Consider the following 55,965-nt stretch of genomic DNA (forward strand, 5'->3'; position numbering starts at 1 on the left):
TCCGTGGAGCGACCCGTCGATCAAGCCGGACCTTACCAAAGTCATTGAGGCGGCAGCCGAAGGCAAAGTTAAAGAACTGGAAGACGACGCAAAGAAGAAGGTTTTGGAAAAGGTTGGTAAGGAATTGGATACCACGGTGACGGATTCCGATCACATCGAAGACGCGCTGAAGAACAAGCTTGAGGATGAGGCCAAGAAAGGCCTGCTCAAGCTGTTTGGCGGGGATTGATCTAAGCGCGATAACAAAGGGCGCCGAAATGGGTGCCCTTCATAGTGTCATTTAGATTGTCTGATCGTATTCGCCCACGCCGGGTTCAGTTCGAATGACGGCGTCGATATCTGCGAAGATCGCGCGCATTTCATCCTCGCTTTCGCTGCTTTCGCAGACGACCACCAGATTGGGTGTATTGGATGACGCGCGGACGAGTCCCCAACTGCCATTGTCCAGAATGACCCGGGCTCCATTGACGGTCACGACCTCTTTGATAGCCCGCCCCGCAAAGCGTTCGCCCGCATCGGCTTTGGCGACCAGTCTTTCGACCAAGCGCTGCAGGATTTCGTATTTCTCAGTATCCGCTGCGTAAGGAGACATGGTGGGTGTTGACCACGTCTTGGGCAGCGCCTTGCGCAGGTCCGACATGCTTTGATCCGGGTTACGGTCCATCAGTTTGCAGATTTCCACCGCCACGCGCATTCCGCAGTCGTATCCGCGCCCGACCGGTTCGGCCAAGAAATAGTGTCCCGATTTCTCAAACCCAGCCAGCGCACCGATTTCCTTGACGCGGCGCTTCATATGGCTATGGCCGGTTTTCCAGTAGTCGGCTTTGACCCCAAGCGCTTGCAACTCGGGATCGCTGGCGAACAGCCCAGTGGATTTCACATCGGCTACAAAGGTCGAACCTGGATGCAGCTTGGCCAGATCACGGGCCATGATGACGCCGACCTTATCGGCAAATATCTCTTCGCCTTCGTCATCCACAACACCGCAACGATCGCCATCCCCATCAAACCCTAGCGCCAGGTCCGCGCCGCTGGATTTGACTGTGTCGGCCATGTCATGCAGCATTTCCATGGCTTCCGGGTTCGGATTGTAATTGGGGAAGGTGTAATCCAGCCGTGTATGGCTGGGCACAACCTCAACCCCGATCCTTTCGAAAATCTCGGGCGCGAAGGCGGCGGCGGTGCCGTTTCCGGTGGCGCAGACCACTTTCAGCGGACGTGACATTCTGAAATCACCGACCAGATCGTCGATATAGGCTTCTTTCACACCGTCGACGAATTCATATGACCCGCCCGGGCGCGCGACGCCTTCCCCATTCAAGACGATGTCGCGCAGTTCCGACATTTCGTCAGGGCCGTGGGTCAGTGGGCGGTCAAAGCCCATTTTGACGCCGGTCCAACCGTTCGGGTTATGGCTTGCCGTGACCATCGCAACCGCCGGTACGTCCAGATGGAATTGCGCGAAATACGCCATCGGGCTGAGCGCTGGGCCGATATCTTTCACCTGAATACCCGCCTGCATAAGTCCAACGATCAGAGCGTTTTTGATCGACAGGGAATAATCGCGATAGTCATTTCCCACTGCAATCACGGGTTCGATCCCGCGTCTGAGCATCTGTGTGCCCAGACCCAAACCCAGGGCCGTCATGCCTGGCAGATTGATCTCATCGGGGTATTTCCACCGTGCGTCATATTCGCGAAAGCCCGTGGGCTTGATCATCGGATCGCGTAGAAAGCTCCAGGTGTTTGGGGTCACCTCAGGCAAAGGCTTGGTCATCACAAATCTCAATCGTTAAATCTGAATTGGGTTTTCTTTGGCCAGCGCATCAAATCGCATCAATGTGTCAACCAGATGGCCCATTTGATCCAGAGGGATCATGTTCGGCCCATCTGAGGGGGCGGTGTCGGGATCCTGATGGGTTTCTATGAAAACGGCTCCGACGCCCAGAGATACAGCGGCGCGCGCCATCACTGGCGCAAACTCACGCTGTCCACCCGAGGAACCACCTTGGCCGCCGGGCTGTTGCACCGAGTGGGTCGCGTCCATGACGACCGGATATCCGGTTTGCGCCATCTGCGGCAGCGATCGCATGTCCGCGACCAGCGTATTGTAGCCAAACGAAGTTCCACGCTCGGTCAGCAGGATGTTCTGATTGCCAGTGCTTTCGATCTTTGTGACGATATTCGGCATTTCCCACGGGGCAAGAAACTGCCCTTTTTTTACGTTGACCGCTTTGCCGGTATTGCCCGCCGCCAGCAGCATGTCCGTCTGACGACACAGAAACGCAGGGATTTGCAGAATATCGACGGCCTCAGCCGCAATCGCGCATTGCACTTCGGTATGGACATCGGTCAGTACCGGTATGCCCATGGTCTTGCGGATATCTTCCAGCACCTGCAGCCCGGAATCAATGCCCATGCCGCGCTTGCCGGACAGCGAGGTCCGGTTGGCTTTGTCATACGAAGCCTTGAATACATACTGCGCCCCGGCGGCGTCACATGCTTCTTTCATAGTGCCTGCGATCATCTGGGCGTGATCGGCGGTTTCAAGCTGGCAAGGGCCGGCAATGATGGTCAGCGGAAGGTCGTTGCCAACCGTCAGGTCGGCTATTTTTACATGTTTCATGAGTCTTACGAGGATACCTGTTCACGAAGGACCGACGCGGTAAGCGAGATCATCAGGTAGATACCAGCAAATAACAGGAATGCCAAAATCGTATTTTCGAACTTGCGCGGATAGCTAGGCTCCTGGCTGGCGACCGGGTTCACCGAGACGGTCAGATACCGCACTTTTCGATTGGCCTCGGTCCGCGTAGCTTCCATTTGCTGCATTGCCGTTTGCAGCATCATGTCACGCGCCGCCAGATCGGCCTGAGCCATCTGGATTCGCACGCTCAAACGCGCCAGCGAATTTTCGCCCGCTGACACATCCAGCATCTCGGCATTCAACTCATCAAGGACCGCTTGCAGCCGCGCGATATCTGCCCGTGTACCATCCACCTTGGCCTGGTTGGGGCGCGTATTATCGAGAAGCGCGGCCAATTGTAGTTCTTTGTCCTGCAGCTCGAATTCGAACTGATCGATCCTTCCTCGCAGGCTGGCGATCACACTTTGCGGGTCCAGTATCGCACCTTGTAGCTGCAGTTCGATCAGGTCTTCCTGAGCCTGTCTGCGTGCCTCTTGCGCAGCCTCAAAACTCGCCAAGGCATCGCGCATCTGGTCTTCGCGTTTCAATTCAGTCAGACCATTGATGGTCTCTTCCGCGTAAGAGATAAGCCGCCTGGACAAATCGACCGCTATCTCGGGGCTCGGCGCTGCGACCTCCATTCGGATGACGCCGTCACTAGGATCATATCCGATTGTGATCATACGCTTATAAAGCTTGTAGGTTTCTTCAAGCGTCGCATCAGCCGGCAATCGTTGGATCGGGTCTATCCAATCCTGCCGAAAAAACTCAGTAAATCCGACATCACGCTCAAGCCGTTCCAATGCATCCTTGGATTCCAGAAATTCCTGAGTGGACACGGAATCCTGCGCCGTCGCAAACTGCGTGCCCGCCAGAAATCCACCGAACGAGGCACCGCCGCCATCCGCTTGCAAGATCGAAAACACCGAGTCGCTGGCATACATCGGCGTCGCCACGCGATAGAAATAGTAGCCCACGATAAACGTTGGAATGAATACGAACACCGTCAATCGTGCGAATAGCCCGGCAAGCTTGCGGCGGCGGCGGCGGGCGATGTCTTTCTGGATCTGCCCGATTTCATATTCACGACGTTCGGCCGGGCTGAGTTCGGGTCCTGGCAGGTTCTTCTGCGAGTCCCTGGTCGTTTGCGGCAGGTGAATCTTTATATTGTCTTGCGCGGCGTCATCACCAGTTGGCTTACCTTGGTCAGGAGCTGCCAGATCAAGCAGGTTTGTGCGCTGAAACGGATCAATTCCTTTCTTTCGTAACAGCCGGACCGCATCGTAGTCTGACGTCGCCGCCAGCCCGTTCTTGTGCGCCAAACGCCGCGCGACGCGCAATTGCCGCCCTGTCAGACCTTCGCGTTTGATCGCATCCAACTCGTTGCCCGGTTGCTGAGTGTCGTCAGCCGAGTCTGTGCCTTGGGTCGCCTTTCGGATGCGCGAAATGGCGTCCGAGCGTGCCTCAGCAGTGCCAGAACCGCGTGCCGTGCGGTCGGGATTGTATTTCCTAGCCTTGGGTTTGGTAGTCATAGAGCTGCTTTGCCTCTTCCAAGGTTTCAAACATGTAAAGCTGGCCGTCTACCAAAACCGCAGCCTGCCGCGCGAATTTTTCAAGAAGCGAAGGGTTGTGCGATACGATCACCAAAGTCGTTGTCCGCAGCTTCTCTTTCAGAATGTCGCCCGCCTTCTTGTTGAACTCGACATCGGTTGTCGAGGGCATCCCCTCATCGATCAGATACATATCGAAATCCAGGGCCAGCATCAGTGCAAATGTAAACCGGGCCCGCATTCCGGACGAATAGGTTCCGAGCGGCTGGTCGAAATACTCACCCAAGTTGCACAGCCATTTGCAGTAGGCTTCGACATAGTCGGGATCCATGCCGTAGATCTTCGCGATATAGCGTGCGTTCTCCAGCGCGGACAGGCGCTTGGCCACACCTCCTGCAAAGCCCATGGGGAAGGATACGCGGCAGTCGCGCCGAATCACGCCTTCGTCGGGCTTTTCCAGCCCTGCCATCATGTTGATCAACGTGGTCTTGCCGGTTCCGTTCGGGGCCAGCACGCCAAGAGATGTTCCAAGCTCGACCCGGAACGAGACCCGATCCAGAATCACCTTGCGGCGGGTTCCGGTCCAGAAAGACTTGCTGACATTTTCGAATTCCAGCATGTGCGGCCTGCAGATCGCTCGGGGTTTTGACGGTTTGAGGATCGGTGTGCTACCGATCCATATTGGCCACATTATGTCGAAATATGAAACAAATGATCAATGCGCATCCGCGTTCATGACATTGATGTGTTGCAAGGACGGTTTCATTGGCTCGAGGGTAGATGATGCCTATCTTCATCGATGAACATTGCAAAAGCCTGTTGATCCGATGAATTCGCTGATTGAGGACATCCAAGCCTGCCGTTTGTGTGCGGACAGGTTCGCGCAGACCGCGACTGCGCACCAGCCGCGCCCGGTGGTCTGGTTTCGCCCCGGTGCGCGCATTTTGATCGCAGGTCAGGCACCGGGCGCGCGCGTCCATGCTTCAGGGAAGCCTTTCACCGACCCTTCGGGTGACCGGCTGCGGGATTGGCTGGGACTGGATGAGAACGCATTTTATGACCGTTCGCGCGTATCCATCGTGCCGATGGCGTTTTGCTTCCCCGGATACAATGAGCGCAAGGCCGACCTGCCTCCGCCGCCGATATGCGGGCGCACCTGGCATGACAAAGTGATGGCTACGTTGGGAGAAGTACCGTTGACGATCCTCGTCGGGGGTCATGCCCATAAATACCATCTTGGCGTGAACACACCGGTCACCGAGACTGTTAGTCTTTGGCGAGACCATGCGCCGCGCGTCTTTGCCTTGCCTCACCCGTCCTGGCGCAATACGGCTTGGCTGAAGAAAAATCCCTGGTTCGAGGCCGAGCTGTTGCCGGTGCTACAGAAACGGGTGCACGAGGTTCTGAATGACTGAAGCCACAGCTTTGGATGCTGCACATGACGCCATGCAGGCGGCCCCGGAAGACGACAACGCTCGACTACGCTTTTTCGAAAGACTGGCCGATAGCGAGCTGTTCCTGATGCTGACCGAGGAAGCGAAGGATGAAAACATCTCGCCCGAGCTGTTCGATGTGGCGGATGGTCGTTTTGTTCTGGTGTTTGATCTTGAGGAACGACTGGCGGCATTTGCGGGTCGGCCGGTCCCCTATGTCGCTCTGTCGGGTCGTGTTCTTTCAGGGATGTTGTCGGGGCAGGGGGTCGGGCTGGGTCTGAACCTTGATGTTGCACCCTCGTCGATGTTGATCCCCGCTGAAGCGCTCGGTTGGTTGTCTGACACGCTGCAGCATGGTCCTAAGGAGGTGCAGCAGCGACTTGCCGAATTCTATCCGCCCTCCGGTCTGCCAGATGTTCTGTTGACCGCGCTTGATGCAAAGCTGGCGACGGCTGCAGGTCTGGCTGCGGCGGCGTTTCTGGTTGGGACAAAGACTGAAGATGGGGGGCAGGGCCATTTATTGGGTTTTGTTTCAGCGGTCGAAGGTGCGCAGCCAGCGCTTGCACGCGCCGTATCCGAGGCATTGACCTTTTCGGGGATCGAGGCCGGAGCGCTGGATGTTGGCTTTTTTGAAGTGCAGGATCCGGCTACTTCTGCCTTGGCAAAGGTTGGGCTGCGGTTCGATTTGCCCCAGCCTCAAGCGCCCAAAATGGAAAGGGCCGCGCCGGGCAGTGATCCCGAGCGGCCCCCAATATTGAAGTAGCGCAGGACGTTAGTCTGCCGCTTCCAGTTTATCCTGCGTGCGCGTCTCAAAATCGCTGGCGTCATGGCGTTCGTGCAACTGCGTATGCGGCTCTCCAAACGCACGATTGACCATCCGGCCGCGCTGAACGGCGGGGCGAGCATCGATGGTTTTGGCCCAACGCATCACGTTTTCATAGCTTTCGACATCCAGGAATTCTGCCGCATCATATAGACGGCCCAGAACAAGCTGCCCGTACCACGGCCAGATCGCCATGTCGGCGATGGTATAGTCCTGACCTGCAATATAAGGCTTATCGGCAAGTTCCAGTTCCAGCACATGCAACTGGCGTTTGGCCTCCATCGCGAAACGGTCGATCGGATATTGCCATTTCTCAGGCGCATAAGCGTAGAAGTGGCCAAAGCCACCGCCCAGATATGGCGCGCTGCCCATTTGCCAGAACAACCAGTTCATCACTTCTGTCCGCTCGGCACCGCTGGCGGGCAGAAACTCACCGAATTTCTCAGCGAGATGCAGCAAGATGGAGGCGCTCTCGAAAACGCGCACAGGTGTTTCACCTGAATGATCCCACAGCGCCGGTATCTTCGAGTTAGGATTGGCCCCGACAAAGCCCGAGCTGAACTGATCACCTTCACCGATGTTGATCAGCCACGCATTGTATTCGGCCCCGGAATGGCCCAATGCCAAAAGCTCCTCCAGCATGACCGTAACCTTGACGCCGTTTGGGGTGGCGAGCGAATACAGTTGAAGCGGGTGCTTCCCGACCGGAAGATCCTTTTCGTGGGTCGCACCAGCTATGGGCCGGTTTATATTGGCAAAGCGTCCTCCGCTTTCGCTGTCCCAAGTCCAGACCTTTGGGGGTGTGTAAGTGGATTGTTCGCTCATCTTTTGCCTTTCTGCATCATTTGGCCAAAACGCGCCGCCTTCACAGCTAATATTGCAAAACTCAAAGTCCAACCCCGGATGTGGCGAGATATTTGTAACATTGCGCCTCGTTCACCTCACAAAACCCCTCTGGTTTTCACAGCGGCGCGAGGGGGTCTTCGCGCCGGGCCAAAATTACCTATTGTTTGACCAGACCCGCAGTTCGGGTGACCAGAAACCGTAAGGACATGAGGACCAATCACATGAAACGCTTTGCGCTGACCCTTGCCGCGACGCTGGCTTTTGCCGTGCCCGCGTTCGCCGGAGAACAATATGTTGATGGCACCGGATTTGCCGTATCGGGATACGACGTTGTTGCTTACCGCAGCCTGGATCAGGTTCCTGTAGGCCAGTCGCAACCCGAAGCTGTTCGCGGTCGGGCCGACATCACCGCAGACTATAATGGTGTTACCTGGGCGTTTGCGACCGAAGAGAACCGTGACAAGTTTCTGGAAAACCCGGCCTTTTACGCACCGCAATATGATGGCCATTGTGCATACGGCGTGTCGAAAGGCGGCAAGGTTCCGGGCAACCCAAATCTGTGGCGTATTGTCGATGACAAGCTCTATCTGAACATCACTGATGTTGTTGTTGGTTTCTGGGAAGAGGATGTTCCGGCCAACATCGACCTGGCGGAAGGCAACTGGCCCGGAATCGAAGGGGATGCCGCTTCGACCAGCGTGATCCCGAAATTCACATCAGAAGGCCCGATTTCCAACTGATTCCGATTAATGAAAGAAAGCCCGGCCACTAAGGCCGGGCTTTTTTCGCTGGCGGGTTCTCTCACCCCGCCAACTCGAACATATCCCGCATGTGTTGATCCGCTTCGAACCGTATTGTTACACTCTTGGCACCGGGAAATTTCCTCTCGCGTATCGGGTCAGGAATGACAATCTCACCGGAGCCCGAGCCCTTGGACCGAAAGGTCAGAATCTCTGTTTCTGACTTGCGGTAGCCGGAAAGGACCGAGGTTGGCAATGCAACGCGGTTAGACCCTTCGCAGACTGACGATGCAACGAAGTAGGTAAGATCGCGCCCGAAGCATCCGATTGCATCAGGAACATGGTCCGAAGATTCGCGGGCGCTTTTGGCGGCGTCCGGTTCACCTAGTTCCGATAAATCCTTCAGCGCGCGTTCGGGTTTTAACAGATCGTGACAAGCTTTGATTTCATCTGCGGCCAGTTCGATTACGCGTTTCTTCAGACGAGGACGGCGCGGTGTAGAAGAATCTAAACCGTTTTTGCGTGTCATCCCTTCTTTACGCAAAAAATCATAGGCTGATTTAGCATCCGAAAAACCGGAATAATCACCGTCGGTATGATCAGGATGATCGTGGAACGCGATTTTGCGCCAGGCTTCACGAATCTCGTTTGCGTTTGCATTTGGGGGCAGACCAAGAACCTGCAACGCTTCGGCCCGAGCCTGTACCTTGCTCACTGGCTTCATACTCAAAACACTCATTAAAACTACAACGGGGTCAGATTGCCATTGATCACATTTTTGTCAAATTTTTTCAGGAATTAGACTGAGGTAGGGCAACAGTTGACGGGTGCATATCGAGATTGTCGCCTGCGCAGCGGTTGTCGCAAATGAGCATGGCAGACGACTGCCATGCCCGGCGATACAGGGCAAACGCAAAAACTGTGGGATCAGGCGACGTTCTGCAATTCGGTCTGGGGTGTAATGCCCAGGGCAAAGCAAACATCCCGAGTAAGCTCAGGTCGGTTGAGCGTATAGAAATGCAGTTTGTCCACGCCGCCTTCTATCAGGTCCGAGCAGAGTTCGGTGCATAGCGCCGTCGCAAGAAGATCTTCGCGATCGTCCCGGATTGCTTTGTCAAATGCGTTCTCGATCCAGTCGGGAATGTGGGCGCCACAGCGTTTTGCAAAGTTACGCGCACCCTTCCAGTTCTCGATGGGAAGAATGCCCGGTACGATAGGCTTGTCGATCCCCGCTTTTTCGCAGGCATCGCGAAACCGGAAGAAGGTTTCAGCCTCGAAGAAGAATTGGGTCAACGCCTCGTCCGCGCCCGCATCCAGCTTGGCCTTTAACCAATCCACATCAGCGCGGGCATTGCGTGCTTCTGGATGTTTGTCCGGATAGGCGCCGACACGGATGCTGAACATCTCGGTCTCGGCCAGTGCAGAAATCAGTTCTACCGAGTTGGTGAAACCATCAGGGTGGGGGGCGAACCGGTCTTGACCTTTAGGGGGGTCGCCACGCAGGGCAACGATATCCTGAACGCCTGCGCGCGCGAATGTGTCTGCGATCTCAAGCGTCTCCTGACGCGAGGCATCGACACAGGTCAGATGCGCAGCAACAGGCAGCCCCGAGGATTTGTGCAAGGTTGCAACTGCATCACGCGTCAACTCACGTGTTGTACCACCAGCACCATAGGTCACCGATACAAACCGTGGGTTCAGCGGCGCCAAGGTCTGAACCGTATCCCAAAGGCGAAACGAGGCCTCCAGAGTCTGCGGCGGGAAGAACTCGAATGAAATCTCAGGCTTGGTCATGGTGGCCTCGTAGCTGTCATTTATGCCCTTGTGCCATCAGATGCATTGTGAGACAAACTCATATTGTTCAACAACAACATGAGTTGCGTGAGTAATGCATATCGAATTTCGCCACTTACGGACGATCAAAGCCATCCACGAATGCGGTGGGCTTGCGCGTGCAGCTGATCAGCTAAACATCACGCAATCCGCACTAAGTCACCAGATCAAGGGGTTGGAAGATCAGGCCGGGGTCGAGCTGTTTTTACGTCGATCCAAGCCGATGAAGTTGTCGGCAGCTGGTTTGCGGCTGCTGCGTCTCGCTGAACAAATTCTGCCTCAGGTCGAGGCGATGCAGGATGAGTTTTCATCGCTGCGCGACGGTCGCACCGGTCGGATGCACATTGCGATCGAATGTCACGCTTGTTTCGAGTGGCTGTTTCCGGTGCTTGAAGCTTTCCGTAAATCCTGGTCAGACGTTGATGTGGATATCCGCCCGGGCCTTGCATTCGACGCGTTGCCCGCCTTGCAGAAGGAAGAGGTTGATCTGGTGGTGTCCTCTGACCCCGAAGATCTGCCGGGTGTCGAATTTGTCGAACTCTTTGACTACCAGGCCGTATTTGTCGCGGCGTCTTCGCATCCATTGGCTGAAAAGCCCTATATCGAAGCTGAAGATTTCCGAGGTCAGACACTGATTACCTACCCGGTCGAACGAACCCGTTTAGATGTTTTCAGTCAGTTGCTGATCCCGGCCCGGGTCGAGCCTGCCACCATCCGACAGGTTGAACTGACCGCTGTGATCTTGTTGTTGGTGGCTTCGAATAGGGGCATATCCGTTCTTCCGGACTGGGTGGTGCGCGAGGTAAAGTATAGCTCGGACTACGTCACGCGCCCGCTTACCAAAGATGGGATTACCCGCAGGTTATATGCTGCGGTCCGCAGCGAAGACCTTGAAAAACCCTTTGTGCAAGAGTTGGTGAAACTGGCGCGGACCGAGGCGCGTAAGCTTCAGACTCAATAACACCGGACGCAGATCAGCCATGCGCATCATTCCTCTTGGCAAGGGCGCGTTGCCCCAGTATACGCGCGGCTTGACCGGACAGGAGCCTATGGAAAATGGTTGGCAGTGCAAATCTCAACATCATGATCAAGGCCGCGCGCAAGGCGGGGCGTTCTCTGGTCAAGGATTTTCGTGAAGTCGAGAACCTGCAGGTGTCGATGAAAGGTGCGGGCGACTTTGTGTCGAAGGCCGATATCGCGGCCGAAGCCATCCTGAAAGAGGAATTGCTGGGTGCCCGTCCGACCTATGGTTGGCTGGCCGAAGAGGGCGGCGCGATTGGCGGTGAAGACCCGACTCGTCGCTGGATCGTCGACCCACTGGATGGGACCACCAACTTCCTGCACGGGCTGCCGCACTGGGCCGTTTCAATCGCGTTGGAACATAAGGGCAAGATCGTTTCGGGTGTGATCTATGACCCTGCCAAGGATGAGATGTTCTTTGCCGAAAAAGGCGAAGGTGCGTGGATGAACGACATGCGCATCCGTGTGTCGGGCCGCCATCGCATGATCGAGTCGATCTTCGCGACAGGTCTGCCATTCGGTGGCCGTTCGGACCTGCCTGCGACCTTGCAGGACCTCGCCCGTCTGATGCCTACCTGTGCAGGTGTTCGTCGCTGGGGTGCTGCCGCGCTGGACATGGCCTATGTGGCCGCCGGTCGTTACGAAGGCTTTTGGGAGCGTCGCCTAAACGCCTGGGATCTGGCCGCAGGCATCATCATCGTGAAAGAGGCGGGCGGCTTTGTTCAGGCGCTGAACCCCGAAGGCAGCGTGCTTGAGGATGGCGAAGTGATCTGCGCCAATGAACCGATCTTTGACAATTTCGCAAAGGTAATTCGGGGCTGATACTCAACCCCGGTCTTTTGATCATGGTACGCGCGTCCGGTCCGGGCGCGCGTTTTGGTTTAGAAGTCGACCTCGATCGCGATCCCTTGCTGGACCGCCAGATCAACTGCCGCGCTGGCAACCGCAAGATCTTGCAGCCCCACGCCAGTACCGTCGAACACGGTCACCTCAGCCTCGGACACACGCCCGGGATGGGTCCCGTTAATGACCTCTCCGATCTGCCGGATATCGCCTTCGGCTTTCATTTCGGCAGCCACGGCATGCTGGCTTTCACCCAAGGTCACGGCCTGCGCGACTTCGTCGGTAAAGACGCTTGCGCGCGCGATCAGGTCTGTGTCGACCTCTTGCTTACCGACGGTATCGGTGCCCATACATGCGATGTGTGTGCCGTCGGAGACGTGCTCGGACATCAGTGTTGGCGCGAAGGAGGAGGTGATGGTGATAATCACATCCGCCTGCACCATGACGGGCAGATCCACAGCCTCAAAAGGCAGCCCCGCTTCAGCCGCGACCTTTTCGAGATTTGGCAGCATTTCTGGATGCAAGTTCCAGCCTATGACTTTCTCAAAGTTTCGCTGTTCCAATGCCGCGCGCAATTGGAATGTCGCCTGATGCCCGGCGCCAACCATTCCGATCACCTTGGCATCTTTGCGTGCCAAATGGTTGATCGAAACCGAAGAGGCTGCAGCGGTGCGCAGCGCGGTCAGCAGGTTGCCCCCAACGATGGCCCGAACGCGACCCGTATCTGGATCAAACAAAAACACGGTGGATTGGTGATTGATCAGCCCGTGCGTTTGCAGATTGTTTGGCCAATACCCGCCTGCTTTCAGGCCAAGGTTCATGCCCGCGCGATCAAACCCGCCCTTGAACCCATAGAGCGCATCCGCATGACCTATGGCCTCGCGCACGACCGGGAAGTTGTAGGCATCCCCAGCCGCCATCGCGGCAAACACCTGCTCAACCGCAGTATAGCTTTCCTGTCGGCCTAACAGAGCGCCGATTTCCTTTTCAGGAACGATGATCATCGCGTTTGTCTTTCTTTTTGATGGCATTAGAAAGGGCGGTGCTAAACGTCCGCCCCTGCATTCATCTGTAATTCAAAAGGCCTTGCCACGGGCAGAGACCGGCCAAAGGGCTTCAACCTTGCCGCCGCGCACACCGACGTACCAGTCATGAACGTTGCAGGTCGGGTCACAGTGGCCGGGCACCAGCCGCAGCTTGTCGTTGACCTTCAGCACCCCATCCGGATCGCCAATCACCCCGTGTTCGTCCGAGCACTTCAGGTATTCCACATCGTCCCGCCCAAAGATGAAGGGCAGGCCGCTATCGACGGATTGCGCCTTCAGGCCCGCATCGCAGATTGCCTTGTCCGCTTTGGCGTGGCTCATCACGCTGGTCAGAATGAACAAGGCGTTTTCCCATTCACACTGATCGATCCGTTGACCGTCCTTGTCCAGAATTCGACCGTAATCAGCATCCATGAAGGCATAAGAGCCGCACTGCAGCTCGTTATAAACGCCCGAGTTGCTTTCGAAGTAATAAGACCCCGTACCGCCTCCCGAAACCAGCTCGCAGTCGATCCCTTCAGCCTTCAATCCGTCGACGGCATCCTTGACCATGGCGATTGCGGTATCCAGTTTTTCTTTGCGTGCCTCATACGTATCCAGATGCTGCATCGCGCCTTGATAGGCCTGAATGCCGGTAAATTTTAGGTTAGGGGCGGCCTCAACCGCCTTGGCGATTTCGATCACGGCGGGGGTCGTGGTGACACCACAGCGGCCCGCGCCGCAGTCGATCTCGACAAAAACCTCCAATTCAGTGCCATGCTTAGCGGCAGCAGCAGACAGGTCAGCGACGTTGTCCACATCGTCGACGCAAACGATTGTGCGTGCACCAAGCTTAGGCAGGCGCGCCAGTCGGTCGATCTTGGCCGGGTCCCGCACCTGGTTCGAGACCAGAATGTCTTTGATGCCGCCGCGCGCAAAAACCTCGGCCTCGGACACTTTTTGGCAGCAGACGCCGACCGCGCCGCCCAGTTGTTCTTGCAATTTCGCGACGTCCACGGATTTGTGCATCTTGCCATGCACCCGGTGCCGCATCCCATGCGCCTTGGCATAGTCGCCCATCTTCTTGATGTTGCGCTCCAGCGCGTCCAGATCAAGGATCAGGCAAGGCGTCTGGATTTCGGATTCATCCATGCCAATCGCGGCAGGGATGTCATAGCCAACTTCGAATTGATCACTGTTCATCGGTTTGTTCATCCTGTTTCTCCTTACCCTTTCAGCCAGGGCAGCTTGTCCAGATCCACGTTGCCGCCGGTGATGATGACGCCGACGCGCTTGCCCCGGAAGGTGTCGGGGTTCTTAAGAATGGTGGCCAGAGGAACGGCCGAAGACGGCTCCATCACCACGCGCAAGTATTTCCAGGTGAGTTTCATTGCGTCGATGATCTCTTGCTCGGACGCGGTGAAGATGTTGGTCACATTGTTCGACACAAAGTGCCATGTGTTTTCCTTGAGCGGGACCAACAGCCCGTCCGCCACCGTTTTGGGGGCATCGTCCGCAATGATATGACCCGCTTTGAAGGAACGGTACGCATCGTCCGCCTGCTCAGGCTCAGCCGCATAGATCGCGGTTCCTGGTGCCAGGTTCGAGACCGTCAGACAGGTGCCTGATACCATGCCGCCGCCACCGATTGGCGCGATAACTGCATCCAGGCCATCGGTCTGCTCAAGCAATTCAGCCGAACATGTGGCCTGACCAGTGATAACACGAGGGTCGTTGTACGGGTGCACGAACTCTCCGCCTGTTCGGGCCTGCACCTCGGCAAACGTTGCCTCGCGGGAAGAGGTGGATGGCTCACATTCAGTGATCGTACCACCAAAGCGTCGTACCGCGTCTTTCTTGGCCTGCGGCGCGGTTCGCGGCATCACCACATTGCATGGAATGCCCCGGCGACCAGCCGCATATGACAGCGACAGGGCGTGGTTCCCGCTTGAGTGGGTGCAAACACCCTTGGTCGCCATTTCATCGCTTAGGCCGAAGACCGCATTACTGGCACCGCGCACTTTGAATGCACCTGCTTCCTGAAAGTTCTCGCATTTGAAGAACAGCTGTGCGCCGGTCAATTCATTCAGATAGTCCGAGGTCATTACCGGTGTGCGCCGGATGTGCGGCCTGATCCTTTCGTGCGCAGCCTGCACGTCAGCATAGGTCAGTTCGGCGACGGGGATTTGATCCAACATGACTGCCCTCCCTAAGCTGCGGCTTTTGCGTGGCTGGTTGAGCTGGCGCGATAGAATTCCTGCGCCGCAGCGACCCCGCTGCCAAGCTTCACCGGGTAGTTCAGATCGGCCATGGCCATCTCGACCGTGGCCAGCCCCGACAGGACCATAACATCGGTCAGGCTGCCCAAGTGGCCAATACGGAACGCTTTGCCATTCAACTCACCCAGACCAATGCCGAAGGATACCCCATAGGTGTTGAAGGCATGGTCAGTCAGTTCGTTGCTGTCGAAACCTTCGGGCACAAAAATGGCGCTGACGGTATCCGAGTAGAGGTCAGGAGATTGTGCGACCAACTTCAGGCCCCAGGCCGCAGTCGCGTGGCGCACACCTTCGGCAAGGCGAGTGTGGCGGGCATACACATTGTCCAACCCTTCCTCGAACAACATCTTAAGGCTTTCGCGCATGCCGTAGATCAGCTGCAGCGGCGGAGTATAGGGAAAGCCGCCAGACGCATTTGCCGACATCATATCACGGAAATCAAAGAAGGTGCGTGGCAGTTGCGCGGTCTCTATCGACGCCAGTGCCTTGGGGCTAACGCATAGGATTGCCATGCCGGTGGCCAGCATGAACCCCTTTTGCGACCCCGAGACCGCAATATCCACGCCCCACCGGTCAAACTCGAACGGCATTGAGGCCAGAGAGCTCACGCAATCCACAAACATCATGGCCGGGTGATGTGCCGCATCCATCGCATTGCGCACAGCGCTGATATCGGAACGCACACCTGTCGCGGTTTCGTTATGCGTCACCAATACGGCCTTGATTTCATGCGTTTTATCCGCGGACAGGATGGCCTCGAACCTGTCGGCTGGCGCGCCTGCTCCCCATGGGCATTCAACAATCTGAACGTCCACCCCGTGTCTTTCGCACAGATCGATCCAGCGATGGCTGAAGACGCCGTAGCGGGCGACAAGAACCTTGTCACCGGGGCTGAGCGTATTTGTAATAGCTGCCTCCCAACCGCCCGTTCCGCTGGCTGGAAAAGTGACGATCTGGCCTTCGGTGGTTCCAAAGACCTGTTTTGTATCCTCCAGTACCGGGGCGAAGGTTTCAACGAAGTCCGGGGCGCGGTGGTCTTGCGTCTGAACCTGCATGGCAAGGCGCAAACGATCAGGAATATTGGTTGGGCCTGGGATAAAGACCGGGTTTTGATGCGACATAACTCAATCCTCTGCTTTGGACCCAAGTGTCGCTTGAACGGTTGTGTGTTGCAATTTTCTTGAAAAATATTTTCATTTTATCCGTTAAATTGATAAGGTGCTGAAACGGATAGGAATTCAGTTTATCAAAATGATCTCGGAGAATTCCGGACCAGAAAAATTGGTGCGGGTTTTCGGGGGAAAGTCCGAAAGCCAGGTGAGAAATGGAAACGCAAAAGCGGCCGCGCGGCAGACCCAAATCGCTGTTTAAAGAAAGTTCGGCCGGGACCATGCAATCATTGGATCGGGCGCTGGGCGTACTGACCACTGTTGCCCGGCTAGAGCGCGTCGCGCTAAGCGATCTTGCCCGCGAGGTTGATGTTCCGACAGCCACCACGCATCGCATTCTGGTGACACTGCAAAAACATGGGTTCGTATCCTTTGATGAGGAACGGCAGGAATGGCTGGTCGGAATCGAAGCCTATCGGACCGGTGCGTCTTTTCTGCGGCGCAACAGCGTTCTGGAAATCGGCAGGCCGATCCTGCGGCGTCTGATGCAAGACAGCGGTGAGACCGCAAATCTGGCCGTACCCGATGGAGCAGAGGTGGTCTTTGTCGGGCAGGTCGAAACTCAGAACCCCATCCGGGCCTTCTTTCCACCCGGTGCGCGGACGCCCATGTATGCGTCCGGTACAGGAAAGGCTATTCTCGCTGCGTTGAGCGAAGAGAGTTTAGGCAAAGTTCTGGGCCGGATTGATCCGGTTGCTTTCACTGAAAATACGCAGTTGCCCGCTTCGGGCCTGTATGCAGATCTGGCTGAAACTCGTACCCGAGGTTGGTCTTACGATCACGAAGAACGGTATGAAGGTATGTCTTGCATTGGTGCGGCCATCTTCAATGACAGGGCTGAGCCTTGCGCCGGTATCTCGGTATCCGGACCCACCGTAAGGTTCAGCCGAGAACGCGCGCCCGAGTTGGGCGATCTGGTCATGCGCGCGGCGCAAGAGATCACCCACCTGAGCGGCGGTAGGCTACCCAAGAGCTGACGCTTGATTATTTGCGCGGCACTCTGGGGATGCGCGATTGCGAGAGTTTGTACTTGTGTTCCGGATGCGGTGGATGGCCGTGGGTGCGGTTCCAGAACCCAGTCCCTCCGCGCCTGAGCCATAGGGGGATGCACAGGATCAGCCCAACAAAGAACCCTCCGGTATGCGCCCAATAGGCGACGCCTCCTTCATCGGGATTGCTGGAGAGGCTGCCAAGGAATTGCAGGCCCAGCCAGACACCCAGCATGATAAAGGCCGGGATGGTAAAGATCCGGATATAGACGATCAGAATCAACAAGATATCCACGCGCGCTTTTGGGAAAAGCAGAAGATAGCCGCCCATGACACCAGCGATCGCTCCAGACGCGCCAATTGTTGGCACCACCGAATCCGGTGCCGAAATGACGTGAATCAGCCCCGCTCCGATTCCCGCCAGCAGATAGAACACGAGAAACAGCACATGCCCCATTTCGTCTTCGAGGTTATCGCCGAATATCCACAGAAACAGCATGTTTCCCGCCAGATGCATCCAGCCCCCATGCAGGAACATTGACGTCACGAGTGTCTCGAACCCATAGCCGTCAGTTATCCGGGCAGGAATGACCGCGTAGTCAATATAAAGCTGATTGATCAGCCGTGCATTCTCCATGACACCCACATAGCTGAGGAAGATCAGTATGTTCGCAGCCATAAGGGCATAAACAACAAACGGAGTACGCCCCGAAGGGTTATGGTCTCGGATCGGAAACATGGCGCGACGCTGGGCTTTTCGCCGCCCAGCGTCAAGGTCCGGTTATGCCGCACCTCCCAGAAGGGCGGCGTTGCCTCCGGCGGCGGTGGTGTCGACACAGACATGGCGTTCCCCCAGCACCCGCGCACGGTCGGGCTGCCCGGGGATCAGCGGAATGATCGGGCCATCGCGCCGGGCCAAATGCTGCTCGATCTGGCGGGCAGTGTCGTCGTCGCCCCACCACAGAACACCCGAGAAACCGGTCAGGTTTTCAAGCCGGTGCAGATCCAGCATGCCCGTCATACGGATCGCTGTGCCGCCCAACGCTTTGACCGCATCCGCCTGAGCCTTGGCGGCCTCGTCCCCCGGACCCATGCACAAAAGCGGGGAGCGGGAATATTCGGTCAGGCGGTTCGATTCACCGGTGGGGCCAGGCAGCGATTGGGTGCTGGGCGTTGCAGGTTGCCCTTCGGGCGCACCTGGTTCAGCCGAACTGTCCCAGCGTCCCGAAGCATTCTGCCGATCAGGCGCGCAGAACCGTGCCATATAGTTCGGACCGCCCGCCTTGGGGCCGGTGCCGGACAGACCTTCGCCACCGAAGGGTTGCGAGCCGACGATTGCGCCGATCTGGTTGCGGTTGACGTAGATATTACCGGCATGGATCGCCTCGGTCACATGCTGCACCCGGTCGTCGATCCGCGTGTGCAGGCCGAAAGTCAGGCCGTACCCCGTGGCATTGATATCCGCAATGACCTCGTCGATATCTTGCGCCTTGAACCGGGCGACGTGCAGAACCGGACCGAACACCTCGCGCTCCAGCGCCGAGATGCCAGGTATCTCGATCAGGGTCGGTGCGATAAATGTACCCTCAGGAGGCGTTGTCATCTCCTTCAGTACCCGTCCTTCTGAACGGGCCTGGGCCACGTGGTCCGCGATGATTTGCCGGGCTTGCGCGTCGATGACCGGGCCGCAATCAGTTGAAATCAGCCAAGGATCGCCCACATGCAAAGCGTCCATCGCCCCTTGCAACATGGTCAGAACGTCCTCGGCAATGTCCTCTTGCAGATAGAGGCAGCGCAGGGCCGAGCACCGCTGGCCTGCCGATTGGAACGCGCTTTCGATAATCGACTGCACGGCTTGTTCCGGCAACGCGGTGCTGTCTACGATCATCGCGTTCAGGCCGCCGGTCTCGGCGATCAATGGCGTGCCCGGACGCATATGCTGTGCCATGGCGGATCGGATTTTCAACGCGGTCGCGGTCGAGCCGGTAAAGGCCACGCCCGAGACGCGTTCATCCGACGTCAACGCCGCGCCCACTTTCGGCCCACCCGGAAGCAGTTGCAGCGCATCGCGTGGAACACCTGCTTCGTGCATCAGCTGAACTGCGCGATGGGCGATCAGTGGCGTTTGCGGGGCAGGTGCCGCCAGCACGGCATTGCCAGTGGCCAACGCAGCCGATATCTGCCCGGTGAAGATCGCCAGAGGGAAGTTCCACGGGCTGATGCAGGTGAATATTCCGGCGGGTTTGGCGGCAGGAATATTGGCGGCGTAGTAGCGCAGGAAATCAACCGCTTCGCGCAGCTCGGCAACTGCATCGGGCACAGATTTTCCGGCTTCGCGGGCGAGCAGGGCAAACAGCTCTCCAAAATGCGCTTCGTAGAGATCGGCTGCTTTATTTAGAATGTCAGCGCGCTTCTCGGCTGAGGCCTGCCATGGGCAAGCGCTGGCCAACGCCAGTTCCACGTCTTCGGGGCTGGCCGCAGCAACCGAACCGGGGCGATCCTGCGGTTGCGCAGGATTGATCACGGGAGTGTCTGCCAAAGGCTGTGCATCATCCGACAATAAGGGGCGGGCGTACCAATGATGGGCGCGGAAGGCGTCGCGTGCGATGTCAATCTGGTCCAGCGTCGGCGTATGGTGCAGATCAAAGCCTTTCGAGTTTGGGCGTTCCGGTGCGAACAACTCAGGCCCGGTTGGCAGCGGTTTGCCAGGTGTTTGAACGGCCACGAACGGATCTGCGGCAACGGTTTCTGGGGCGACTTCCTCATCAACGATCTGATTGACGAACGAGGAATTTGCCCCGTTTTCCAGAAGGCGACGTACCAGATAGGCCAACAGATCCCGATGCGCGCCGACCGGAGCATAGATACGGCAGCGCGAGGTCCGCTTGTTGCGCACGATCTGATGCAGGGTCTCACCCATCCCGTGCAGGCGCTGGAATTCGAATGGCTGGCCGTCCGCCATATGTAGGATGGCGCTGACCGTATGGGCGTTATGCGTGGCAAATTGCGGATAGATACGGTCGGTCATTCCCAGCAGTTTGCGGGCGTTGGCGATATAGGACACATCCGTCGCCGCCTTATCGGTGAAGACCGGAAAACCATCGACGCCCTCGACTTGCGCGCGCTTGATCTCGGTATCCCAATAAGCGCCCTTTACCAGCCGCACCATCAGCTTGCGGTCGTGCCGCTGGGCCATCTCGTAGAGCGTATCCAGCACCAACCCGGCGCGTGGGCCGTAGGCTTGCACGACGATGCCGAACCCGTCCCAACCGGCCAGTGCAGGCTCTGCCATAACTTCTTCGATCACCTGCAGCGAGAGCGACAGGCGATCGGCCTCTTCCGCGTCAACGTTCAGCCCCATGCCCGCTGCCTTGGCCAGCAAAGCCAGCGCGCGCAGCCGGGGCACCAGTTCGTCCATCACCCGTTGTTCCTGTGCCAGCTCATAACGGGGGTGCAGGGCCGACAGCTTGACCGAGATGCCCGGATTTTCGCGAATGTCTTTATGGGTGCAGGCCTCGGCAATAGCGGCGATCGCGCGCGAGTAAGACAGGTGATAGCGGGCAGCATCGGCCTCGGTACGTGCCGCCTCGCCCAGCATGTCGTACGAGTAGGTATAGCCCTTATCTTCCATTCCTTTGGCGCGCTTCATGGCGGATTGAATGGTTTCGCCCAAAACGAACTGACGCCCCATTTCTTTCATCGCACGACCAACGGCGGTGCGGATCACTGGTTCACCCAGCCGCTTGATGGCCCCTCGCAGCGCGCCGACGGGCGAGGATTTGTCTTCGTCCAGGACCCGGCCTGTTAGCATCAACGCCCATGTCGACGCGTTCACCAGTGACGAGGATGATTGTCCCAGGTGTTTTCCCCAGTCTGACGGGGCGATCTTGTCTTCGATCAGTGCGTCAATGGTATCCGCATCTGGTACACGCAACAGCGCCTCGGCCAAACACATAAGCGCAACGCCTTCATCTGTGGACAGGCCGTATTCAGCCAGAAACACTTCCATCATGCCAGGCGACGTGCTTGAGCGGATGTCGCGCACCAGCTGTGCTGCAGCCTCACAAATGGCCGTTCGGTCGGCCTCTGACAGCTTGGCCTGAGAGATCAGCGCGTCCAGTACAGTGGACTGGTCGGCATAAGTCTGAGTGTCGATTTTGGTGCGTAGGCTGTGTGACATGTGTACTCCGGGGCTTTTGCCTAATATAACCGCCTATAGTCAGGAGAATGGACCGAATTTCCTCGAATTCTGGTCGAATTGACTGAAATATAGGAGCCTGATTATGCAAAACGACTTGTCCAGCCTTGATCGCTTTGACCGTGCGATCCTTACGGCATTAGCTGAAGATGGCCGCATCTCAGTGACGGACCTTGCGCGCAGGATCGGCTTGTCAAAATCGCCGACACAGGCGCGGCTCAAGCGGCTTGAGGCTGACGGGATCATCACAGGCTATCGCGCCATGTTGGACCCGATCCGTCTGGGCCTTGACCATGTGGCCTTTGTCGAGGTGCGTCTCACAGATACTCGTGAAAAAGCACTGGCCGAGTTCAATGCAGCGGTGCGCAGAGTTGCTGAGATTGAACAGGCTCATATGATCGCGTCCAACTTTGACTATCTGCTTAAAATCCGGACCCGATCGATGACAGAATACCGCACGGTGCTAGCCGAGAAAATCTCATCCCTGCCGCATGTTGCCAACACCTCCACCTTCGTTGCGATGGAGGCGGTGAAAGAAACCGGGTTGCTGGCTCCGCTATAAAGCAGTTGACCTAAACGCCTGATGGATCAGGTTAGAGAGGATGAAAAACGTACTTATCGTTGCCATACTCGCTGGTTCTGCCGCTCAGGCTTCTGCAGATTGCCCGGTTGCGCCGGATCATATTTCTGGCGTCGACGCCCTGATTGCGCAAGCCCAAACCGCGTCGTCTGAGCGCGAGGCGCGGGGCATTTCGGGACGGATGTGGCAACTCTGGACCGATGCGCCGGACGCCCGATCTCAAACCCTGTTGGATCGCGGGATGTCTCTGCGCGAGTCTTGGGATTTGACCGGTGCGCTGGCCGAGTTTGACGCTCTGGTCGCTTATTGCCCGGATTATGCCGAGGGGTACAATCAGCGGGCATTCGTCAACTATTTGCAGCAGGATTACGGTGCGGCCCTGATCGATCTGGATCGTGCCATTGAGCTGTCCCCGAACCATGTAGCGGCGCTTAGCGGGCGGGCATTATCGCTGTTGGGTCTCAAGCGGCTGGACGAAGCGCGAACGGCGCTGAACCATGCACTCGAACTGAACCCGTGGCTTTCAGAACGTGCCTTGCTTGCGCCGGGCGGGCTGCTTGATCCACCGGGTGAGGATATTTGAATTGAGACGAAAAAGCGGCCCGGAACCGAAGTTCAGGGGCGCTTTTGATGCAAGGGCTTGATTAGCCGACCAGCCCGTTGTCGGTGCGTTTGATCGCAATCACCGACGAACGCGGCGTACCGCCATCGGGCCAATTGCTGCCCGGATGCTGGATGCCAACAAACATGGTGCGCAGGTCGGTCGACCAGGCCAGACCGGTGACTTCACAGCCATTCGGGCCGGTCATGAAGCGCACAATCTCCCCGGTCACGGGATCGCCAACTAGCATCTGGTTATTGCCGTTTCCTGCGAATTCTTCCTCGTTGTCATCATTCCCGTCTGTCTGAATCCAGACCAGACCGGTCGAATCGATGGCCATGCCGTCGGGTGAGTTGAACAGGTTGCCTTCGTTCACATTTGCCGATCCGCCACGGTTATCCGAATGAACAGTTGGGTTTCCGGCCATGACATAGAGATCCCAATCAAAGCCAGTGGCCGCGTGATCTTCATCCGCTGGACGCCAGCGCACGATCTGGCCGTATTTGTTGGCCTCGCGCGGGTTAGGGCCGTTGACTGCAGTGTCATCACCCCCAGCATTTGGCTTAACTCCACGGTTCTTGTTGTTGGTCAGGCAGCAATATGCCTCGACCGCAACAGGGCTTGAGGCCACCCATTCCGGGCGGTCCATTGTGGTGCCGCCCGCAGCCGATGCGGCCATACGGGTAAAGATCAGAATTTCGGCCGCGTCCATGCCGGTTGTTTCCGGCGTCAGCGGCAGCCATTCGCCACTCATGTCGTCATTGAACTTGGCGACATATAGCGTGCCGTCATTCAACAAGCCCTGAGTGTCGACACCGGGCGCATAGGCCGCGTTCGAGACGAACCTGTAAAGATACTCGCCACGTTCATCGTCGCCCATATAGACCACGACACGACCGTCCGCAGCCAGCGCGACCTCAGCATTTTCATGCTTGAAGCGACCAAGGCCGGTGTGCTTGACCGGAGTGCTGTCGGGTTTGGTCGGGTCGATTTCAACGATCCAGCCTGCGCGGTGCGGCTCATTGGGGTTTTTCGAGGTGTCGAAGCGGGGGTCAAACAGTTCGTAGCCATTCCAGCTTTCGGCTTTGATGCCATAGCGTTTCATGCCGTCCGCGACCTTCTGATCGTAGCTGGCATTCTCGTCAGAGGAACCAAAGTAGCCGTTGAAATTTTCTTCGCAGGTCAGGTAGGTGCCCCACGGTGTCTTGCCGGAACCACAGTTGTTCATGGTGCCCAGCGACGCGGTTCCTGTCGGATCGGCCTCGGTCTTCAGTAGGTCATGACCAGCGGCGGGGCCGACGATCTTCATCGGAGTGTTATGGTGGATCCGGCGGTTGAAGGGGCTGTCCTTAACGACCGCCCAGCCCGCAGGGCCTTCCTTGATCTCCATTACTGTCACGCCCTGGATGTTCTGCAATTTCAAAACGTCATCGGCACTGGTCGGAACACCTTCTTGCGCGGCAGGCAGGTTGATCTTGCGGTTCGGGTACTCGTGGTTGATCGCAATCAGCTCGTGACCCCGGAACGAGAATGTCTCCATCCCATCCGTATTCTCGCCAAAAACCTTGTCCGAGTTTTCGACCGAACCGCCATCGGTCAAGTCATAGCCAACGGCCTCGGAAAACAGCGGATCGCCCCAGCGCATCAGCATCTTCCACTCATAACCTTCCGGCACGTGGACTGTCCCATCGGTCTGGGCAGGAATCGGCGTGAAGGCAAAGCGTTGTGCATCGACCGCCTGTGCTGAAGTTGAGCCCAACAAACCAGCGCCCATCGCCGCAGCGCCCGATCCAAAAGCCACAACTCCTGACAGGAAACCCCGTCGCGAGATAGCGCTTTCAACCACGCGGTCGAAGTCGTGTTCATCCGGGCGGGGGAAGTGCAACTCATCCCAATCGTCGGCGGAAAGGGTGGTAAGGTCGACGTCTGTCATGGATAGCTCCTGGCTGTCTGAACTAAGAATCGCACCGTGGGTTTAGAGCGATCACATGACAGGAAATTGACAGTCTGAGCAAAGCTTCTTTTGATCTGCGCCGCGTGCAGATTGACGCCGATCTACCTGCGGCGCTGATCAATGTTTAGGCGAATCTATCGCCTAACGACCAGAAGCCTAAGCCGCCTTTGCCTTGCTGCGGCAATAACATGAGGCATGGATAGGTACCGTGGCCCGTGCAGCAGCTTTGTCCAGTTGCAGCTTGATATGACGGGCCTCGGTCGTTTCACCGCGACGGATCAGGCATTCATGCAGGCCATGAAGGCTCCAGATATTGCCGGGATGCTGGCAAGCACGGGCGAGCGTGTCGTCCAGACCCAGATCGGCCCGATAGACTGCCTCGGCCTCATCGAATTGACCGTCTTCCATCAACAAGGCACCCAAAGCGTGCCTTGTTGGCTGCATCCATCCCCAAGGCTCGTCATAAACCAGATTGTCATCCAACTCGACCGAGCGGCGCAGATGATCAAGCCCGCCTTCGCGGTCACCGGATTTGAACGCGATCTCTCCATCCATCATCGCCTCGCCGATCATCAAAACATCCTCGGCGGTGTTATTGAATACCAGTCGACTTTCCGGGACGGCTTTCCTGGCCTGAACGGCCACTTCGCGTGCGTGCGTTGCGTCGTCCATACGACCCAAATTGGCCAGAGCCACAGCGCGCGCCTGATGAATTGCGGCGGTGGTATAGCTGTATAACTCCGCGTCGCCGGGCATGGGTTCATCCAGAATTTCCTGCCACATGCCGAAGCGAACCATGACATGGACCTTTTTGCCATAGAAGGATTCGAACAAATCCGGGAAGTAACGGATCACATTGTCCGGCAATAATCGCATCAATTCCTCGGACGCAGCCAGGGCCAATTCGGGTTGCCCAAGGAACATGGCCCCATAGGCTTCAAAATGTACGTTGTGGACGCGATAGACGGTATAGAAGTTCTCACCCCCGGCCATGGCTTCATATTTCTTGTCGACCGCTGCGGCTCGGTGATTGCGCCAGACCACATTCTGATAGTCGCCGCACAACACGTCGATATGCGTCGCCATGTGAACTAGATGCCCGCTGTCGGGCACCAGATCGACCAGCCGATCCCCGTGTCGCAGCGCATTTTCCGGAGTGGGCGACATCTCCATCAAGTGGATATACATATGCAGCAGGCCGGGATGATCCCAGGCACCGGGAAGCGTTTCAAAGGCCCTTTCCAGAACGGCTTGTGCCTCGGTGGTGGATGCCCCTTCGGCGGGCACGCCCTTCTTGAGATCCCATAGCTGCCAGGGCGTTCGGTTCATCAAGGATTCGGCAAACACAGATGAGACATCCAGGTCGTCCGGATGATCGGAATAAACCGCGCGCATCGAATCGGCGAACGCGTCGTTCCACGGGGCGTAATCTTCGATCTCGGGGTCCGACGGGATATGTTGTGAGATCGCTTCGATCAGCGCCGCCTCGACCGGGGTAGAGGATGCGCGCAATGCCATCGCCGCTTCGATTGCCTGACGCGACCGATCAAGGGTTGCAACTTTTTCATCGGGCTCGAAGAACTCCCATGGTTTGTTGTAATTTGGACCAATCGCATAGGCGATGCCCCAATGGGCCATACCGCATTTCGGGTCATGAGTAATGGCCTGTTCGAAACAGGCGGCAGCGGCCTCGTGGTTATACCCGAACAACCAGATGAGCCCCTGATCGAACAGTTTCTGAGCTTCGCTTGATGAAGTGGTAACAGCACGGCGATACGTGCCGAGGTCAAATTCGGTCATCATTCAATCCCCCGCTAAAATTCCGCCGAGGACGGGCAAACAGCGCCGGACGACGGATTTTCGAACTATAGCACATTTTCGTGAATGGCGTCGCGGAGCGCGGAAAATGCTCTTTTGAGCGTTTGCAATGATCCAGCCCGCCTGATCAGTTAAGAATACTCGCCGAAAAGCACCCGGCTGTTCGCACGTGTCGATCCTGGCAAAATGGACCTTTCAAATCACAGTGCGAGGCGCATTTGATTGAAACATCCTCTTGACGTCAAATTTCGTATGAAATAGGTGGTGGGCTCGCTGAGCGGGCGTTGTGTAGTGGTAAGACCTTAGCCTTCCAAGCTAATGACGCGGGTTCGATTCCCGCCGCCCGCTCCAGTTGATCCCTCACACAAGTTGCGTCATTTAGCCCTTATCGGGTTGCAAAACTTTGTCTTCAGCTTGACCCCAAACGCCTCTGACGCCAAGAAGCTGGGAATGATGCCTGATCAGGGCGATCGACCAAAATACAAGGGCCAGACATGGCAAGAACCAGCGCCGCCAGTCCAGCGAACAATTCGGCTCCGCGTGCACAGGAAGAGCGTGCGCGGTCAAAGAAAATAGGCGTGCTGCGGTCATTGTGGCCGTTTATGAAGCCCTATCGACTGCTGATGATCGGCGCGACACTGGCGTTGATCCTGACGGCCAGCATGACGCTGACATTGCCCTTGGCTGTGCGGCGTGTGGTCGACAATTTCCGCATCGAAGATGGTGATTTGCTTGAATGGTACTTTCTGGCCGCCCTCGGTATAGCCGGGATTCTCGCCGTGGGTACGGGTATTCGCTATGCTTTGGTGACCCGGTTGGGTGAACGTGTGGTGGCCGATATCCGAAAGGCGGTTTTTGACCGCGTGATCGGGATGAGCCCCGAGTTTTACGAGCGCATCATGACCGGCGAAGTTCTGAGCCGGATCACCACCGACACAACGCTGATCCAATCGGTGCTGGGGTCGTCTGTGTCCATCGCGCTCCGCAACCTTCTGATGTTCGTCGGTGGACTGGTGCTGATGCTGCTGACATCGGCTAAGCTGACGGGGATGGTGTTGCTGCTGATTCCGCTGGTGGTTGTGCCAATATTGGTACTGGGCCGCAGGCTAAGGGTGATCAGCCGGGAAAATCAGGACTGGATTGCGGCGTCCTCTGGAAATGCCGGCGAGGCGTTGGGTGCGGTGCAAACCGTGCAGGCTTTTACTCATGAGGACGCCAGCAAGACGCAGTTTGGAGAGATGACAGAAACTTCGTACGAAGTTTCTCTGCGTCGGATCCAGACCCGTGCGATTCTGACCGTCATTGTGATCTTTCTCGTCTTCTCGGGCATCGTTGGCGTGCTGTGGATGGGTGCGAATGATGTGCGTAACGGGATCATGACCGAGGGTGTGCTGATCCAGTTTGTGATCTATTCGATCATCATGGCGGGTTCAGTCGCGGCGTTGTCCGAAATCTGGAGCGAGTTGCAGCGCGCTGCAGGTGCGACCGAGCGTTTGGTCGAGCTTCTGAACGCTGAAGATACAGTCAACGATCCGTCGCAGGCCAAGGCATTGCCTGTGCCCGTACGCGGAGAGATACGTTTCGACGATGTGACATTCCACTATCCCGCGCGCCCGGACGTTGTCGCGCTGGATCATTTGTCACTGCAGATTAAACCTGGGGAGACAGTGGCCTTTGTTGGCCCGTCTGGTGCGGGCAAGACAACAGTCATCCAGATGATTCAGCGGTTCTATGATCCCGATGCGGGACAGGTCAGTCTTGATGGGCTCGACCTGCGCGAGTTGAACCGTGACGACTTCCGTCAGCACATCGCGCTGGTCCCGCAAGACCCCGTTATCTTTGCCGCTTCGGCGCGCGAGAATATCCGCTTTGGCCGTCTGGACGCCTCGGATGCCGAAGTCGAGTTCGCCGCCCGAGCCGCCGCCGCGCATGAATTCATCTCGGCTTTGCCCGAAGGGTATGACAGCTTTGTGGGCGAACGGGGCGTAATGCTGTCGGGTGGTCAGAAGCAACGTATCGCCATCGCACGTGCCATCCTGCGCGACGCACCGGTGCTGCTGCTGGACGAGGCGACCTCGGCTTTGGACGCAGAAAGCGAACGTGCGGTGCAGGGTGCGGTCGATAACATGAGGGCAGGGCGCACCACTCTGATCGTGGCGCACCGCCTGGCGACCGTTAAGAAGGCAGACCGGATTGTCGTGCTGGAAGCCGGGCGCATTGTGGCGCAGGGTACCCATAACGATCTGGTGGCGCAGGACGGTTTGTATGCCCGCCTCGCACGTCTGCAGTTCACCGACGGGGTGGCTGCAGAATAAAGTGACGCTCCGGCACATCTCGTTTCGCCGTAGCGTCATTCTACATATTCCCGGACCTGATCGCTAAGCCCTTGCTTGCGCATGGTGTGTTTTGCTTCCATCTTGGAGGTGACAAACAAGCCTGTGCGCGACACGGGAGACAGATCAGGGGAGGAGCCACATGGCCTTTGTGGGATTGGAAGACAAGGCACGCATCGAGCAGGAGATGACGTGGGAGGACCGGGACGTACCCGTCACTTTCCACCAGCTGTTGTCGCGGACGGCGGGCAAGTTCCCGAACCACAAAGCGATCAGCTTTCAGTTGTTGTCTGGACCGAGTGACAAGGCTGAGACGCTGACATGGTCCGAACTGCTGGGCAAGGTCAACCAAGCGGCCAATCTGTTCCGTTCCCTTGGCATCGGAGAAAACGATGTGGTGGCTTATGTGCTGCCCAACTGTAACGAGACGCTGGTCACCATGATGGGCGGTGCGGTGGCCGGGATCGTGAACCCGATCAACCCATTGCTGGAGCCGGAGCAGATCGCGGCGATCCTGCGTGAGACCAAGGCCAAGGTCGTGGTCACGCTGAAGTCCTTCCCCAAAACCGATGTAGCCCAAAAGGTTGAAGAGGCAGTACGACACGCTCCGGGCGTCAACACGATCCTTGAGATCGACCTGAACCGCTATCTGACGCCGCCAAAATCCTGGCTTGTACCATTCCTGCGTCCAAAGATGGGCGACAAGGAAAAGTTGGCCCATGCGGACTACAAGAACTTCATTGATGAGCTGAACAAGCAGCCTAAGACGCTGAACTTTGAGGACAGCCAGGAAGATCGCGTGGCGTGCTATTTCCACACGGGCGGCACCACGGGCATGCCGAAAGTGGCGCAGCACAAATACTCGGGCCTTATCTACAATGGCTGGTTGGGCAATACACTGCTGTTTGACGAGAACGACGTCATCATGTGCCCACTGCCGATGTTCCATGTCTTTGCGGTGCATGTCATCGTGATGGCGGCGGTGTCGTCTGGTGCACATGTGGTATTCCCGACGCCTGCCGGGTATCGCGGTGATGGCGTATTCGACAATTTCTGGAAACTGATCGAACGCTGGAAGGTTTCGTTCATCATCACAGTGCCGACGGCGATTTCAGCCAAAATGCAGCGACCTGTGGATGCGGATATATCCAGCGTTAAAACAGCATTTTCGGGATCAGCTCCGTTGCCGGTCGAACTGTTCCGTCGGTTTGAAGAAGCGACTGGCGTTACTATCGTCGAGGGCTACGGCCTGACCGAGGCCACTTGTCTGGTGTCATGCAACCCCGTGGATGGGGAAAAGAAGATCGGCTCGATCGGCATCCCGTTCCCCTATACGGACGTCAAAATCCTGCAGGACGGGCCGGATGGACCAACCGAGTGCGGCGTAGATCAGATCGGTGAAATTTGCATCTCGAACCCCGGCGTATACGCGGGAAATACTTATACCGAGACCGACAAGAATACGGACCTCTATCATTTCGATAAATACCTGCGCACGGGCGATCTGGGACGGTTTGATGAGGACGGCTATCTGTGGATCACCGGTCGCGCGAAGGACCTGATCATTCGCGGCGGACACAATATCGATCCTGCAGAAATCGAAGAGGCCTTGCTGGGCCATGATGCCGTCGCCTTTGCAGGGGCCATCGGTCAGCCCGATGCGCATTCGGGTGAGGTGCCTTGCGCCTTTGTTGAACTGGTCGAGGGGGCCTCGGTCACTGAACAGGAGCTGATGGACTATTGCAAGGTTCACGTCCACGAACGTGCAGCACAGCCCAAGCATATGACCATTCTGGACGAGTTGCCGAAGACCGCCGTTGGCAAGGTGTTCAAACCCGAACTGCGCAAGCAAGCCATCACTCGTATCTACAACGGTGCTTTGGACGCCGCAGGCATTGAAGCGCGGGTCGTTTCGGTAATCGACGACAAGAAGCGAGGTCTTGTCGCACAGCTTGACGCGAATGGGTCTTCCGAAGACGATGTCTCAAAAGTGCTGGGTTCGTTTACCCGGCCATGGGAGTGGTCTGAATAATTCGGAGGAACAATGGACTATGAACGTCTGATCGACGAGGAGACCTGGGGTTTCATCCGGCGCACGGCCGAGAGCTATCCGGATGATACAGTAGAGATGTCCATTGCTGACCAACGCCGGGTCTATGACGCGATGTGTCAGGACTTCCGCCAGCCGCGCCCACCTGGCATCGAGGTGCGCGACAGGTCCGCCGATGGCGTACCTGTTCGCATCTATAGTGCCGGTGACCCCACCCGGACTGTCGTCTACATACATGGTGGTGGGTTCGTCGTCGGGGGCTTGGATAGCCACGATGATGTCTGTGCGGAACTCTGCGCCCAGACGGGCTATCGGATCGTTTCGGTCGACTATCGGTTGTGCCCTGAGCATGTGCACCCGGAGCAGTTTCAGGATAGCTGGACCGCCACGAACTGGGTGGTTCAGGAATACGGCGAGCCGATCGTGCTCGCCGGTGACAGCGCGGGTGGCAATCTGGCAGCAGCCGTTTCGCACCATGGTCGGGGGCGGTTGGAAAATGTGCTGGGGCAGGTCCTCATATATCCCGGCTTAGGCGGAGATATGTCGCAGGGGTCGTATATCGAACATGCCAATGCCCCGCTGCTGACATTGGACGATATCCGGTTTTATGAGACTGTTCGGTATCAAGGGACCACGCCCCAGAACGATCCTACCTATGCACCGTTGCATGACGTCGATTTCTCGGGGCTACCGCCGACGGTGGTGGTGACCGCCGATTGCGATCCGCTGCGCGATGACGGGAAAGCTTATTGCGACCGGATCACAGCCGCAGGTGGGCAAGCCCAATGCATCAACGAGGCAGGTTTGGTCCATGGGTACCTACGCGCCAGAACATCTGTCGGGCGCGCAGCGGACAGCTTTGAACGCATTTCCGTGGCCATTGAGGCATTGGGGCAGGGGATTTGGTCCTACGACTGAACCGCGTCAGGTCAGGAACGGCTTGGCTTTCATCGTGTCCGCCACCGGCGCACCCATACGCTTAAGTATGGTTGGGGCTAGCTGAAGCTGGTCGATCACGGTATCCGGTTCAGGGCCTTTGGCCTCACCAAAATAGTAAAGCGCCGTTTCCTGCTGCAACGGGCTGCGACCACCGTGATGGCCGCGTTCGTCCTGACCATGATCAGCCGTCACGATGACGTCATAACCCAACTGCTGCCAACGCGGAATGAATGGGGCCAGCATTTCGTCCATGACGAAACAGGCATGGTCCATCTCGGCGCAATCGTGGAAGAAACGATGCCCCATGCTGTCCAGTGTGCAAGTGTGCAGGATGCCATAATCCAGTCCGAAGCGCAGACACAGGTTGGTGAGCGAGGCAAACAGATCGACATCGCTTGGCGTCATCTGGTTGGCGTTGCCATATCCCGTCATTGAATGAAAGCGACCATGGTTGATTGTCAGGTTGTCGGGCTCGTCATATTCAACATCGCGGACGTAGTCGAACGGGTGGCGATTGAAGAATTGAGACCAATAGCTGTGGGTGACCGCGCCGGTTACACCGCCTGCCTCACGCACCTGACTGAACACGTCCTTGTGGCTTAGTCGGAAGACGTTGCCGTTGCCTGTACAGCCATGCTCTTGCGGTGTGACCCCGGTGTGGATGGAGGCGTAGCAGCTGGCAGAGGTCGAGGGCAGCACAGAGCGGAGTTTCCAAACCCGGGCAGCACCGCTGTCGACCCACCCTTCAAGATTGCCAAACAGTCGACGAAAGTTGCGCCAGGGGACGCCGTCGAGGATGATCAAAAGCAGTTTGCGGTCCATGTTCCGGCCCTTGTTTCTGAGTATTCGTTCCGGCGAACCTATGAGATTCGTCCGGCTATGGCTGCGCATTTGCGCCCCAAATAGCAAAATCCCGACGTCTGCTTGTGTTCACAGCGCCGGGAATTTGAATGGTCTTCGGTGTTTCTATGAGAAGGGCGCGGATCAGTTCCCCGCGCTCTCCATTTTGCGGTGGGCGACAACCTCTTCCAGCCAGCCAAGATGCATCTCAGGCACCGAGCTAAGCAGCAAGTCTGTATAGTCGTCGAACGGAGGGCTTAGCACCTGACTCTTGGGACCGTAGCGAACCACCCGACCCTGGTACATCACCGCGATACTATCGCTGATCGCACGGACTGTCGCCAGATCGTGGGTGATGAACAGGTATGCCACATCCTCGATCTTTTGCAGATCCAGCAGCAGCTTGAGGATACCGTCCGCGACCAACGGGTCGAGCGCCGAGGTGACCTCATCACAGATGATCATCTTTGGCTTGGCTGCCAGCGATCGCGCGATACAGACACGCTGTTTTTGACCACCTGACAGTTCCGCCGGATAACGATCGATGAACTTCTCGCCCAGTTCGATCTCATCCAGCAGCTCAACGATCCGCTTGCGTTTCTCGGCGCCGCGCATGTTGAAGTAGAACTCGAGTGGGCGGCCGATAATCGTACCGACGGTCTGACGCGGGTTCATTGCCACGTCGGCCATCTGGTAGATCATTTGCAGCTCACGCAGGTCTTCACGCGTGCGGCCTTTCAGATCAGAGCTGAGCTTGCGGCCCGCAAAGGTAATCTCACCATCGCGGGGCGGAAGAAGCCCGGTGATGACCCGTGCCAGCGTAGACTTGCCCGACCCGGATTCACCCACAACCGCCAGTGTCTGCCCCGGATGAAGCTCGACGTTGACATTATGCAGCACGTCGAAGTTCAAGCCTTTGTAGCGCGCGGTGATACCATCGACGCTCAGCACGGGTTCAGGAGTTGGTTTTTTCTCTTCGTGCTCGATTGAGCGGACCGAAACCAGCGCCTGTGTGTACTCTTCTTGCGGGCGGTTGATGATCTGATCGGTATTTCCGTATTCGACCGTATCGCCCATCCGCAGCACCATGATGTCATCACTGACCTGGGCCACAACTGCCAGATCATGGGTGATATACAAGGCGGCAACGCCCGAGTCGCGAATGGCGTCTTTGATGGCCATCAGCACATCGATTTGGGTAGTCACGTCCAGTGCCGTGGTAGGTTCGTCAAAAACCACCAGATCAGGCTCAGGGCAAAGCGCCAGCGCCGTCATGCAGCGCTGCAGCTGTCCGCCCGAAACCTGGTGCGGGTAACGATCACCGATATTGTCAGGGTCGGGCAGACCCAGCTTGGCAAAAAGCTCACGCGCGCGGGCTTCAGCCTCTTTGCGCGAAAACTTCTTCTGCTCAACTGCGGCCTCGACCACTTGATCCATGATCTTCTTTGCGGGGTTGAACGATGCGGCGGCGGATTGGGAAACATATGTTACCTCACCACCGCGCAGTTTGCGGATATCCCCATGAGATGTCTTGAGGATATCACGCCCGTTTACCCAAACCTCGCCCCCGGTGATTTTCACACCGCCACGGCCATAGGCCATTGAGGCCAGACCGATGGTAGATTTGCCAGCCCCGGATTCGCCGATCAGACCCAGCACCTTGCCTGGCGCGAGGTCAAAGCTGACCCCGTGCACGATCTCGATGTCATGGGGCTTTTCACCCGGCGGATAGACGGTCGCGCCGATTTTGAGGTCGCGGACCTTGAGAAGGACATCACTCATCCCCGGCCTCCTTTCAGCGATGTGGTACGATTCAGGACCCAGTCAGCCACCAGGTTGACCGAGATTGCCAGCGTCGCAATGGCCACAGCGGGATAAAGCGCTGCGCCGATGCCATAGACGATGCCATCCTTGTTTTCTTTCACGATACCGCCCCAGTCAGCCAGCGGTGGCTGGACGCCCAGTCCCAGGAACGACAGGGTCGAGATGAACAGAACCATGAAGATGAACCGTAGCCCGAATTCGGCCACAAGTGGCGACAGCGCATTGGGCAGGATTTCCCGGAAGATGATCCAGGCGCGCCCTTCGCCGCGCAGCTTGGCGGCTTCAACATAGTCCATCACGTTGATGTCCACCGCTACGGATCGCGATAGACGATACGGGCGAGTGGCATCCAGTAAGCCCATAACAAGGATCAGGATCGGGACGGTCACCGGAACGATGGCCAGAATGACCAGTGCCAGGATCAGAGTCGGGATTGACATGATCAGATCCACCGTACGGCTGAGCGCCTGATCAGCCCATCCGCCCAGTACAGCAGCCAGCAAGCCCAGCGACGTACCGGTCAGAAAGCTGAGCAGCGTCGCCGCTGCCGCGATGAAGATTGTCGTGCGCCCGCCATAGATCATGCGGGTCAGCAGATCGCGACCGATATTGTCAGTGCCTAGCAGATGTTCGGGGCTGCTCGGCTCCCAGACGTCGCCGACGACTTCTGCCATTCCATAGGGTGCAATCAACGGGGCGGCGATCGCCACAAAGAAATAGGCGAAGGTGAAGATAAGGCCAATCAGAGCCGAAAGAGGAATGTTCTTTATCATTTCGGATGCCTCAGTCTTGGGTTGGCAAGGATCGACACGATATCTGCAACCATGTTCAGACCGATATAAACGGCCGCAAACACCACGCCGCAGGCCAGAACAACCGGCACATCACGTTTGGTCACGGCATCCACAAGGTATTGCCCCATACCTGGATAGACGAACACAACCTCGACCACGACAACACCCACGACCAGATAGGCCAGGTTCAGCATGACGACGTTCACGATCGGTGAAATCGCGTTGGGAAAGGCATGGCGGGCAATAACCTGAAATGTGCTGAGGCCTTTCAATTCAGCGGTTTCGATATAGGCCGATTGCATGAGGTTCAGAATGGCCGCGCGCGTCATGCGCATCATCTGTGCCAGCACGACCAGCGTCAGAACAAAGGCAGGTAGCGCGATTGCATTCAACTTTTGTCCAAACGACATAGAATCATTGATCATCGCAAGCGACGAGAACCATCCCAATTTCACTGAGATATAGTAGATCACCACATAACCGATCAGAAATTCGGGGATCGAAACCGTCGTCAGGGTGATGGCTGAAATCAGTTTGTCGGGCCAGCGATTGCGGAACCGCACGGCAAGCAGCCCCAGAAAGATTGCAAGCGGTACGGAAACTATTGCTGCCACGCAAGCCAGGAACAGAGTGTTCCCAAGGCGTTTTCCAATACTCTCGGAGATATCAAGTTTGTTGGTCAGGGATTGACCCAGGTCACCCTGAAGTATGCCGCCCAACCACTCGAAATAGCGTGTAAGGGCAGGGCGGTTCAGGCCCATTTCTTCGCGTAGGTTTGCCAAGGCCTCTGGAGTTGCGGACTGCCCCAGGACGGCTTGCGCGGCGTCTCCGGGTAGGGCTTCGGTTAGGCCGAAAATCAGGGCCGAAGCGCCGAGCAGCAAAAGGAGTCCCAGCGCTAGGCGCTGGGAAACCAATTTGATGATGGGATGCATTATCCGTAGCCCGTTTTAGACGAACCACATTTTGCGGGATATGTTGCCGTTCATCATCTCTTGCGTCGGGTCAGATTCCCATCCGTCCAGTTGGTTGCTGATGCCCTCGACAAAGTCGTTGAACATCGGACAGATCAGGCCGCCTTCGTTGCGGACCATTTGACCCATCTGGCTGTAGATGGCTTTGCGTTTCTCAGGGTCGAGTTCCGCCTTTGCCGCGAACAATAAGTCGTCAAACGCCTGAACCTTAAACCTTGTGTCATTCCAGTCTGCGGTCGACAGATATGCAGTCGAGTACATCTGGTCCTGAACCGGGCGGCCGCCCCAATAAGACGCACAGAAGGGTTGAACGTTCCAAACCTCGGACCAGTAGCCATCATTGGGCTCACGCTTGATTTCAAGCGGAATTCCAGCCTGTGCTGCAGTCTGCTGGAACAGAGCAGCAGCATCTACAGCACCTGGGAACGCACCATCGGCAACGCGCAAAATAATCGGAGAGCCATCATGTCCAGATTTCTTATAGTGCTCTGCAGCCTTTTCAACGCTGAACTCGCGCTGTTCGATGGTTTCATCAAACAATGGATAGGCTGAATTGATCGGCATATCATTCCCGATCGAGCCATAGCCGCGCAGAACTTTGTCAACCAATTCCGCGCGGTTGATGGCGTACTTCAGTGCGGTGCGCAGTTCATTGTTATCAAACGGAGCCGTGTCGCAATGCATGATGAAGACATAGTGACCGCGACCAGCGGTTGAATGCACCGTCAGGTTAGGCGCACGGCCCAACAGGTCGGCAACTTTGGGTTCAACGCGGTTGACGGCGTGGACCTGTCCGGACTGCAGTGCAGCGGTCCGTGCCGTCGCATCGTTGATCACAACAACTTCTACGCTGTCAAAATTGCCGAAATCGCTGTTCCAGTGGTTTTCGTTCTTGGTGAACAAGTGGCGGACGCCGGGTTCGTCCACTTCTAGTTTGTACGGGCCGGTGCCGATACCTGCCGCCGGATTATCCATGCCGCCATCGGGCTGAATGATGAGGTGATAGTCGGCCATCAGATACGGCAGGTCGGCGTTCGGCTCGGTCAGTGTGACCTGGAAATTATCTCCATCGGCCTTCATCGACTCGATGCCTTTCATGATGCCCAAGGCACCTGATTTGGAATCTTCGTTCGAGTGGCGCTGCATAGTTTTCAGCACGTCTTCGCTGGTCATGGTCTTGCCGTTGTGGAACTCAACCCCTTGACGCAGCTTGAACGTCCAAACTTTCGCGTCTGCACTTCCTTCGACGCTTTCAGCCAGGCGCGGTTCGATGGTTCCGTCGGGCGCCACTTCGACCAGTTGGTCTCCGAACTGCTTGCCGTTCTGGAACGGGACTGAGCTTGCGTAGGTTGCCGGATCAAGTGAGTTGGTCGATTCACCACCCTGCAAACCGAATTTCAGATCGCCGCCCTTTTTCGGACCAGCGGCACGTGCGGCATCGGCAAACATAGTGCTTGCCATTGCGGCCGAGACACCCAGTGCCGCTGCTTTACCCATGAATTCACGGCGGGTCAGCTTTCCAGCTGTGACCTGCTTTGACATGTGAGTGAGTTGTTCGTTCATCCAGATTTCTCCCAGTTGATAGGATGTTCAGCCCGTTGGTGGGCTTTTTATTGACGCATGAGTCAACTTAGGTGCAATTCAGGGCAGCGGGCAAGTGCAAATCTCTTGAAATAATGGGGAGGTTCCGCCTTTGATCGCGCCAGATGATCTTGTTATGAGCCTTTGGAAATCCAAAACCCCTTATTCCTAACTACTTACTCTGACCTGAACAAATTATCCGATAGTTGCCTGGTCAGTTTTGCATGAACTTTCGTTCCACAGATCAAACGCCAGTCCGGCCTCTAAGTGATTCTATCGGGTGGGTTTTTCGGATGGGTGGGGTCAGGGTCCCGGATCAGTTTTTTATTGCAACAATCAGATCCATTACGTTTGTCCCCGTGGGTCCCGTGACCAACAGCGCCCCCGCCTTGTCGAGGAAACTGCCGCTATCTGCATTGTCCAGATACGCTTGCGCCTTATCAGACCAAGTGTCGCCGGTAACGATGGCGCCTGCTGCATCTGTTGGCCCGTCGGTGCCATCTGTTCCTCCGACGATGACGGTCAAATCAGATTGCCCTGCGATTTCGCGCGCGAGTGCTAGAGCAAGGGCCTGATTGCGCCCACCGCGCCCTGGCGCATCAGGTAGGACCACGGTTGGTTCGCCGCCAAATACCATGGCGCCCTTGGGCATATTCCGCAGCCGATCTCCTAATTTAGCTGCAACCGAGAGATAGTCATCGTGCATCGCTTCCTCGTTGTCGAGGACCTTGATGCCTGAGTTCTCGGCCGCAATTGCTGCAGCGTCGCGCGCGTGTGCGTTTGATGCGATTATCGCGGTGTGGGCAGAAAACTCCGGTTCTTCAGGCGACGATCCGATACCGGAGCCAATAACACCCAGATCATCACCCGGGACGTCCGAGATCGCCAGAACGATCACGCTTTTCCCCGAGAATGCCGACAACAAACCGCCACCCTTGATCCGGGACAGCTTGCGCCGTTCCGTGTTCATTGCACCGATGTCGAGGCCTTCACTCAGCAGTCTTTGGTTGAGGGCCTCAAGATCATCCAATGTCGCACCGGCCACGAGGTCCTCGGCAAGCGAAGAAGCCCCTCCCGAAACTAGCAGAAGCAGCTTGCTGTTGGGTTTCATCGCCTCAACCGTTTCGCGCAATGCCTGCCCACCCTTCAGACTGCGGGCATCGGGAACCGGGTGTGCAGCTTCAATCACCACAATATGCTTAGGCAGGTCGTGGCCATGGCCATCCTTGGTAACCACCAGAGTGGGCACTGGGCCAAACCGTTCGACGGCGGCACGGGCCATGGCCCCTGCGGCTTTTCCAACGGCCAATATCTGATCTGGGGCTTCGATCGCCTGAGTGGCCTCCAGCGTTGCGCGATATCCATCAACCGCCGCCACGCCTGCGCGCCAAATGTCCTGTGCCTTTTGCGAACTCTGCATCAGCTTTCCATCCAAATTGTGACTGGTCCGTCATTGACCAACTCTACCGCCATGTCAGCTCCGAACGCACCTGTCTCAACCGGAATGCCCCGCGATGAAAGGTTGTGTACAAACGCCTCGTAGAGGTGTTCGCCCTCAGCCGCCGGGGCGGCCCCGGAAAACCCAGGCCTGTTTCCACGCGATGTGTCAGCTGCCAAGGTGAACTGGCTGACCACCAGGGCCGAGCCCTCAATGTCCAATATCGACCGGTTCATCTTTCCCGCGTCGTCTTTGAAGATACGGAGCTTTGCGATCTTTTCAGCCAATTGATCAGCTTGTTTCTCTCCATCCCCCTGCATCGCACAAACCAGAATCATCAATCCGGGGCCCGATCGCCCGATGACTGTTCCACCGACTTTGACCGAGGCACTGGAAATTCTTTGAAGTAAGGCGCGCATCTGCAGATCCTGTATTTTATTGCTATTCGTGCCAATCGATCACTTCATCCAGCGCGGCACGTTCCGTTCTGAACGCGTTCGCCGGGTGATCCATATCCGCATATCCGAACGAAATCGCGCACAGAATCAAGCGATCTTCTGATATCCCGAAATAACGGTGAAGAAATGCGCCATGTGCCGCTACCGCTGCCTGCGGGATACAAGCCACACCAAGGGCCTGCGCCGCCAGTGAAAATGCGGTCACGAAGCCACCACAATCCATCGCGCCGTAAGGGCCCAGTTCAGCCGGGCTGGACAGTATGGCGCAATGTGGGGCGCCGAACAGAGCATAGTTTTCCATCATCTGTTGCGCCGAGGCCCTGCGATCACCTTTTTCGATACCAACCGCTTTGTAGAGGGCCCAGCCACAGGCGCGACGGCGCTCTTGATAAACACCAGAATAGCCGGTTGGAAAGGGTAGGTCCGGAGCAGGCGCAACGTGCGAGGCTTCGTGTTGCAACGCGTCCCGAAAATGGTCTGTCTCGGCCCCGCTGGTGATGACGACTTGCCAGGGTTGCGCGTTGCACCAGCTTGGAACACGCGCAGCACTGGCGACAATCTGTTCAATCTGTTCGCGAGGCACCAAGTCCGTGCGAAAGGCACGGCAAGAAAAACGATCGGCCAAGAGCGCGTTCAGAGCGTCAAGGTGCAATTCAACATCTCCTTTCAGGCATGCCGAGGAGTAGGTTCCATGAGCGTGCTCTGCTTATCAGCTTTATTGCTGTCCAGTTGCCACCAGATACCCGACGCCGGCCGCAACGAGAAGGCCCAGAACCACGGCGATCGTAATCTTGATTGCGGACCAGGGACGCTCACCCTGAACGCGGCCGGTCCGGCCATTGACCACAAAACGATAGGTCTGGCCGCGGTATTTGTAGGCCGCCATCCAAACCGGCAAAAGGATGTGTTTGAATGTGACATCTCGCACTTCGGTGTCGACAGCGTGAATGCGCTGACGATCACCTCCGATATCGAAGCGCACGTCACGCTCGATCACCCGTGCCATATGTGCGCGGGCCTCTTGATAACCTTCTCGCAGTTCGACCGTGTAAGCCTCGGCGCGGAAACCGGCCAGATATTCCGGCTGGTATGGCTCAAGCGCAGGCAGGTCCCATGGCTCCAGCGCATCGGTATAGGATTTGGGCAGCGATTGAGACGCCAAAACCAGAACATCGTCAAAGAACCTTGCGACCCGTCCGGATTTTGGAGTCCAGCGTACTTTGGGAACCTGTTGCTGCACGCGCTTTCCATCGCGCATCACAGTGCGAGTTTCGTAATACACCACACCGCGTTCCCCACGATAGCTCGACTTGGTATCAGCGTCGAAGGTCCAATACGGGACATAAATGCCCTGCATCTTGCGTCCCTTTCGGGCGTATTCCTTCAACCCGTTGGGTGCAAACCACAGTCGGCCCAGCCAATCCCCCATTGCCTTGTGGGCCGAGCGTTCATCCAGTGCAAAGGGCAACACTCCGCGAGGTTTGATATGGCGGCTGACGCCTGTATCGGTCACTACCGGAGTGGCACAGAACGGGCACTCCGCAGCATGGGTGTTCGGATCAAACTCAACCTGAGCCGCGCAGTTCGGACAGGTCAGAACACGGGTTTCTTCAATCTCGCTGTCAGGCAAGCGATCCGCGATGGCGGCGTCGAAATCCAGCTCTCGCAGACTCGCACCACCCCATGGGCCAGCACCGATCGTTCTGGTGTTGCCACAATGATCGCAGGTCAGCGTTCCGTCACCGGGATTGAACCGATAATCCGCCCCGCATTGGTCACAGGGGAAACGGTGTTCGTCTTTCGCCATGACAGAACCTCGAAATCAGGTTACCAAATGTCAGATCACGCGCCCGGAGGCGGCGGCGGTAAAATCGTGAACAGCTGCGCCAACTCCTGCACGTCGCCTGCCTTCTTCCAGCCGTCCTGTCCGGCGGTCCAAACGTGGGTATCACGCGTGATTTCACCATCGGTTGCCATACGACCCATCTTGGCCTTGGAGAACGGCCCGCTGGTCTGGCCATCCACCGCGATATGCCACACGTGCTCGACGGGTGGCGGGGGTGGCGGTGCCGCAGGCGCTGCGGCTTGCGGGGCAGCGGGGGCGGAACCGCCCCAAGGGCCGCTCGGCTGACCCGCTGCCATGTTCGACATCTGCTGCGCCATCGCCATGCCCATTCCCATGCCAAGACCCGCGCCCATGCCGCCACCCTGGCCAGGGTTGTTGGCTGCCGCAGTCATCGCTTCGGCTGCGGAATACTGCGTGAATTTACCCAGATCGCCCGCCAAGCCCATGGACGTGCGTTTGTCCAGCGCAGCTTCGACCGCAGGCGGCAGTGAGATGTTTTCGATATAGAATTCGGGCATGCTCAAGCCATACCCGTCCAACACCGGGGACACCTCAGCCGCGATCAACTTGCCCAGATCGGCGGTGTTCGCCGCCATATCGAGAACTGGAATGCCCGAGCCTGCGATGACGCGGCTGAATTCCTGCACGATGATGTTTCTGATCTGAAAGCTGATCTCGTCCATGGTGAATTCACCATCGGTGCCTACGATCTCTACTAGGAATTTCGCCGGGTCCTTGACCCGCACTGTATAGGTGCCGAAGGCCCGGATGCGTGTTGGCCCAAACTCGGGATCGCGCAGCATGATCGGGTTCTTGGTGCCCCATTTCAGGTCATTGAACCGGGTCGTGTTAACGAAGTAAATTTCAGACTTGAATGGAGACTGAAAGCCGTGATCCCAATGCTGCAGCGTCGTCATGATCGGCATGTTGTTTGTCTCAAGCATGTAGAGACCTGGGGTGAAGACATCCGCCAACTGCCCTTCATGCACAAAGACCGCCGCTTGACCTTCGCGCACGGTCAGCTTGGCGCCGTATTTGATCTCGTGTCCTTCACGCTCGAACCGCCAGACCATCGTGTCGCGCGTATCGTCGACCCAGTGGATGACGTCGATAAATTCGCCGGTCAGAAAATCAAAAATTCCCATTGGATTTCTCCTGTCTTCGGGGTCAGAGCGACTGCCCCATCAATTCGCGTGCAATGATACGGACCACCGGGCGCGCTTCTTCAGCGGTCATGCCAGCCTTAAGGCGCGGGTCATAAAGGATGGTCAGCAGCTTTTCGTCATGACTTGTCAGCAGGGCGAACTCGTCGTCATCGTTGAAGATTGATGGCCGGGCAGACGGGCTGTCATTCGGCAGCCCCAATCCCTGAGCGATCTCTTCGTGGACGCAACTCAGGCGCACCAGATCGGGATGTTCCGCCCGGATCAGGGCAACAGCCCGGGTATATGTCTGTGGCGCGCTGTTCGACGCCGAAGCGAATACAAAGCAATAGAAAGAGCGCGGCAGTTTGTCGAAGAGGTCAAGTTGTGCCTGCCCTATGCCCGGGATCAGTTGTCGCAGCCGGGCTTGCACATAAGCGGTATCATCTTCACCCGCCACGAAGACGTGGAAATTTGCATTCCGGGTGGTGGTTGAGACCGGGTGTCCAGTGAGCCGCGACAAGCGGTTGGCGTAGGCGCCAATTCGGGCGGTCTCTTGCTGGCGGACTTCAGGTGCAACCGATGGACCAAACTCGGGCTTTATGCGAACCGGCGACGACCAGCGACTAAGCTGTCGGCTGGTGCGGCTGCTGCCGCTGGCAACGCCTTGCCCCGGATATTCATTATAAAACGCTATGGTCTCAAAGTTCCGGGCCAGATCATCGGCATCATAGGGCGTATCAGGGCCACCGCCATCGGTTCTCAGCAACCCGCGCGTCAGCAAGTTGTTTTGTACGCTTTCATAGTATCGCGCGAGATCAAGGCTCGCTGGTGAGGGCGCTTGATATGCATTGCTCAGGCCTTGCGGCTGGGCAGGTTGAGGTTCAGGAGCGATCGTCGTCGTCAATGCCTCATCGCAGCCAGCAAATGCCAGCAGCGACAAGCCCAATACTGCAATCTTAGCGCGATGAAATGGCCGCACGCCCGCTGTTTCCATTATCCGGGAACAGCCGTTCCGGCATTGTCGCCGATCCCGTCCTGTCGCGCCTTGGCCGAGGCGAGCGTGTCGCGCAATTCGGCCTCCATCTTCTTCAGTTCTTCCTCGGCTGCGGCGCGTTTGGCCTTGCCTTCGTCTGCAATGGCGAGGCTTTCGTTGATGGTGCCGATCAGGTCTGCATTGGCTTGTTTGACGGCTTCGATATCGAAGACGCCACGCTCCATCTCTTCGCGGATCATTTTGTTGGATTCGCGCAAGTTGGCGGCGTTCGAGGTCAGCAATTCATTGGTCAGATCATTGGCATCACGTACGGCAGCGGCGGCCTCGGCACTGCGCTGTATGGTGACAGCTTGTGCCAGCTGGGTTTCCCAGAGCGGTACTGTGTTGACGAGGGTCGAGTTGATCTTGGTCACCAGCGACTTGTCATTTTCCTGCACCAGACGGATGGAGGGCAGCGATTGCATCGTCACCTGACGGGTAAGCTTCAGGTCGTGGACCCGGCGTTCCAGATCATCGCGCGCGGCACGCAAGTCGCGCAATTCCTGCGCTTCCATCACCTGTTGGTCTTCGGGCGCGGCCTGAACCTCGGCCTCTTTTTCAGGAATGTCGTGGCTGTCCAGCTCGGTCAGCTTCTCCTCTCCCGCTGCGATGTAAAGTGCGAGTTCGTCGTAGAACTCCAGCGTTTTTTCGTACAGCAGATCCAAAGACTTGATATCTTTCAGCAGTGTATGCTCATGCCCCAGAAGATCATCAGTGATCCGGTCGATCTGGCTTTGAACGTCTTCATACTGCGCTGTGAACTTGGCAAAGGGTGCAGCGCGGCCCAGCAGTTTTTCCCACCAACTGCGTTCGCGACGCACATCCAGTTCGCTGACTGAAAACCCCCGGATCGTTGTTACGATATTGCGAAGGCTGTCACCCGCCGGGCCCACATCCTTGTTGCGCACGTCGGCCAGCATGGCCTGACTGATCTCTTGCAATTCCGCCTGTGCGGATGATCCGAACGAGACGATCGAGTTTGTGTCGCCCATGTCGATCTCACCCATCCGCTTGCGGATCTCGGCACCAACCGGTTCGTCGGCCTCTTCCAACGGGACAATCTCGGCCTGCGGCTCGGGGAGGGCTACGGCGGTGACTTCCTGCACCAGCGTTTCAGCCTCGACTGCCTTGTTTTTAATCTCATCGGACATGGGGTAATCCTCGCTTACATAAAAGCCGGTCAGTCCAACCGGACGCCTTCGCGCTGCAGCCGGTCGCGCAGCACATCAATTTCAACCGTCAGATCACTGCGGTCATCCAATAGCATCTTTCGCGTCCGCGCCGCGAAATTCTGTTCAAGATCGTCCAGCAACGCCGAATAGTCCGCCAACGCCTGCGCATCACGCGTCCGTGCATAGACGTCCGAAAACTTCACCGTCGCATCGCGCGCGCCCTGCAAATAAACCGTCAGGTATTTTCGGGCACCAGCCAGATCGCGCGGGTCTTCCTCGACCGTGCGAAACAGATCGCGGGCTGTATCCTGAAAGCGTTCGACCCGCGCTTCGATCCGGCGGTCACCTGCGCGTTTTATTGCATCTGTCATTTGGGTCAGATGGGTTTCGGCGTCCTCGACCACGCGTGCGACACGGTCCTGCTGGAAGGTGTCGACACCCTCCATTCCTTTGTCCTTCATTGGGTCGAGGCCGAAGGAAACCGAATGTAGAACCGTTGCAGCGGCGCCAAACAGGATGGGGGCCAGCAGGCTTACCTGTGATGCTGTTTCGGCGTCCAGAAATTCGGTCCGGTATGAGGCTAGCGCCGCCCCCAAACCGGTCAGAACGCTGGAAAATATCTTGCGGGGAAACGCAGGTCTGCGTGCGGTGCGGCGGGCGTTGTAAGCGGATTCGGCCCTTAAACCTTCGCGCAGCAGAAACGCGGCAGCGGTCAGTAGCCCTGCCGCAACCAGGCCGATGGTCATTCCGATCGCGCCATCGTTCAGAGACAGAAACACCAGTGGTATCGCCGGGACAAACAGGATGTTCGCGCGTGCACCTGCCGGTTCGACACGGGCACCATCGAATTGGCCACGCGATGGCTGATCCTGCGAGGAAACATCGCCTTCTGGGCTGAATTTGCCGCCGTACCGTTTGGCCATTTCGCTACAGGCCCCCCAACAGACCGGTGCAGACGCCGAACAACAGCACCAACAGGGCCGCATAGGCCAATTTTTGTACTCCGGTCCCGGACATAGCGCCCCCCAACTGTGACCATCAGGGAAAATTTAGGCGATACGAGGGCTTGGCGCTAGGGGGAAGGTTGAATAACCCGCGTCACTTGCGAGGTTTCTTGCCGATTGCTGGTCTTTTGCGCTGCGGTCGAGCAGGGCGTTTGGCCGGGGGTATTCCGCTATCCTCAGCATCCAGCCCCAGTTGGTCGCGCATGACACGGCGGCGGATTTCTTCAACCTCGCCGGGTTTCAGGTTGCCCAGTTGGAATGGGCCGTAAGAAACCCGCAAAAGCCTGTTCACCACATAACCGATATCTTCGATAGCGCGGCGGATTTCGCGATTCTTGCCTTCGCGCAGGCCGATGGTCAGCCAAGCGTTCGCGCCCTGTTGACGGTCCAGTGTCACGGTCATGGGCTGAAACCGTTCACCATCGATTACCAGGCCTTTGCGCAGCGGTTCGAAATCCTCGTCTTTGGGGCGTCCATTTACCCGCACCCGGTATTTGCGCAGCCATCCAGTTGAGGGCAGTTCCAGCTTGCGCTTGATGCCGCCATCATTAGTCAGCAGTAGCAATCCTTCCGAGTTCAGATCGAGTCGCCCGACGCTCATGACCCGGGGCATATCCTCGGGCAGGTCGTCAAAAATCGTCTTGCGGCCTTTTTCGTCACGCGCCGTCGTCACTAGTCCCGGTGGCTTGTGATAGAGCCACAGGCGTGATGGCTCGGGCTCGGATACTGGTTTACCATCGACGGTAATCCTGTCCTTGGCGGTTACGTTCAGCGCAGGGCTGTTGATCGCCTTGCCATTCACGGTCACACGTCCGGCTTCGATCATGCGTTCAGCTTCGCGGCGCGAGGCGACACCGGCGCGGGCCAGCACTTTGGCGATCCGGTCGCCGGGAGGAGGGGTATTGGTCATCCTCCGGCCATAACCCATCCCGGCGGCTTGCGAAAGACGGGTTTCTGAGGCAGTCAGAGGCATGAAGTTCAGATCCCACATGAAACAGGCGCTGGAACAGGCACAGGCGGCAGCAGACCGAGGTGAAGTGCCGGTCGGCGCGGTGATCGTCGCGCCCGGCGGGCAGGTGGTGGCCGCAGATGGGAACCGCACCCGCGAGTTGAATGACCCCACTGCCCATGCTGAGATTCTGGCTCTGCGCGCCGCATGTGCCGCGGCCGGGTCCGAGCGTTTACCCGATCATGACCTTTACGTAACCCTTGAGCCTTGTGCCATGTGCGCCGCAGCGCTGGCCGCAGCCCGCATCCGGCGCATCTACTACGGCGCTTCCGATCCGAAATCTGGCGGTGTCGCGCATGGCGCGCGCGTGTTTTCACACCCACAGGCCCACCATCGACCCGAGGTCTATGACGGCATTGCCGCCGAAGAGGCTGCCGCGCTGCTGAAACGCTTCTTCGCGGCGCAGCGCGGTTAAGTTTTTACGACCATTTCACGTGGGATATCAGCCAGGGGCTTGCCCCCATCTGACGTCACCACAAAGCTTTCGGTAATCGCCAGTCCCCAGTCTGGGGTCCAGAGGCCGGGCATTAGGTGAAAGGTCATATTCTCTTGCAATTCCGTCGTGTCACCGGGTCGCAGGCTCATGGTGCGCTCGCCCCAGTCGGGCGGATAGCTGAGCCCGATGGGATAGCCGGTGCGGTTGGCTTTGACATACCCCGCGCGGGCGAAACTGTCATAGACACAAGCCGCGACCTCTTCGCAGGTGATGCCAGGGCGTGCGGCGGTCATTGTGTCGTCGATAGCGGTTAGAACGGCGGCTTCGGCCCGGCGGATATCATCCGGGGGATCACCCAGAAACAGGCTGCGACTGGCGGGGCAGTGATAGCGTCGATAGCAGCCGGAGATTTCGAAATAGGTCGCCTCATCCCGCGCCAGAGGTCGGTCGTTCCAAGTAATGTGCGAGGCAGAAGCCTCACGACCGGAGGGTGCAATCGGCACGATAGCAGGGTAATCTCCGGCTAGGCCGGGCAGTCCGGCGATGCCTGCCGCCTGCACTTCGGCGACAAGTTGGTTTTTGGGCAATCCTTCGCGATATGCGTCACGCAGAACACCGTGCATATGTGCGGTCAGCTGACCCGCCTTGCGCATCATTGCGATCTCGGCATCGCTTTTTACGGCGCGCTTCCAATTCACAAGCCCTGTGGCATCAATCAATGCACCGAAGGCGCGTTCGAGGATGCGGTGACTGGCGGCTGAGTAATAATAGTTATCCATCTCCACGCCGATACCAGAGGTCCAGCCGCGATCCCGCAACGCAAGGACGAGCGCGTCGACCGGATGGTGGTCCGGGTGTTGCACATGCTCTTCGGGCCAGTCCAGCAGGTCCATCTGGTCCAGCCAGGTGGTCTGCGCAGCCCCCGCCTTGTCCTGCGTTCTGCCCCACCAAAGGGGCGATCCGCTGGCGGGCAGGATGACCATCTGCGGTACGTAAAAGCTCCAACCGTCATAACCGGTGAGCCACGCCATGTTCGATGGGTCCGTGATCAACAAGGTCTCGATACCCTGTTGATCCATCGCAGAACGGGTCTTGTGAATGCGGTCAGCGTATTCCTGCGCGCTGAAATCCGACGCGGGCATCAGAGAGAAATCGCCTGCATGACCTCGGGCTCGATTACATCGACACCGGGTAACCCGTCAGCCAATTCCTGAGCCGATTGCGCGAGAATCGGAAAGGTCTTGTAATGGCACGGGATCACTGTCTTGAAATTGAAATACCGCTTGGCAGCATAGGCAGTGCCCTTCATGTCCATGGTAAAGTGGCCGCCTGCCGAAAGGATGCCGATATCGGGTTTGTAATAATCACCCATCCACTCCATGTCGGCCATAATGTCGGTATCGCCAGAGAAATAGAGCATACGGTCCTCGGACGCGATCATATAGCCGACCTCGGTTCCACCCGTGCGAAGACCATCAGGCGTCGAGAAGGTCGAGCTGTGCGACGCAGGCACCATCGTTAATTTGACACCGTTTAGGTCAACAGTGCCACCCTTGTTGAATCCGACCGTTTCAATACCTTCAGCCTCGGCCCAGTAGCCCATCAGGTCGTATTGCCCGACCACGGGCACGTTTAGATGTTTGGCCAGCGGCAGCACATCGACGACATGATCGAAATGAGTATGAGTCAGCAGGATATGCGTCGCGCCCGCAACGGCTGCGTCATGCTGATCTTCGGGCAAAGACGGGTTGCCCGTCAGCCAGGGATCGATCAATAGAACTTGTCCTGCTGTTTCGATGCGAAAGCTGCCATGTCCCAGCCAAATGATATCCATAGAGAATCCTCCCATTTTCCGCTTGGAGTTAGCCTAGCATCGGCTATGTAAAAATCTATGGATTGGACGCAGTATGTTGATGGATATTGTGAGAGGCTCTCACCCGCGTATTGGGCCGAGCCGATAAACGCGATTACCAATGCGGCCTTTCTTATTGCTGCATTTGTGATGTGGCAAAGGGCGCGCGGGCGGGGCGCACCTTTGGCGATGGCTTTGGTTGTCATATTGGCGATGATCGGAATTGGCAGCTATCTGTTCCATACCCATGCGCAGGTTTGGGCGGCGATCTTGGATGTGACGCCAATTCTGCTGTACATCCTCGTTTACATCTACGCAGTGAATCGCGATGTCTGGCGGCTGAGCAACAGATACGCGCTGGGTTTGACCGCGCTGTTCTTTCCATACGTGGCGCTGACGATCCCGCTATTCCAGTTGGTGCCTGGGCTTGGTGGCTCGGCGGCATACGCCCCAGTTCCTCTATTGATTCTGATTTATGCGGTCCTGTTGCGCCGGAAAGCCCCGGACACTGCGCGTGGGCTGACAATAGGAGCAACTGTCCTGATCACCTCGATCACCTTTCGATCACTGGACACTCCAATTTGCGGGTATCTGCCAACGGGGACGCATTTTATGTGGCACATTCTGAATGCAGTTATGCTGGGCTGGATGATTGAGGTTTATCTGCGGGCGATCCGAAATCCACCTGCCGGAGCTGCGGTGGCTGCAGGATCAGGACATTGATCAGAACCACCGAAGCATCATCCTGATTGGTTAATCCCTGAACGCAGCAGCCAAAGCCTCCGGCAGATCAAATTCAGCCAATACGCGCGCGCGGCCTTCGGCTGACATCTTGAAAGCCGTTTTTTCAACAATGCGCTGGATTTTTTCGGCGGAGTGCTTGGCGGCAAAAGGTTCAAAGTACCATTTCAGAAAAACGAAACAGATCACGTCCTCAAGCGCCTGTACTTCGGCATTGCGCTTGATCCCCTGTTTGCGCAGCATTTGCCCGACGGCTTCTATATCGTCCGCACTATATTCAGCCTGTTCCATGAATCCTTGCACAACGTCAGCGTGATATACGCCTTGCGCCTTCCTCCAGGCCAGATACCCTGCACGTCCTTCGGGGTATTCAGTGCGCTTTAGCTTCCAGCGTTCGACATGCTGACCACGTGCGGCGATCTGTAAAGCATCCGACGCATCGGGAAATAGCCGATCCAGCTCTGCGCTCATGCGTTGGCCATAAAGCAGCTCGACCGGCTGGCCGTCCTCCATATTAGGGTCTTGCGCATTTGCTGCGTCAATTGCGTCCAGAACGGTTTGCTTGCGTGTGCTCATTCTCTGCTCCGTTAGCTCGCCTGCACTGCACCTGACGGGTGGTTCGGCGTTTGGTCCAAGACCATGCTAACGAGTTGTTGGAATGGGTGCAGCAGTCAATTGCAAAAAGCGCCGGATCGGGAGGGGGCGTACCGATCCGGCGCGCAGGTCAGGGTTATTTGCCTGCCTGGGTGTGGTCCCTCGTCACGGGCTCCGAAACAGGCGCGGGGAAGCTAAGGTTTCGGGTCAGATTGTTCATATCGATACCCAAAGCCAGGGCGGGCGAGGTCAGAACCAGAGCGGACAATATGAAGGCGGGAAGAAGGGTTTTCATGAGGTGTCTCCGATTTCTCGTTGCGTCACGATATTGAGGTGAACTGTTCGGTTCATTTTTTCAATGGCAAAACTGAACTAATCGGTTTACCTATTTGCATATCAGCCATTCAAATATGCATGGCAGCTGGCGATATTGGGTTTGAATCCCCGTCTGCCGCCTGTCGCTCTTGCGAGTGTTGCGGCAGGCAGGTAAACGCCCCCTAACGTAGATGAGGGTTTCCGATGTCGATTGACCAAAGCACCGCCGCCAAGGTGGCCAAACTGGCCCGGATCAAGGTCGAGGATGATGCGCTGCCTGCGCTGGCGTCCGAGTTCAACAATATCCTCGGGTTTATCGAGCAACTGAACGAAGTGGATGTCGAAGGCGTTGAGCCGATGGTCTCGGTCGAGCCGATGCGCCTGAAGCGTCGTCAGGACGTGGTCACCGATGGAAACCAGCAGGACAAGGTCCTATCCAACGCCCCCGATGCGCGCGAAGGGTTCTTCGCTGTTCCAAAGGTTGTGGAGTAAGTCATGAGCGAACTGAACAAACTGGGCCTGGCCGAGGCCCGCGACGCGCTGCGTACCAAAGAAGTGACCTCGGTCGAACTGACCGAGGCCTGCCTGAAGGCCATTGATGAAGCCGACGCGCTGAACGCGTTTGTCCACAAGACGCCCGAGATCGCGTTGGAGCGCGCCAAGGCGGCGGATGAGCGGATCAAAGGCGGCGACGCGCCTTCGATGTGCGGCCTGCCCATCGGTATCAAGGACCTGTTTTGCACTAAGGGCGTGCCCTCGCAAGCGGCCTCGAAAATTCTCGAGGGGTTCAAGCCCGAATACGAATCCACCGTGTCGCAACAATTGGCGGATGCTGGTGCTGTGATGCTGGGCAAGCTGAACATGGACGAGTTCGCGATGGGTTCGTCTAATGAAACATCCGTTTACGGCAATGCGGTCAGCCCGTGGCGGCGCGGCAATGACGATGCACAGCTGACACCCGGCGGCTCGTCCGGTGGCTCAGCCTCGGCTGTCTCGGCTGACCTGTGTCTGGCCGCGACCGGTACCGATACCGGCGGTTCGATCCGCCAGCCTGCTGCTTTTGTCGGCATCACCGGCATCAAGCCAACCTATGGTCGTTGCTCGCGCTGGGGCATTGTGGCCTTCGCCTCTTCTCTGGATCAGGCCGGTCCGATGACCAAGAACGTCCGTGACGCAGCGATCATGCTGGAAACCATGTGCGGTCATGACCCCAAGGATTCCACCAGCGCCGAGCTGGCCGTGCCGAATTTTGAGGCAATGCTGACCGGCGATATCAAAGGTAAGAAAATTGGTATCCCCAAGGAATACCGCATGGACGGCATGCCCGCCGAGATTGAAAAGCTTTGGGCCGATGGCACCGCTATGCTGAAAGACGCAGGCGCCGAAATCGTCGATATCTCGCTGCCGCATACCAAATTCGCGCTGCCTGCCTATTACGTGATTGCTCCTGCCGAGGCGTCGTCGAACCTCGCCCGCTATGACGGTGTCCGGTATGGCCGCCGAGCGCAGTTGGCTCAAGGCGATGGCATCACCGAGATGTACGAAAAGACCCGTGCCGAAGGCTTCGGTCATGAGGTCCAGCGCCGGGTGATGATCGGCACCTACGTGCTGTCTGCAGGCTTCTATGACGCCTACTACAACCGCGCTCGCAAGGTCCGCACCCTGATCAAGAAGGACTTCGAAGATGTCTTTGCCGCAGGCGTTGATGCGATCCTGACCCCGGCAACGCCGTCGGCCTCGTTCGGCCTGGGCGAGATGACCGAGGCTGATCCTGTTCAGATGTACCTGAACGATGTGTTCACCGTGACAGTGAACCTCGCTGGCCTGCCCGGTATTTCGGTGCCTGCTGGTCTGGACAAACAGGGCCTTCCGTTAGGTCTGCAGCTGATCGGCCGTCCGTGGGAGGAAGGCGATCTGCTCAACACCGCCTACGCGCTAGAGAGCGCGGCTGGGTTTGTGGCCAAGCCCGGAAAATGGTGGTAATCCTCAATCCTGACACGGCAATAAGGAACCGGAGCAGCCAAATGCGCAAATTGCTTCTGATCCCGGCCCTTGGGCTGATCGCGGCATGTGATACCGTTACCCCTGTTTCGGGTACCGGTTTCAATACGCCGGAATATCAGGCGCAGCGCGAGGCCGAACTGGCTGGGCAGGGTCTTGCCGGTAATCCGCTTGCGCCACCCGAGGCGGTTTCCGAACAGCCGCTCTCGGCGCAGGGGGCTGTTGGTGCCGCACCGACAGGCGACGCCTCTGACATCGCCAACCAGACGGCCATTGCCTTGGCGAATACGTCCGGTCAGGAGACGCGCGTCGCGCCTCTGACTGCAACAAACAACCCAAGTATCTCTGATGAGCAGGATTTTGAGGCTGTCTCAAACCGTCGCAGTATCGATGCCGACGCCGCTCGTATCGAACAGAATCGGCAGTCTTACGAGGTCGTCGCCCCTACTGCCGTGCCCGAGCGTGGCTCTGACGGGCAACCCAATATTGTGCAATACGCTCTGAGCACTTCGAACCCCATCGGTACCCAGTTGTACAGCCGAGCCGGATTTAACCTGCAGGCCAAGGCACAGCGCAACTGCGCTCAGTTCGCCTCTCCTGATCAGGCGCAGATTGAGTTTCTGTCGAATGGAGGCCCCCAGCGCGACCGCAAAGGGCTGGATCCGGACGGCGACGGTTACGCCTGCGGCTGGGACCCCAGCCCGTTCCGCAGTGCCGTCAACAACTAAGCTCTCCCCCATCTGGCACCCATCGCCCAATTTCGGCCCCCGCCGGGATGGGCTGTCACCCGAGCTGATCGTGCTGCACTACACTGCAATGGAGAGCGCTGCTGCGGCGCTTGAACGTCTCTGCGATCCGGGTCCCGAGGTCTCCGCCCACTACCTGATCGGTCGCGACGGTGCGCTCTGGCAGCTTGTCCGAGAGGAAGATCGCGCTTGGCACGCCGGGGCAGGGGAGTGGCAAGGGCAAGCCGACATAAACTCCCGCTCGATCGGGATCGAGCTGGACAATGGCGGAGACCACCCGTTTGCCGAACCCCAAATGCGTGTATTGGAACAGCTTTTGCCCGAACTCATGCAGCGTTGGACCATCGCGCCAGAGGGTGTGATCGGGCATTCCGACATGGCACCGGGCCGCAAGTCCGACCCCGGCCCCCGGTTCGACTGGCAAAGGTTGGAACACCAGCGCCTTGCCGCTCGGCGTGGTACTGCCCTCGAACCGAACGTCAACTTCCGCGAGCTGGCGCAGAACCGGGGCTACACAGCGACAAGCGACGAGAAGACGCTCCTAAATTCCACACGCCTGCGCTATCGCCCGTGGGCCTCAGGCCCCTTGCACCTCGATGATCTCATAGCCCTCTGTCCGCTCCTAAAATCGACCTGATCCGCCCTTCATCTGGCCAAAAATATCTCGGGGATGAATTGGCCGTAGGCCAAGAAGGGGCTGGCCCCTTCACCACCCCAACCCCTCTTGACGCCATCACGCACAGAGCCTACCCAACCCACGCGCGGAGGGCCGGATGGCCGCTGGGGTCGTTAGGCCCGAGAGGAAAGTCCGGACTCCACAAGGCAACGGTGCCGGGTAACGCCCGGGCGGGGAAACCCGACGGAAAGCGCCACAGAAATCAGACCGCCACACACGTGTGGCAAGGGTGAAACGGTGGGGTAAGAGCCCACCGCGCCGCTGGCAACAGTGGCGGCACGGCAAGCCCCACCGGGAGCAATGCCGAATAGGGTCCCCGCGCGGGCCGGTCGGTGCAAACCGATACCGCCGCTAGGCACGCCTTGGCCGAGAGGGACCGGGTTGGCAGCTCGAGCCGCGCAGCAATGCACGGCCTAGAGGAATGGTCATCGAAGGGGGCAACCCTGGAACAGGATCCGGCTTACAGGCCCTCCGCGCATCTCCTGTTACCCGCCCGGAGGTGTGTAGGTGCCGCCAAGTGCTGCAGCTTTTTCGGCGACGGCAACAAATTCCTGCGCCGACCATGCGCGAACGGTCTCGATCCTCGAAACCGCACCCGTGCCCGCGACGGCCATGCCAATTGCCACAGCATCACTGCCTTCAGGCAGTTCGCTGATAACGACGACATCATTGCCTCCAGTGGTTATATAAAATGAGATCAGTCTGCCGCCTGCTTTCTCAAGCAAGGCCTTGACGGGACCGGTGCGATCTTCCGGTTTTGCCAACATTCCTTTGACCCCATCTTGCGAATAAGACGCATAGGTAATGAAAACAGGCATATTTCTCTCCCTTGGTTGCAGTTTATTCGGAGCGCTAAATGCGGCCGACTCCTTGGCCGTGTCGCGTGCAGGATTGCGCGCAAACCGGAAAAGACCCGGCCAAATAGACAGCCGGGCGTTGCTATAGTTGTGAGCGGTGTTGTCTGCCGGAATTTACATCCAGCCCGGTATTACCTAAGTCCGCAAAACGGGCTTCGAAGGTTCCGGCGACACTATCACAGAATCGTGAGCGTTCCAAATCGACTGCTCTTGAAGCCGTGTCAGGAATTGTTCCCCCAACGCGGCGAATCCGGTTGACTTGGGCGCATGAGCGGTTAAAAGCGCACGCTCATAAGGATTCAACCGAAAGGCCCCTGCCTTTTCGGACGCAGGAGATAACCATGGCGAAGCCGACGACAATCAAGATCCGTCTGAACTCGACCGCGGGCACGGGCCACTTCTACGTGACCAAGAAGAACGCGCGCACCATGACCGAGAAAATGACCATTCGTAAATACGATCCGGTCGCTCGGAAGCATGTCGAGTACAAAGAAGGCAAGATCAAGTAATCTGCCCTCTGACATACTTTTTGAAGAAGGACTCTGCCATGCAGGGTCCTTTTTTGTATTGTTTTGGGGTATCTCTTGGTCGGCCTAAACCAAGCGGGGGCGTTGCAGGGGCGCATCAGAGGTTTGGGTGTTCTGAATCTCAGCGGCTTGCTTTTTCTAATCCCCTGCCGCTACGCTTCAGCAACCCTTTCCAAAATGTTGACCGCCATGAAAAAAATCTTGTTGCCCGCTCTTGCTGTTCTGACATTGTCAGCCTGCGAAGACCCCTTTAACCGCGAAGGTGTTGGTTTCACCGGGATTGATGGTGAACCGCGCACAGTGTCGGATGTAAAAGGCGCCGTAGCCTTTTTGCCGCCAGAAACCAACATCCCGGCGGAACTGGCCAAGCTGCCAACGGTCCAGGTTACATCGGAC

Annotated in this window: 54 protein-coding genes, 1 tRNA gene and 1 other RNA gene (2 of these 56 running past the window's edge); 22 read left to right on the plus strand and 34 right to left on the minus strand. The window is 57.5% G+C overall.

Translation table 11 applies throughout. From position 1 onward, the window contains the following. Window positions 1–229 carry the final stretch of an AsmA family protein gene (locus ACRZ9U_RS03460; protein ID WP_170401729.1) on the plus strand. The gene continues 1,700 nt to the left of window position 1, outside the view, so the window shows 229 of its 1,929 coding nt (coding positions 1,701–1,929); the start codon falls outside the window, past its left edge; its stop codon occupies window positions 227–229. 51 nt (window positions 230–280) lie between these two features. Here ACRZ9U_RS03460 and ACRZ9U_RS03465 read toward each other — a convergent pair whose 3' ends face one another. From ACRZ9U_RS03465 to ACRZ9U_RS03480, 4 genes are read right to left on the minus strand one after another with little or no spacing between them, the layout of a single operon-like run. Next, entirely contained in the window at window positions 281–1,777 is a 1,497-nt protein-coding gene (locus tag ACRZ9U_RS03465) for a phosphomannomutase/phosphoglucomutase (RefSeq protein ID WP_170401726.1), read from the minus strand. A 15-nt stretch (window positions 1,778–1,792) separates the two neighbouring features. Next, window positions 1,793–2,626 (minus strand): 3-deoxy-8-phosphooctulonate synthase, encoded by an 834-nt coding sequence (gene kdsA / locus ACRZ9U_RS03470; RefSeq protein ID WP_170401723.1) that lies wholly within the window; start codon window positions 2,624–2,626, stop codon window positions 1,793–1,795. A gap of 5 nt (window positions 2,627–2,631) precedes the next feature. Beyond that, the gene (locus tag ACRZ9U_RS03475) at window positions 2,632–4,218 is read right to left on the minus strand and encodes a capsule biosynthesis protein (protein WP_170392313.1); all 1,587 of its coding nucleotides are present in this window, start codon (window positions 4,216–4,218) and stop codon (window positions 2,632–2,634) included. After that, window positions 4,196–4,855 (minus strand): ABC transporter ATP-binding protein, encoded by a 660-nt coding sequence (locus tag ACRZ9U_RS03480; RefSeq protein ID WP_170392311.1) that lies wholly within the window; start codon window positions 4,853–4,855, stop codon window positions 4,196–4,198. Before ACRZ9U_RS03480 ends, ACRZ9U_RS03475 begins: the two co-directional genes overlap by 23 nt. Before the next feature lie 208 nt (window positions 4,856–5,063). Between ACRZ9U_RS03480 and ACRZ9U_RS03485 the strand changes: the two genes are divergently transcribed. Then, window positions 5,064–5,651: a uracil-DNA glycosylase family protein gene (locus tag ACRZ9U_RS03485; protein WP_170401718.1), complete on the plus strand. Its 588-nt coding sequence runs from the start codon at window positions 5,064–5,066 to the stop codon at window positions 5,649–5,651. Beyond that, entirely contained in the window at window positions 5,644–6,432 is a 789-nt protein-coding gene (locus ACRZ9U_RS03490; RefSeq protein ID WP_170401714.1) for an SseB family protein, read from the plus strand. The genes ACRZ9U_RS03485 and ACRZ9U_RS03490 overlap by 8 nt, the downstream gene beginning before the upstream one ends. A 9-nt stretch (window positions 6,433–6,441) precedes the next feature. On the opposite strand, the gene yghU is transcribed toward ACRZ9U_RS03490, so the two are convergent. Then, window positions 6,442–7,317: a glutathione-dependent disulfide-bond oxidoreductase gene (gene yghU / locus ACRZ9U_RS03495; protein ID WP_170401711.1), complete on the minus strand. Its 876-nt coding sequence runs from the start codon at window positions 7,315–7,317 to the stop codon at window positions 6,442–6,444. 242 nt (window positions 7,318–7,559) lie between these two features. On the opposite strand from yghU, the gene ACRZ9U_RS03500 reads away from it, so the two are divergent. Next, entirely contained in the window at window positions 7,560–8,078 is a 519-nt protein-coding gene (locus ACRZ9U_RS03500; RefSeq protein WP_170401708.1) for a YHS domain-containing (seleno)protein, read from the plus strand. 61 nt (window positions 8,079–8,139) lie between these two features. Here the strand turns inward: ACRZ9U_RS03500 and ACRZ9U_RS03505 are convergent, their stop codons facing one another. Together ACRZ9U_RS03505 and metF are read right to left on the minus strand one after the other, a co-directional pair. After that, window positions 8,140–8,802: a J domain-containing protein gene (locus tag ACRZ9U_RS03505; protein WP_170401705.1), complete on the minus strand. Its 663-nt coding sequence runs from the start codon at window positions 8,800–8,802 to the stop codon at window positions 8,140–8,142. Between the two features lie 203 nt (window positions 8,803–9,005). Beyond that, window positions 9,006–9,872: a methylenetetrahydrofolate reductase [NAD(P)H] gene (metF, locus tag ACRZ9U_RS03510; protein WP_170401700.1), complete on the minus strand. Its 867-nt coding sequence runs from the start codon at window positions 9,870–9,872 to the stop codon at window positions 9,006–9,008. 94 nt (window positions 9,873–9,966) lie between these two features. On the opposite strand from metF, the gene ACRZ9U_RS03515 reads away from it, so the two are divergent. Both ACRZ9U_RS03515 and ACRZ9U_RS03520 read left to right on the plus strand, forming a co-directional pair. Continuing rightward, window positions 9,967–10,872, plus strand: coding sequence for a LysR family transcriptional regulator (locus ACRZ9U_RS03515; RefSeq protein WP_170564044.1), 906 nt, complete (start codon window positions 9,967–9,969; stop codon window positions 10,870–10,872). A gap of 95 nt (window positions 10,873–10,967) precedes the next feature. Then, the gene (locus tag ACRZ9U_RS03520) at window positions 10,968–11,753 is read left to right on the plus strand and encodes an inositol monophosphatase family protein (protein ID WP_170401694.1); all 786 of its coding nucleotides are present in this window, start codon (window positions 10,968–10,970) and stop codon (window positions 11,751–11,753) included. Between the two features lie 59 nt (window positions 11,754–11,812). Here ACRZ9U_RS03520 and bhcD read toward each other — a convergent pair whose 3' ends face one another. The 4 genes from bhcD to bhcA form a co-directional block, all read right to left on the minus strand. Next, a complete protein-coding gene (gene bhcD, locus ACRZ9U_RS03525; RefSeq protein ID WP_480901303.1) occupies window positions 11,813–12,778 on the minus strand; it encodes an iminosuccinate reductase BhcD in 966 nt (321 codons plus the stop codon). Between the two features lie 72 nt (window positions 12,779–12,850). Further along, window positions 12,851–14,014, minus strand: coding sequence for a 3-hydroxy-D-aspartate aldolase BhcC (bhcC, locus tag ACRZ9U_RS03530; protein WP_170401688.1), 1,164 nt, complete (start codon window positions 14,012–14,014; stop codon window positions 12,851–12,853). 11 nt (window positions 14,015–14,025) lie between these two features. Continuing rightward, window positions 14,026–14,997, minus strand: a complete 972-nt coding sequence (gene bhcB / locus ACRZ9U_RS03535) for a beta-hydroxyaspartate dehydratase BhcB (protein ID WP_170401684.1) — start codon at window positions 14,995–14,997, stop codon at window positions 14,026–14,028. A gap of 11 nt (window positions 14,998–15,008) precedes the next feature. After that, window positions 15,009–16,199: an L-aspartate--glyoxylate aminotransferase BhcA gene (gene bhcA, locus ACRZ9U_RS03540; protein ID WP_170401681.1), complete on the minus strand. Its 1,191-nt coding sequence runs from the start codon at window positions 16,197–16,199 to the stop codon at window positions 15,009–15,011. A 203-nt stretch (window positions 16,200–16,402) separates the two neighbouring features. Between bhcA and ACRZ9U_RS03545 the strand changes: the two genes are divergently transcribed. Beyond that, window positions 16,403–17,224, plus strand: a complete 822-nt coding sequence (locus tag ACRZ9U_RS03545) for an IclR family transcriptional regulator (protein WP_170401678.1) — start codon at window positions 16,403–16,405, stop codon at window positions 17,222–17,224. Between the two features lie 7 nt (window positions 17,225–17,231). On the opposite strand, the gene ACRZ9U_RS03550 is transcribed toward ACRZ9U_RS03545, so the two are convergent. Next, window positions 17,232–17,975: a rhomboid family intramembrane serine protease gene (locus ACRZ9U_RS03550; RefSeq protein ID WP_170392282.1), complete on the minus strand. Its 744-nt coding sequence runs from the start codon at window positions 17,973–17,975 to the stop codon at window positions 17,232–17,234. A 42-nt stretch (window positions 17,976–18,017) separates the two neighbouring features. Next, window positions 18,018–21,416 (minus strand): bifunctional proline dehydrogenase/L-glutamate gamma-semialdehyde dehydrogenase PutA, encoded by a 3,399-nt coding sequence (gene putA / locus ACRZ9U_RS03555; RefSeq protein ID WP_170401675.1) that lies wholly within the window; start codon window positions 21,414–21,416, stop codon window positions 18,018–18,020. A 103-nt stretch (window positions 21,417–21,519) separates the two neighbouring features. Between putA and ACRZ9U_RS03560 the strand changes: the two genes are divergently transcribed. Both ACRZ9U_RS03560 and ACRZ9U_RS03565 read left to right on the plus strand, forming a co-directional pair. Further along, window positions 21,520–21,996 (plus strand): winged helix-turn-helix transcriptional regulator, encoded by a 477-nt coding sequence (locus ACRZ9U_RS03560; protein WP_170401672.1) that lies wholly within the window; start codon window positions 21,520–21,522, stop codon window positions 21,994–21,996. A 40-nt stretch (window positions 21,997–22,036) separates the two neighbouring features. Then, entirely contained in the window at window positions 22,037–22,597 is a 561-nt protein-coding gene (locus tag ACRZ9U_RS03565) for a tetratricopeptide repeat protein (RefSeq protein WP_170401669.1), read from the plus strand. 61 nt (window positions 22,598–22,658) lie between these two features. Here the strand turns inward: ACRZ9U_RS03565 and ACRZ9U_RS03570 are convergent, their stop codons facing one another. After that, window positions 22,659–24,548, minus strand: coding sequence for a PhoX family protein (locus tag ACRZ9U_RS03570; protein WP_170401666.1), 1,890 nt, complete (start codon window positions 24,546–24,548; stop codon window positions 22,659–22,661). Between the two features lie 177 nt (window positions 24,549–24,725). Then, window positions 24,726–26,369 carry a tetratricopeptide repeat protein gene (locus tag ACRZ9U_RS03575; RefSeq protein ID WP_170402853.1) on the minus strand — a complete coding sequence of 548 codons (1,644 nt, stop codon included), beginning with the start codon at window positions 26,367–26,369 and terminating at the stop codon, window positions 24,726–24,728. Window positions 26,370–26,664: 295 nt separating this feature from the next. Here ACRZ9U_RS03575 and ACRZ9U_RS03580 point away from each other — a divergent pair. From ACRZ9U_RS03580 to ACRZ9U_RS03595, 4 genes are all read left to right on the plus strand, one after another. Then, a tRNA-Gly gene (locus tag ACRZ9U_RS03580) sits at window positions 26,665–26,738 on the plus strand. A 143-nt stretch (window positions 26,739–26,881) separates the two neighbouring features. Beyond that, a complete protein-coding gene (locus tag ACRZ9U_RS03585; RefSeq protein ID WP_170401664.1) occupies window positions 26,882–28,702 on the plus strand; it encodes an ABC transporter transmembrane domain-containing protein in 1,821 nt (606 codons plus the stop codon). A 160-nt stretch (window positions 28,703–28,862) separates the two neighbouring features. After that, complete coding sequence (locus ACRZ9U_RS03590; RefSeq protein WP_170401661.1) at window positions 28,863–30,752, plus strand: acyl-CoA synthetase; 1,890 nt, start codon at window positions 28,863–28,865, stop codon at window positions 30,750–30,752. A 12-nt stretch (window positions 30,753–30,764) separates the two neighbouring features. After that, window positions 30,765–31,688, plus strand: a complete 924-nt coding sequence (locus ACRZ9U_RS03595; RefSeq protein WP_480901304.1) for an alpha/beta hydrolase — start codon at window positions 30,765–30,767, stop codon at window positions 31,686–31,688. Window positions 31,689–31,694: 6 nt separating this feature from the next. Here ACRZ9U_RS03595 and ACRZ9U_RS03600 read toward each other — a convergent pair whose 3' ends face one another. From ACRZ9U_RS03600 to ACRZ9U_RS03665, 14 genes are all read right to left on the minus strand, one after another. Beyond that, window positions 31,695–32,531: an alkaline phosphatase family protein gene (locus ACRZ9U_RS03600; protein ID WP_170401655.1), complete on the minus strand. Its 837-nt coding sequence runs from the start codon at window positions 32,529–32,531 to the stop codon at window positions 31,695–31,697. A gap of 162 nt (window positions 32,532–32,693) precedes the next feature. Continuing rightward, window positions 32,694–34,331: an ABC transporter ATP-binding protein gene (locus ACRZ9U_RS03605; protein ID WP_170392262.1), complete on the minus strand. Its 1,638-nt coding sequence runs from the start codon at window positions 34,329–34,331 to the stop codon at window positions 32,694–32,696. Further along, a complete protein-coding gene (locus ACRZ9U_RS03610; RefSeq protein ID WP_170402849.1) occupies window positions 34,328–35,143 on the minus strand; it encodes an ABC transporter permease in 816 nt (271 codons plus the stop codon). Before ACRZ9U_RS03610 ends, ACRZ9U_RS03605 begins: the two co-directional genes overlap by 4 nt. Beyond that, window positions 35,143–36,099, minus strand: a complete 957-nt coding sequence (locus tag ACRZ9U_RS03615) for an ABC transporter permease (protein ID WP_170392259.1) — start codon at window positions 36,097–36,099, stop codon at window positions 35,143–35,145. The genes ACRZ9U_RS03610 and ACRZ9U_RS03615 overlap by 1 nt, the downstream gene beginning before the upstream one ends. A gap of 15 nt (window positions 36,100–36,114) precedes the next feature. Next, window positions 36,115–37,701, minus strand: a complete 1,587-nt coding sequence (locus tag ACRZ9U_RS03620; protein WP_170401652.1) for an ABC transporter substrate-binding protein — start codon at window positions 37,699–37,701, stop codon at window positions 36,115–36,117. 334 nt (window positions 37,702–38,035) lie between these two features. Beyond that, window positions 38,036–39,139, minus strand: a complete 1,104-nt coding sequence (locus ACRZ9U_RS03625) for a DUF4147 domain-containing protein (protein ID WP_170401649.1) — start codon at window positions 39,137–39,139, stop codon at window positions 38,036–38,038. Then, complete coding sequence (gene dtd / locus ACRZ9U_RS03630) at window positions 39,139–39,576, minus strand: D-aminoacyl-tRNA deacylase (RefSeq protein WP_170401646.1); 438 nt, start codon at window positions 39,574–39,576, stop codon at window positions 39,139–39,141. The genes ACRZ9U_RS03625 and dtd overlap by 1 nt, the downstream gene beginning before the upstream one ends. A gap of 22 nt (window positions 39,577–39,598) precedes the next feature. Next, window positions 39,599–40,267: a nitroreductase gene (locus ACRZ9U_RS03635; RefSeq protein ID WP_170401643.1), complete on the minus strand. Its 669-nt coding sequence runs from the start codon at window positions 40,265–40,267 to the stop codon at window positions 39,599–39,601. Between the two features lie 63 nt (window positions 40,268–40,330). Beyond that, the gene (locus ACRZ9U_RS03640; RefSeq protein WP_170392249.1) at window positions 40,331–41,422 is read right to left on the minus strand and encodes a TFIIB-type zinc finger domain-containing protein; all 1,092 of its coding nucleotides are present in this window, start codon (window positions 41,420–41,422) and stop codon (window positions 40,331–40,333) included. Window positions 41,423–41,457: 35 nt separating this feature from the next. Continuing rightward, window positions 41,458–42,606 (minus strand): SPFH domain-containing protein, encoded by a 1,149-nt coding sequence (locus ACRZ9U_RS03645; RefSeq protein WP_170401638.1) that lies wholly within the window; start codon window positions 42,604–42,606, stop codon window positions 41,458–41,460. A gap of 22 nt (window positions 42,607–42,628) precedes the next feature. Next, window positions 42,629–43,600, minus strand: a complete 972-nt coding sequence (locus ACRZ9U_RS03650) for a DUF2927 domain-containing protein (RefSeq protein WP_170401636.1) — start codon at window positions 43,598–43,600, stop codon at window positions 42,629–42,631. After that, the gene (locus tag ACRZ9U_RS03655) at window positions 43,600–44,790 is read right to left on the minus strand and encodes a toxic anion resistance protein (protein WP_170401634.1); all 1,191 of its coding nucleotides are present in this window, start codon (window positions 44,788–44,790) and stop codon (window positions 43,600–43,602) included. The genes ACRZ9U_RS03650 and ACRZ9U_RS03655 overlap by 1 nt, the downstream gene beginning before the upstream one ends. 29 nt (window positions 44,791–44,819) lie before the next feature. Continuing rightward, on the minus strand, window positions 44,820–45,734 hold the full coding sequence (locus ACRZ9U_RS03660) for a 5-bromo-4-chloroindolyl phosphate hydrolysis family protein (protein WP_170401630.1): 915 nt from the start codon (window positions 45,732–45,734) through the stop codon (window positions 44,820–44,822). Between the two features lie 175 nt (window positions 45,735–45,909). Next, entirely contained in the window at window positions 45,910–46,725 is an 816-nt protein-coding gene (locus ACRZ9U_RS03665) for a pseudouridine synthase (protein WP_480444218.1), read from the minus strand. Window positions 46,726–46,786: 61 nt separating this feature from the next. Here ACRZ9U_RS03665 and ACRZ9U_RS03670 point away from each other — a divergent pair, with 61 nt between their 5' ends. Beyond that, window positions 46,787–47,239 (plus strand): nucleoside deaminase, encoded by a 453-nt coding sequence (locus tag ACRZ9U_RS03670; RefSeq protein ID WP_170401621.1) that lies wholly within the window; start codon window positions 46,787–46,789, stop codon window positions 47,237–47,239. On the opposite strand, the gene ACRZ9U_RS03675 is transcribed toward ACRZ9U_RS03670, so the two are convergent. Together ACRZ9U_RS03675 and ACRZ9U_RS03680 are read right to left on the minus strand one after the other, a co-directional pair. Beyond that, complete coding sequence (locus ACRZ9U_RS03675) at window positions 47,236–48,402, minus strand: M24 family metallopeptidase (protein ID WP_170401618.1); 1,167 nt, start codon at window positions 48,400–48,402, stop codon at window positions 47,236–47,238. The two genes, ACRZ9U_RS03670 and ACRZ9U_RS03675, sit on opposite strands and share 4 nt — an antisense overlap. Next, complete coding sequence (locus ACRZ9U_RS03680; protein WP_170392232.1) at window positions 48,402–49,094, minus strand: metal-dependent hydrolase; 693 nt, start codon at window positions 49,092–49,094, stop codon at window positions 48,402–48,404. The genes ACRZ9U_RS03675 and ACRZ9U_RS03680 overlap by 1 nt, the downstream gene beginning before the upstream one ends. Window positions 49,095–49,151: 57 nt before the next feature. Between ACRZ9U_RS03680 and ACRZ9U_RS03685 the strand changes: the two genes are divergently transcribed. Beyond that, window positions 49,152–49,835 carry a ceramidase domain-containing protein gene (locus tag ACRZ9U_RS03685; protein WP_170401615.1) on the plus strand — a complete coding sequence of 228 codons (684 nt, stop codon included), beginning with the start codon at window positions 49,152–49,154 and terminating at the stop codon, window positions 49,833–49,835. A 30-nt stretch (window positions 49,836–49,865) separates the two neighbouring features. On the opposite strand, the gene ACRZ9U_RS03690 is transcribed toward ACRZ9U_RS03685, so the two are convergent. Next, window positions 49,866–50,429, minus strand: coding sequence for a DUF4202 domain-containing protein (locus ACRZ9U_RS03690; RefSeq protein WP_170401613.1), 564 nt, complete (start codon window positions 50,427–50,429; stop codon window positions 49,866–49,868). A 154-nt stretch (window positions 50,430–50,583) separates the two neighbouring features. Beyond that, window positions 50,584–50,742: a hypothetical protein gene (locus ACRZ9U_RS03695; RefSeq protein WP_170401611.1), complete on the minus strand. Its 159-nt coding sequence runs from the start codon at window positions 50,740–50,742 to the stop codon at window positions 50,584–50,586. A 224-nt stretch (window positions 50,743–50,966) separates the two neighbouring features. Between ACRZ9U_RS03695 and gatC the strand changes: the two genes are divergently transcribed. The 5 genes from gatC to rnpB all read left to right on the plus strand — a co-directional run bounded on the left by gatC (window position 50,967) and on the right by rnpB (window position 54,664). Then, the gene (gatC, locus tag ACRZ9U_RS03700; protein ID WP_170392224.1) at window positions 50,967–51,254 is read left to right on the plus strand and encodes an Asp-tRNA(Asn)/Glu-tRNA(Gln) amidotransferase subunit GatC; all 288 of its coding nucleotides are present in this window, start codon (window positions 50,967–50,969) and stop codon (window positions 51,252–51,254) included. A 3-nt stretch (window positions 51,255–51,257) separates the two neighbouring features. Further along, window positions 51,258–52,745, plus strand: a complete 1,488-nt coding sequence (gene gatA, locus ACRZ9U_RS03705) for an Asp-tRNA(Asn)/Glu-tRNA(Gln) amidotransferase subunit GatA (protein ID WP_170401608.1) — start codon at window positions 51,258–51,260, stop codon at window positions 52,743–52,745. 41 nt (window positions 52,746–52,786) lie between these two features. Next, the gene (locus tag ACRZ9U_RS03710) at window positions 52,787–53,491 is read left to right on the plus strand and encodes a hypothetical protein (protein WP_170401605.1); all 705 of its coding nucleotides are present in this window, start codon (window positions 52,787–52,789) and stop codon (window positions 53,489–53,491) included. After that, on the plus strand, window positions 53,475–54,146 hold the full coding sequence (locus ACRZ9U_RS03715; protein ID WP_480901305.1) for an N-acetylmuramoyl-L-alanine amidase: 672 nt from the start codon (window positions 53,475–53,477) through the stop codon (window positions 54,144–54,146). The genes ACRZ9U_RS03710 and ACRZ9U_RS03715 overlap by 17 nt, the downstream gene beginning before the upstream one ends. A 124-nt stretch (window positions 54,147–54,270) precedes the next feature. After that, an RNA gene (gene rnpB / locus ACRZ9U_RS03720) (RNase P RNA component class A) lies at window positions 54,271–54,664 on the plus strand. A gap of 6 nt (window positions 54,665–54,670) precedes the next feature. Here the strand turns inward: rnpB and ACRZ9U_RS03725 are convergent. Beyond that, the gene (locus tag ACRZ9U_RS03725) at window positions 54,671–55,003 is read right to left on the minus strand and encodes a GYD domain-containing protein (RefSeq protein ID WP_170392216.1); all 333 of its coding nucleotides are present in this window, start codon (window positions 55,001–55,003) and stop codon (window positions 54,671–54,673) included. Between the two features lie 380 nt (window positions 55,004–55,383). Here ACRZ9U_RS03725 and rpmG point away from each other — a divergent pair, with 380 nt between their 5' ends. Together rpmG and ACRZ9U_RS03735 are read left to right on the plus strand one after the other, a co-directional pair. After that, on the plus strand, window positions 55,384–55,551 hold the full coding sequence (gene rpmG, locus ACRZ9U_RS03730; RefSeq protein WP_010441901.1) for a 50S ribosomal protein L33: 168 nt from the start codon (window positions 55,384–55,386) through the stop codon (window positions 55,549–55,551). Between the two features lie 207 nt (window positions 55,552–55,758). Then, window positions 55,759–55,965, plus strand: partial view of a membrane lipoprotein lipid attachment site-containing protein gene (locus ACRZ9U_RS03735; RefSeq protein WP_170392214.1) — the start only. 300 nt of this gene lie beyond the right edge of the window; 207 of the gene's 507 nt are visible here — the first part of the coding sequence; it begins with the start codon at window positions 55,759–55,761; its stop codon lies off the right edge, out of view.

The sequence above is a fragment of the Ruegeria sp. D7 genome (assembly GCF_056534355.1).

Bases quoted from the DNA above. Each gene is read 5' to 3' on its own strand.
- ACRZ9U_RS03515 (WP_170564044.1), top strand. From the start codon at position 9,967: ATGCATATCGAATTTCGCCACTTACGGACGATCAAAGCCATCCACGAA.
- ACRZ9U_RS03670 (WP_170401621.1), top strand. From the start codon at position 46,787: ATGAAGTTCAGATCCCACATGAAACAGGCGCTGGAACAGGCACAGGCG.
- ACRZ9U_RS03690 (WP_170401613.1), bottom strand. From the start codon at position 50,429: ATGAGCACACGCAAGCAAACCGTTCTGGACGCAATTGACGCAGCAAAT.
- metF (WP_170401700.1), bottom strand. From the start codon at position 9,872: ATGACCAAGCCTGAGATTTCATTCGAGTTCTTCCCGCCGCAGACTCTG.
- dtd (WP_170401646.1), bottom strand. From the start codon at position 39,576: ATGCGCGCCTTACTTCAAAGAATTTCCAGTGCCTCGGTCAAAGTCGGT.
- yghU (WP_170401711.1), bottom strand. From the start codon at position 7,317: ATGAGCGAACAATCCACTTACACACCCCCAAAGGTCTGGACTTGGGAC.
- ACRZ9U_RS03485 (WP_170401718.1), top strand. From the start codon at position 5,064: ATGAATTCGCTGATTGAGGACATCCAAGCCTGCCGTTTGTGTGCGGAC.
- ACRZ9U_RS03570 (WP_170401666.1), bottom strand. From the start codon at position 24,548: ATGACAGACGTCGACCTTACCACCCTTTCCGCCGACGATTGGGATGAG.
- ACRZ9U_RS03480 (WP_170392311.1), bottom strand. From the start codon at position 4,855: ATGCTGGAATTCGAAAATGTCAGCAAGTCTTTCTGGACCGGAACCCGC.
- ACRZ9U_RS03645 (WP_170401638.1), bottom strand. From the start codon at position 42,606: ATGGGAATTTTTGATTTTCTGACCGGCGAATTTATCGACGTCATCCAC.
- ACRZ9U_RS03655 (WP_170401634.1), bottom strand. From the start codon at position 44,790: ATGTCCGATGAGATTAAAAACAAGGCAGTCGAGGCTGAAACGCTGGTG.
- ACRZ9U_RS03665 (WP_480444218.1), bottom strand. From the start codon at position 46,725: ATGACCAATACCCCTCCTCCCGGCGACCGGATCGCCAAAGTGCTGGCC.
- ACRZ9U_RS03560 (WP_170401672.1), top strand. From the start codon at position 21,520: ATGCAAAACGACTTGTCCAGCCTTGATCGCTTTGACCGTGCGATCCTT.
- bhcA (WP_170401681.1), bottom strand. From the start codon at position 16,199: ATGTCGCATCAAAACCCGGTCTTTATCCCAGGCCCAACCAATATTCCT.
- ACRZ9U_RS03505 (WP_170401705.1), bottom strand. From the start codon at position 8,802: ATGAAGCCAGTGAGCAAGGTACAGGCTCGGGCCGAAGCGTTGCAGGTT.
- ACRZ9U_RS03675 (WP_170401618.1), bottom strand. From the start codon at position 48,402: ATGCCCGCGTCGGATTTCAGCGCGCAGGAATACGCTGACCGCATTCAC.
- ACRZ9U_RS03545 (WP_170401678.1), top strand. From the start codon at position 16,403: ATGGAAACGCAAAAGCGGCCGCGCGGCAGACCCAAATCGCTGTTTAAA.
- ACRZ9U_RS03600 (WP_170401655.1), bottom strand. From the start codon at position 32,531: ATGGACCGCAAACTGCTTTTGATCATCCTCGACGGCGTCCCCTGGCGC.
- bhcB (WP_170401684.1), bottom strand. From the start codon at position 14,997: ATGTTGGATCAAATCCCCGTCGCCGAACTGACCTATGCTGACGTGCAG.
- ACRZ9U_RS03680 (WP_170392232.1), bottom strand. From the start codon at position 49,094: ATGGATATCATTTGGCTGGGACATGGCAGCTTTCGCATCGAAACAGCA.
- gatC (WP_170392224.1), top strand. From the start codon at position 50,967: ATGTCGATTGACCAAAGCACCGCCGCCAAGGTGGCCAAACTGGCCCGG.
- ACRZ9U_RS03475 (WP_170392313.1), bottom strand. From the start codon at position 4,218: ATGACTACCAAACCCAAGGCTAGGAAATACAATCCCGACCGCACGGCA.
- ACRZ9U_RS03520 (WP_170401694.1), top strand. From the start codon at position 10,968: ATGGTTGGCAGTGCAAATCTCAACATCATGATCAAGGCCGCGCGCAAG.
- bhcD (WP_480901303.1), bottom strand. From the start codon at position 12,778: ATGATCATCGTTCCTGAAAAGGAAATCGGCGCTCTGTTAGGCCGACAG.
- putA (WP_170401675.1), bottom strand. From the start codon at position 21,416: ATGTCACACAGCCTACGCACCAAAATCGACACTCAGACTTATGCCGAC.
- kdsA (WP_170401723.1), bottom strand. From the start codon at position 2,626: ATGAAACATGTAAAAATAGCCGACCTGACGGTTGGCAACGACCTTCCG.
- ACRZ9U_RS03605 (WP_170392262.1), bottom strand. From the start codon at position 34,331: ATGAGTGATGTCCTTCTCAAGGTCCGCGACCTCAAAATCGGCGCGACC.
- ACRZ9U_RS03590 (WP_170401661.1), top strand. From the start codon at position 28,863: ATGGCCTTTGTGGGATTGGAAGACAAGGCACGCATCGAGCAGGAGATG.
- ACRZ9U_RS03585 (WP_170401664.1), top strand. From the start codon at position 26,882: ATGGCAAGAACCAGCGCCGCCAGTCCAGCGAACAATTCGGCTCCGCGT.
- ACRZ9U_RS03615 (WP_170392259.1), bottom strand. From the start codon at position 36,099: ATGCATCCCATCATCAAATTGGTTTCCCAGCGCCTAGCGCTGGGACTC.
- ACRZ9U_RS03625 (WP_170401649.1), bottom strand. From the start codon at position 39,139: ATGCAGAGTTCGCAAAAGGCACAGGACATTTGGCGCGCAGGCGTGGCG.
- ACRZ9U_RS03490 (WP_170401714.1), top strand. From the start codon at position 5,644: ATGACTGAAGCCACAGCTTTGGATGCTGCACATGACGCCATGCAGGCG.
- ACRZ9U_RS03650 (WP_170401636.1), bottom strand. From the start codon at position 43,600: ATGGAAACAGCGGGCGTGCGGCCATTTCATCGCGCTAAGATTGCAGTA.
- ACRZ9U_RS03660 (WP_170401630.1), bottom strand. From the start codon at position 45,734: ATGGCCAAACGGTACGGCGGCAAATTCAGCCCAGAAGGCGATGTTTCC.
- ACRZ9U_RS03550 (WP_170392282.1), bottom strand. From the start codon at position 17,975: ATGTTTCCGATCCGAGACCATAACCCTTCGGGGCGTACTCCGTTTGTT.
- bhcC (WP_170401688.1), bottom strand. From the start codon at position 14,014: ATGAACAAACCGATGAACAGTGATCAATTCGAAGTTGGCTATGACATC.
- ACRZ9U_RS03465 (WP_170401726.1), bottom strand. From the start codon at position 1,777: ATGACCAAGCCTTTGCCTGAGGTGACCCCAAACACCTGGAGCTTTCTA.
- ACRZ9U_RS03620 (WP_170401652.1), bottom strand. From the start codon at position 37,701: ATGAACGAACAACTCACTCACATGTCAAAGCAGGTCACAGCTGGAAAG.
- ACRZ9U_RS03695 (WP_170401611.1), bottom strand. From the start codon at position 50,742: ATGAAAACCCTTCTTCCCGCCTTCATATTGTCCGCTCTGGTTCTGACC.
- ACRZ9U_RS03575 (WP_170402853.1), bottom strand. From the start codon at position 26,369: ATGACCGAATTTGACCTCGGCACGTATCGCCGTGCTGTTACCACTTCA.
- ACRZ9U_RS03595 (WP_480901304.1), top strand. From the start codon at position 30,765: ATGGACTATGAACGTCTGATCGACGAGGAGACCTGGGGTTTCATCCGG.
- gatA (WP_170401608.1), top strand. From the start codon at position 51,258: ATGAGCGAACTGAACAAACTGGGCCTGGCCGAGGCCCGCGACGCGCTG.
- ACRZ9U_RS03725 (WP_170392216.1), bottom strand. From the start codon at position 55,003: ATGCCTGTTTTCATTACCTATGCGTCTTATTCGCAAGATGGGGTCAAA.
- ACRZ9U_RS03710 (WP_170401605.1), top strand. From the start codon at position 52,787: ATGCGCAAATTGCTTCTGATCCCGGCCCTTGGGCTGATCGCGGCATGT.
- ACRZ9U_RS03500 (WP_170401708.1), top strand. From the start codon at position 7,560: ATGAAACGCTTTGCGCTGACCCTTGCCGCGACGCTGGCTTTTGCCGTG.
- rpmG (WP_010441901.1), top strand. From the start codon at position 55,384: ATGGCGAAGCCGACGACAATCAAGATCCGTCTGAACTCGACCGCGGGC.
- ACRZ9U_RS03640 (WP_170392249.1), bottom strand. From the start codon at position 41,422: ATGGCGAAAGACGAACACCGTTTCCCCTGTGACCAATGCGGGGCGGAT.
- ACRZ9U_RS03565 (WP_170401669.1), top strand. From the start codon at position 22,037: ATGAAAAACGTACTTATCGTTGCCATACTCGCTGGTTCTGCCGCTCAG.
- ACRZ9U_RS03685 (WP_170401615.1), top strand. From the start codon at position 49,152: ATGGATTGGACGCAGTATGTTGATGGATATTGTGAGAGGCTCTCACCC.